The 57,671-nt window shown below is 64.4% G+C and carries 49 protein-coding genes, 1 tRNA gene and 1 pseudogene (1 of these 51 running past the window's edge); 18 read left to right on the plus strand and 33 right to left on the minus strand.

Annotated features, from left to right (window positions below; translation table 11 throughout):
* The first annotated feature begins 181 nt into the window (after positions 1-181).
* From QRN45_RS03620 to QRN45_RS03635, 4 genes are read left to right on the plus strand one after another with little or no spacing between them, the layout of a single operon-like run.
* On the plus strand, positions 182-1,318 hold the full coding sequence (locus QRN45_RS03620; protein ID WP_284762456.1) for a type III polyketide synthase: 1,137 nt from the start codon (positions 182-184) through the stop codon (positions 1,316-1,318).
* Positions 1,319-1,331: 13 nt separating this feature from the next.
* Complete coding sequence (locus tag QRN45_RS03625) at positions 1,332-2,060, plus strand: class I SAM-dependent methyltransferase (RefSeq protein WP_241707836.1); 729 nt, start codon at positions 1,332-1,334, stop codon at positions 2,058-2,060.
* Positions 2,053-3,195: an FAD-dependent oxidoreductase gene (locus tag QRN45_RS03630; RefSeq protein ID WP_284762457.1), complete on the plus strand. Its 1,143-nt coding sequence runs from the start codon at positions 2,053-2,055 to the stop codon at positions 3,193-3,195. The genes QRN45_RS03625 and QRN45_RS03630 overlap by 8 nt, the downstream gene beginning before the upstream one ends.
* Before the next feature lie 15 nt (positions 3,196-3,210).
* Positions 3,211-3,888 (plus strand): peptide deformylase, encoded by a 678-nt coding sequence (locus QRN45_RS03635; protein ID WP_284762458.1) that lies wholly within the window; start codon positions 3,211-3,213, stop codon positions 3,886-3,888.
* Here QRN45_RS03635 and QRN45_RS03640 read toward each other — a convergent pair.
* Positions 3,878-5,905 carry a S9 family peptidase gene (locus tag QRN45_RS03640; RefSeq protein ID WP_284762459.1) on the minus strand — a complete coding sequence of 676 codons (2,028 nt, stop codon included), beginning with the start codon at positions 5,903-5,905 and terminating at the stop codon, positions 3,878-3,880. The two genes, QRN45_RS03635 and QRN45_RS03640, sit on opposite strands and share 11 nt — an antisense overlap.
* A 68-nt stretch (positions 5,906-5,973) precedes the next feature.
* Here QRN45_RS03640 and QRN45_RS03645 point away from each other — a divergent pair, with 68 nt between their 5' ends.
* The 4 genes and pseudogenes from QRN45_RS03645 to QRN45_RS03660 all read left to right on the plus strand — a co-directional run bounded on the left by QRN45_RS03645 (position 5,974) and on the right by QRN45_RS03660 (position 9,127).
* On the plus strand, positions 5,974-6,828 hold the full coding sequence (locus QRN45_RS03645; RefSeq protein ID WP_284762460.1) for a methyltransferase domain-containing protein: 855 nt from the start codon (positions 5,974-5,976) through the stop codon (positions 6,826-6,828).
* A 109-nt stretch (positions 6,829-6,937) separates the two neighbouring features.
* Positions 6,938-7,398: pseudogene (locus QRN45_RS03650) on the plus strand (NfeD family protein).
* A 118-nt stretch (positions 7,399-7,516) separates the two neighbouring features.
* Positions 7,517-8,536: an SPFH domain-containing protein gene (locus QRN45_RS03655; protein WP_078108912.1), complete on the plus strand. Its 1,020-nt coding sequence runs from the start codon at positions 7,517-7,519 to the stop codon at positions 8,534-8,536.
* A 243-nt stretch (positions 8,537-8,779) separates the two neighbouring features.
* Positions 8,780-9,127 carry an RNA polymerase-binding protein RbpA gene (locus QRN45_RS03660; RefSeq protein WP_059389983.1) on the plus strand — a complete coding sequence of 116 codons (348 nt, stop codon included), beginning with the start codon at positions 8,780-8,782 and terminating at the stop codon, positions 9,125-9,127.
* Between the two features lie 81 nt (positions 9,128-9,208).
* Here the strand turns inward: QRN45_RS03660 and QRN45_RS03665 are convergent, their stop codons facing one another.
* The 18 genes from QRN45_RS03665 to QRN45_RS03750 all read right to left on the minus strand — a co-directional run bounded on the left by QRN45_RS03665 (position 9,209) and on the right by QRN45_RS03750 (position 30,106).
* On the minus strand, positions 9,209-9,952 hold the full coding sequence (locus QRN45_RS03665) for a polyprenol monophosphomannose synthase (RefSeq protein WP_284762461.1): 744 nt from the start codon (positions 9,950-9,952) through the stop codon (positions 9,209-9,211).
* A gap of 438 nt (positions 9,953-10,390) precedes the next feature.
* On the minus strand, positions 10,391-12,067 hold the full coding sequence (locus tag QRN45_RS03670) for an amidohydrolase (RefSeq protein WP_284762462.1): 1,677 nt from the start codon (positions 12,065-12,067) through the stop codon (positions 10,391-10,393).
* A gap of 31 nt (positions 12,068-12,098) precedes the next feature.
* Positions 12,099-14,996: a DEAD/DEAH box helicase gene (locus tag QRN45_RS03675; RefSeq protein WP_284762463.1), complete on the minus strand. Its 2,898-nt coding sequence runs from the start codon at positions 14,994-14,996 to the stop codon at positions 12,099-12,101.
* A gap of 24 nt (positions 14,997-15,020) precedes the next feature.
* Positions 15,021-15,815, minus strand: a complete 795-nt coding sequence (gene tatC, locus QRN45_RS03680) for a twin-arginine translocase subunit TatC (protein ID WP_078108942.1) — start codon at positions 15,813-15,815, stop codon at positions 15,021-15,023.
* A gap of 48 nt (positions 15,816-15,863) precedes the next feature.
* Positions 15,864-16,130, minus strand: coding sequence for a Sec-independent protein translocase subunit TatA (gene tatA, locus QRN45_RS03685; RefSeq protein WP_078108908.1), 267 nt, complete (start codon positions 16,128-16,130; stop codon positions 15,864-15,866).
* A 32-nt stretch (positions 16,131-16,162) separates the two neighbouring features.
* The gene (locus QRN45_RS03690; RefSeq protein WP_284762464.1) at positions 16,163-16,513 is read right to left on the minus strand and encodes a hypothetical protein; all 351 of its coding nucleotides are present in this window, start codon (positions 16,511-16,513) and stop codon (positions 16,163-16,165) included.
* A 9-nt stretch (positions 16,514-16,522) separates the two neighbouring features.
* Entirely contained in the window at positions 16,523-18,559 is a 2,037-nt protein-coding gene (locus QRN45_RS03695; protein ID WP_284762465.1) for a helix-turn-helix transcriptional regulator, read from the minus strand.
* A gap of 95 nt (positions 18,560-18,654) precedes the next feature.
* Positions 18,655-19,050 (minus strand): FKBP-type peptidyl-prolyl cis-trans isomerase, encoded by a 396-nt coding sequence (locus tag QRN45_RS03700; protein WP_078108905.1) that lies wholly within the window; start codon positions 19,048-19,050, stop codon positions 18,655-18,657.
* A gap of 49 nt (positions 19,051-19,099) precedes the next feature.
* Positions 19,100-20,044 carry an FKBP-type peptidyl-prolyl cis-trans isomerase gene (locus tag QRN45_RS03705; protein WP_241707728.1) on the minus strand — a complete coding sequence of 315 codons (945 nt, stop codon included), beginning with the start codon at positions 20,042-20,044 and terminating at the stop codon, positions 19,100-19,102.
* Positions 20,045-20,154: 110 nt separating this feature from the next.
* A complete protein-coding gene (pafA, locus tag QRN45_RS03710) occupies positions 20,155-21,519 on the minus strand; it encodes a Pup--protein ligase (RefSeq protein ID WP_078108903.1) in 1,365 nt (454 codons plus the stop codon).
* Between the two features lies 1 nt (position 21,520).
* A complete protein-coding gene (gene prcA / locus QRN45_RS03715; RefSeq protein WP_078108902.1) occupies positions 21,521-22,228 on the minus strand; it encodes a proteasome subunit alpha in 708 nt (235 codons plus the stop codon).
* 1 nt (position 22,229) lies between these two features.
* On the minus strand, positions 22,230-23,039 hold the full coding sequence (prcB, locus tag QRN45_RS03720) for a proteasome subunit beta (protein WP_078108901.1): 810 nt from the start codon (positions 23,037-23,039) through the stop codon (positions 22,230-22,232).
* Between the two features lie 78 nt (positions 23,040-23,117).
* Positions 23,118-23,321, minus strand: a complete 204-nt coding sequence (locus tag QRN45_RS03725) for a ubiquitin-like protein Pup (RefSeq protein ID WP_284762466.1) — start codon at positions 23,319-23,321, stop codon at positions 23,118-23,120.
* A gap of 123 nt (positions 23,322-23,444) precedes the next feature.
* Complete coding sequence (gene dop, locus QRN45_RS03730; RefSeq protein WP_284762493.1) at positions 23,445-25,061, minus strand: depupylase/deamidase Dop; 1,617 nt, start codon at positions 25,059-25,061, stop codon at positions 23,445-23,447.
* A 50-nt stretch (positions 25,062-25,111) separates the two neighbouring features.
* Complete coding sequence (gene arc / locus QRN45_RS03735; protein ID WP_241707730.1) at positions 25,112-26,926, minus strand: proteasome ATPase; 1,815 nt, start codon at positions 26,924-26,926, stop codon at positions 25,112-25,114.
* Between the two features lie 101 nt (positions 26,927-27,027).
* Positions 27,028-28,080: a tRNA (adenine-N1)-methyltransferase gene (locus QRN45_RS03740; protein WP_241707731.1), complete on the minus strand. Its 1,053-nt coding sequence runs from the start codon at positions 28,078-28,080 to the stop codon at positions 27,028-27,030.
* 112 nt (positions 28,081-28,192) lie between these two features.
* Entirely contained in the window at positions 28,193-29,362 is a 1,170-nt protein-coding gene (locus QRN45_RS03745) for a site-2 protease family protein (RefSeq protein ID WP_284762467.1), read from the minus strand.
* Complete coding sequence (locus tag QRN45_RS03750) at positions 29,363-30,106, minus strand: HAD family hydrolase (protein WP_284762468.1); 744 nt, start codon at positions 30,104-30,106, stop codon at positions 29,363-29,365.
* A 119-nt stretch (positions 30,107-30,225) separates the two neighbouring features.
* On the opposite strand from QRN45_RS03750, the gene QRN45_RS03755 reads away from it, so the two are divergent.
* On the plus strand, positions 30,226-31,131 hold the full coding sequence (locus QRN45_RS03755; RefSeq protein ID WP_078108896.1) for a PAC2 family protein: 906 nt from the start codon (positions 30,226-30,228) through the stop codon (positions 31,129-31,131).
* 106 nt (positions 31,132-31,237) lie between these two features.
* Here the strand turns inward: QRN45_RS03755 and mshC are convergent, their stop codons facing one another.
* The gene (gene mshC / locus QRN45_RS03760) at positions 31,238-32,521 is read right to left on the minus strand and encodes a cysteine--1-D-myo-inosityl 2-amino-2-deoxy-alpha-D-glucopyranoside ligase (protein ID WP_284762469.1); all 1,284 of its coding nucleotides are present in this window, start codon (positions 32,519-32,521) and stop codon (positions 31,238-31,240) included.
* 16 nt (positions 32,522-32,537) lie between these two features.
* Positions 32,538-33,371 (minus strand): undecaprenyl-diphosphate phosphatase, encoded by an 834-nt coding sequence (locus tag QRN45_RS03765; protein ID WP_078108894.1) that lies wholly within the window; start codon positions 33,369-33,371, stop codon positions 32,538-32,540.
* A 52-nt stretch (positions 33,372-33,423) separates the two neighbouring features.
* Between QRN45_RS03765 and QRN45_RS03770 the strand changes: the two genes are divergently transcribed.
* On the plus strand, positions 33,424-34,356 hold the full coding sequence (locus QRN45_RS03770) for an aldo/keto reductase (protein WP_241707735.1): 933 nt from the start codon (positions 33,424-33,426) through the stop codon (positions 34,354-34,356).
* A gap of 60 nt (positions 34,357-34,416) precedes the next feature.
* Here the strand turns inward: QRN45_RS03770 and QRN45_RS03775 are convergent, their stop codons facing one another.
* Positions 34,417-34,689, minus strand: coding sequence for a hypothetical protein (locus QRN45_RS03775; protein WP_078108892.1), 273 nt, complete (start codon positions 34,687-34,689; stop codon positions 34,417-34,419).
* 39 nt (positions 34,690-34,728) lie between these two features.
* Here QRN45_RS03775 and QRN45_RS03780 point away from each other — a divergent pair, with 39 nt between their 5' ends.
* Positions 34,729-34,962 carry a DUF5703 family protein gene (locus QRN45_RS03780; protein WP_078108891.1) on the plus strand — a complete coding sequence of 78 codons (234 nt, stop codon included), beginning with the start codon at positions 34,729-34,731 and terminating at the stop codon, positions 34,960-34,962.
* A gap of 47 nt (positions 34,963-35,009) precedes the next feature.
* Here the strand turns inward: QRN45_RS03780 and QRN45_RS03785 are convergent, their stop codons facing one another.
* Both QRN45_RS03785 and QRN45_RS03790 read right to left on the minus strand, forming a co-directional pair.
* Complete coding sequence (locus QRN45_RS03785; RefSeq protein ID WP_241707736.1) at positions 35,010-36,170, minus strand: acyl-CoA dehydrogenase family protein; 1,161 nt, start codon at positions 36,168-36,170, stop codon at positions 35,010-35,012.
* A 10-nt stretch (positions 36,171-36,180) separates the two neighbouring features.
* Positions 36,181-37,485, minus strand: a complete 1,305-nt coding sequence (locus QRN45_RS03790; protein ID WP_284762470.1) for a M20/M25/M40 family metallo-hydrolase — start codon at positions 37,483-37,485, stop codon at positions 36,181-36,183.
* Between the two features lie 277 nt (positions 37,486-37,762).
* Here QRN45_RS03790 and QRN45_RS03795 point away from each other — a divergent pair.
* Positions 37,763-37,845 (plus strand) — tRNA-Leu (locus tag QRN45_RS03795).
* Positions 37,846-38,077: 232 nt separating this feature from the next.
* On the opposite strand, the gene QRN45_RS03800 is transcribed toward QRN45_RS03795, so the two are convergent.
* Genes QRN45_RS03800 through QRN45_RS03810 form a run of 3 tightly spaced genes read right to left on the minus strand, consistent with a single transcriptional unit; the run spans position 38,078 to position 41,714 of the window.
* Positions 38,078-38,989, minus strand: a complete 912-nt coding sequence (locus QRN45_RS03800) for a MaoC family dehydratase (RefSeq protein ID WP_284762471.1) — start codon at positions 38,987-38,989, stop codon at positions 38,078-38,080.
* Positions 38,986-40,338, minus strand: a complete 1,353-nt coding sequence (locus QRN45_RS03805) for a 3-oxoacyl-ACP reductase (RefSeq protein ID WP_284762472.1) — start codon at positions 40,336-40,338, stop codon at positions 38,986-38,988. Before QRN45_RS03805 ends, QRN45_RS03800 begins: the two co-directional genes overlap by 4 nt.
* 5 nt (positions 40,339-40,343) lie before the next feature.
* Entirely contained in the window at positions 40,344-41,714 is a 1,371-nt protein-coding gene (locus QRN45_RS03810) for an acetyl-CoA C-acetyltransferase (protein ID WP_284762473.1), read from the minus strand.
* Between the two features lie 68 nt (positions 41,715-41,782).
* Here QRN45_RS03810 and QRN45_RS03815 point away from each other — a divergent pair, with 68 nt between their 5' ends.
* Positions 41,783-42,505, plus strand: coding sequence for a TetR/AcrR family transcriptional regulator (locus tag QRN45_RS03815; protein WP_284762494.1), 723 nt, complete (start codon positions 41,783-41,785; stop codon positions 42,503-42,505).
* A 34-nt stretch (positions 42,506-42,539) separates the two neighbouring features.
* A complete protein-coding gene (locus QRN45_RS03820; RefSeq protein WP_284762474.1) occupies positions 42,540-44,645 on the plus strand; it encodes an acyl-CoA dehydrogenase family protein in 2,106 nt (701 codons plus the stop codon).
* Between the two features lie 173 nt (positions 44,646-44,818).
* Here the strand turns inward: QRN45_RS03820 and glgA are convergent, their stop codons facing one another.
* Entirely contained in the window at positions 44,819-46,018 is a 1,200-nt protein-coding gene (glgA, locus tag QRN45_RS03825; protein ID WP_241707742.1) for a glycogen synthase, read from the minus strand.
* Between the two features lie 104 nt (positions 46,019-46,122).
* Here glgA and glgC point away from each other — a divergent pair, with 104 nt between their 5' ends.
* Together glgC and QRN45_RS03835 are read left to right on the plus strand one after the other, a co-directional pair.
* A complete protein-coding gene (gene glgC, locus QRN45_RS03830) occupies positions 46,123-47,505 on the plus strand; it encodes a glucose-1-phosphate adenylyltransferase (protein WP_078108854.1) in 1,383 nt (460 codons plus the stop codon).
* A gap of 109 nt (positions 47,506-47,614) precedes the next feature.
* Positions 47,615-49,066 carry an SDR family oxidoreductase gene (locus tag QRN45_RS03835; RefSeq protein ID WP_284762475.1) on the plus strand — a complete coding sequence of 484 codons (1,452 nt, stop codon included), beginning with the start codon at positions 47,615-47,617 and terminating at the stop codon, positions 49,064-49,066.
* A 25-nt stretch (positions 49,067-49,091) separates the two neighbouring features.
* Here the strand turns inward: QRN45_RS03835 and QRN45_RS03840 are convergent, their stop codons facing one another.
* The 3 genes from QRN45_RS03840 to QRN45_RS03850 all read right to left on the minus strand — a co-directional run bounded on the left by QRN45_RS03840 (position 49,092) and on the right by QRN45_RS03850 (position 52,495).
* Positions 49,092-49,943 carry a transglutaminase family protein gene (locus QRN45_RS03840; RefSeq protein WP_078108852.1) on the minus strand — a complete coding sequence of 284 codons (852 nt, stop codon included), beginning with the start codon at positions 49,941-49,943 and terminating at the stop codon, positions 49,092-49,094.
* The gene (locus tag QRN45_RS03845) at positions 49,940-50,866 is read right to left on the minus strand and encodes an alpha-E domain-containing protein (RefSeq protein WP_078108851.1); all 927 of its coding nucleotides are present in this window, start codon (positions 50,864-50,866) and stop codon (positions 49,940-49,942) included. Before QRN45_RS03845 ends, QRN45_RS03840 begins: the two co-directional genes overlap by 4 nt.
* A 72-nt stretch (positions 50,867-50,938) precedes the next feature.
* Positions 50,939-52,495: a circularly permuted type 2 ATP-grasp protein gene (locus QRN45_RS03850; protein WP_078108850.1), complete on the minus strand. Its 1,557-nt coding sequence runs from the start codon at positions 52,493-52,495 to the stop codon at positions 50,939-50,941.
* A 113-nt stretch (positions 52,496-52,608) separates the two neighbouring features.
* Between QRN45_RS03850 and QRN45_RS03855 the strand changes: the two genes are divergently transcribed.
* Together QRN45_RS03855 and pepN are read left to right on the plus strand one after the other, a co-directional pair.
* Entirely contained in the window at positions 52,609-53,652 is a 1,044-nt protein-coding gene (locus QRN45_RS03855) for a YeiH family protein (RefSeq protein ID WP_241707743.1), read from the plus strand.
* A 4-nt stretch (positions 53,653-53,656) separates the two neighbouring features.
* Positions 53,657-56,275 carry an aminopeptidase N gene (gene pepN / locus QRN45_RS03860; RefSeq protein ID WP_284762476.1) on the plus strand — a complete coding sequence of 873 codons (2,619 nt, stop codon included), beginning with the start codon at positions 53,657-53,659 and terminating at the stop codon, positions 56,273-56,275.
* On the opposite strand, the gene lplAB is transcribed toward pepN, so the two are convergent.
* Positions 56,272-57,369 (minus strand): lipoate-protein ligase LplAB, encoded by a 1,098-nt coding sequence (gene lplAB / locus QRN45_RS03865; protein WP_502870696.1) that lies wholly within the window; start codon positions 57,367-57,369, stop codon positions 56,272-56,274. The two genes, pepN and lplAB, sit on opposite strands and share 4 nt — an antisense overlap.
* Positions 57,370-57,450: 81 nt before the next feature.
* Positions 57,451-57,671, minus strand: the 3' portion of a protein-coding gene (locus tag QRN45_RS03870; protein ID WP_009358283.1) for a type B 50S ribosomal protein L31. The gene runs 37 nt beyond the window's last position; the window shows 221 of its 258 coding nt (coding positions 38-258); its start codon lies beyond the right edge, outside the window; the stop codon is at positions 57,451-57,453.

Raw genomic sequence — 57,671 nt, forward strand, 5'->3', positions numbered from 1 at the left:
ACATGCACCAATATTAACAGCCCACCTCTAGCTATTTTGGAGACACACCACTAGTAGGTCGTCGCCTCAATTTGTGACGCAGAACGTTTGGGAATCCCCGGAAACAGCCGATGCCCCTCAAAACGTCCACATATCCACGCTGTGCCATTGTCAACGGCATCTTCGTCGCCAACAATGAAGCATGCCGGTCTACGTGAGGTCCCTGGAAACTGCAGTTCCGCCCACAGTGCTTGTGCAACCACAAGCACGCGACGTTTTCGCTTCCCAACCCGGCCTGACGCGGCTTGGATCCCGATTGGTGCGAACCTGCTTCGATTCAGCAGCGATCGATACTCGCTTCACTGCCGTCTCCGAATTGTCCCTTGATAATCATTCCGAGAATCCGTCGTTCTTCGACCCCGCCACGGGGCGTGTCCTCCGCCCCAGCACCAAGGTGCGCAATGAAATTTTTGCCGTCGAAGCCACCAAATTGTTTATTGAGGCTGCCAAAGCCGCTGTAGGGAAATGTCCGGATATCGATTTGCTTGACATAACTCATGTCATAACTGTTTCCTGCACAGGATTTTTCAATCCCGGCCCCGACTACAAAGTGGTCCGGGCCCTCGGGCTCAGTCCGGCCGTGCAGCGCTACCATCTTGGCTTCATGGGTTGCTATGCCGCGTTCCCTGCCCTCCGGGCGGCCCGGCAGTTTTGCCAGGCCGATCCTTCCGCCGTGGTCCTGGTCATCTGCGTGGAGCTTTGCTCGCTCCATGTCCGGACCTCGAATGATCCGGACACCATCATGGGGTCGGCGATCTTCGCGGACGGTGCGGCGGCTGCCGTCGTGGCTTCCCGCGAACCTGAGGGGCCGGACCCGGCGATCAGGCTGGATCATTTCGAGACTGTCCTGACGCCCGTCGGCGAAGAAGCCATGGCCTGGAACATTGGCGACGAAGGCTTCGAAATGGTTCTCGGCACGTATGTGCCCCACATCATCGAGGAACACATCACCGGCGCGCTTGAGCCGCTGTTTGCGCAGGACCCTTCCCTGGCCGGACTCCCCTACCGGGATATCAGGCATTGGGCCATCCATCCCGGCGGCCGCAGCATCCTCGACAAAGTCGAGTCGAAACTTGAACTCACCGAAGAACAGATGATTCCCGCGCGCGAAGTCCTTCGCGACTACGGCAACATGAGCAGCGCCACCGTGCTCTTCGTCCTGAAGCACATCCTCGAACAGGCTCCGGCACAGCGGGAGGAGCGCATCTGTTCCATGGCATTCGGCCCCGGCCTCACCGTGGAGACAGGGCTGTTCACCCGGGTTTCCCCGGATCTCTGATGCTGGCTCCGTGATGGCTGCCCGCCCCCGCCCAAGAGGCTTTCTCGCCGCACGGGATGTGACCGCCGTCGAAGACATGGACCGCCCCGATTGCGAGCTCGAGCGCCTCAACCGGAGCTACGCGCGCTTTCCTATCGTCAACGCGGTGGTGTCCGGCTGGCGCGCCACCTACAGCTCACGGATCAAGCCGTTGCTCACGACGGCGGCGCCCACCACGGTCCTTGACATCGGCTGCGGCGGTGGAGACGTCGCCCGCAGCCTCGCGCGCCGTGCCGCGGCGGACGGTTACCGCCTGGAAGTCACGGGAATCGACCCCGACGAGCGTGCCTTCCATTTTGCGAATTCCGCACCGCCGGTGGAGGGCGTGAGCTACCGAAAGGCACTCAGCTCGGAGCTCGTGTCAGAAGGGCGCACGTTCGACGTCGTTATTTCGAACCACGTCCTCCACCATCTGACCGCCCCGGAACTCGACTCGTTCCTCGGCGATTCCGAACGCCTGTGCCGCAGGCTCGCCCTGCACAACGACCTCAAGCGCAGTCGCGTGGCATACGCGCTCTTCTGGGCAGGATCCTGGCCCCTCGGCGTCGGATCCTATATCCACGGTGACGGCCTCACCTCCATCAGGCGAAGCTACACAGCGGTGGAACTCCGTGCCGCCACTCCCCCGGCCTGGACTGTTGAATCGAACGGCATGTGGCACAACCTGCTGGTCTACCGGCCCGGCGAGGTCCCCGATGTTTGACGTCGTGGTGGTTGGAGCCGGGCCTGTCGGGCTGTTCATGGCAGCTCTGCTCCTGCAAAACGGGCATCGCGTTGCAGTTCTGGAAAGGCGCGAATCGCCGATCCGCCAGACCCGCGCCATAGGAATACATCCTCCTGCCCTGGCCGCTTTGGACACCGTAGGCGCCGCCCATCCGCTGGTCTCTTCAGGCGTGCGGATCAGCCACGGTGCCGCGTACAGCGGCGGCCGGAAAGTCGCCGACATGGACTTCGCCCGCGCCTCGGCTGAGTACCCGTTCATCCTTTCGGTTCCGCAATACCTCACCACCCAGGCCCTTGAGTCCAGGGTCATCGACCTGGATCCTGACGCCCTCCACCGAGGCGTCCACGTTGAGGAAGTCGTCGACGACGGCGGGCACCTGCGTTTGCGGGGACAGCAAGCCGGGGCTCCAGTGGAGTTCCTTGGGCGCTTCGTGGTGGCGGCCGACGGCGTACACTCGGCAGTGCGCGCGGGACTGGGACTGGAGCCACACCTCCGCACCTATCCCGACTACTACGTCATGGGCGACTTCAGGGATGAATCGCTGTACGGCCACAACGCGGTCCTTTTCCTTGAGCCGGCAGGAATCGTGGAGTCCTTTCCGCTCCCTGGCGGCATCCGAAGGTGGGTGGTCCGGCTTGGCGCCCCGTGCCAGGAACCCACTCCGCATGCGCTCGCCACCCTCATCACGAAGCGGACCGGCGGTGCGGTGGACTCAGCAAGCAATACGATGATCAGCGCCTTCGGCGTCACGTCGCGGCTGGTCTCCCGGATGGTCCACGGACGGATCGCCCTTCTCGGAGATGCTGCGCACGAAATCAGCCCGATCGGCGGACAAGGGATGAACCTGGGCTGGTTGGACGCAGTTGCCTTGGCGCCGATCATCAGCGAAGCGTTGCGGACATCCGCCAACAGCCCCGCCGGCAAGCAGCTGGCCGGTTTCGAGCGGGACCGCCAACGTGCGGCGAAGAAAGCCATCTGGCAGGCCAGCCTGAATATGGCCCTCGGCCGCCCCCTGCCGCCAAAAGTCCTCAGCGCACGGAACGCCCTGATCGGTCGGGCCATCACGTTGCCCCTGTTCTCGGAGCTTGTTGCCCGTCGGTTCACGATGCACTGACACTAAGCTCAATCCATGGACTTTGAGACGCGCCCCCTGCCTTCCGGCCCGGACACAACATTTACTGCCTCGGAAATCCGCAGCGCAGTCCAGGAGTTACTCGGTCTTGAAGGCCTCCCGCCCATCGTGCAGGTCGGCCATCCCGTGCTGCGCCAGCGCGCAGCGCCCTATGACGGCCAGCTCGACGACACAGAATTGGCGCAGCTGATCGAGCGGATGCGGGATGTCATGCATGCCGCTCCCGGCGTGGGCCTCGCGGCACCGCAGCTCGGCATCCCCTTGCAGTTGGCTGTGCTCGAAGACCATTTCGATGTCGACCCTCTTGCCTCGGAGATCCGGCAGAGGACGCCCCTGGGCTTCTTCGCGATACTGAATCCAAGCTACGAGCCCGAGGGGACATCCACGGCGTCTTTCTATGAAGGATGCCTGTCGATGCGCGGATTCCAGGCCGTGGTGACACGGCACCGCGACGTCCGCCTGCACTACCAGCGTCCTGACGGCAGCACGACCTCGGCCGGATTCTCCGGGTGGCAGGCCCGGATAGTCCAGCATGAGACCGACCACCTGCACGGCGGAATCTATCTGGATCGCGCCGAACTGCGTTCGCTGGCAAACGATGGAGAGTACTCCGCCCACTGGGCGTTCCCCGGAATCGACGAGGCACGCAGCGGACTCGGTTTCCTCAACGCGTAACTGAACCGGTTTCGCGCGGCGGATTTGCCCTGGAAGGCAGGTGCGTTGCCCACCATGCCAGGATCTGCTCGAAACGTTGCCGCCTGTGGTGCGGCGTGCCCGATCGCGACAGTTCGTGGTCTTCACCCGGGAAGAGGAGCAACGCCGCCTCCACGCCCTGCGCCTTGAGGGCCGCGAAGTAGCGCTGGCCTTGTTCAACCGGGCACCGGAGATCGTTTTCGCTGTGGATCACCAGCGTGGGCGTGCGCACTTCAGTCACGACGGCCATGGGGCTTTGGGCAGCCATCTGCTCTGATGAGCCTCCCGTGTATTGGCCGCCGAAGAACCATCCGATATCCGAGGAGCCGGCAAAGCTGACGGGGTCGAGGAATCCGCGCTCCACAATTGCTGCCTTGAAGCGGTGTTCATGGCCGATGACCCAGGCGGTGAGGTATCCGCCGTAGGACCCGCCCATGATGCCGATCGATTCCCTGTCCATTGCCGGAAAGGCTTCCAACGCACCCTCCAGGAAGGTGAGCACATCCGCCATGTCCACCGTGCCCATCTTTTCCTTGATGGCTCCACCGTGCGCCTGGCCGTATCCTGCGGAACCGCGCGGGTTGCACATCAGCACGGCGTATCCCGCCTCGGCGTATACCTGCGCTTCGTCGAAGAAGGCACCCGTGTACTGGGCGAAAGGACCTCCGTGGATGGTGAGCAGCACGGGATGGGGGCCGTTCCCCTCCGGCAGGACCGCCCAGCCATGGACCGGGTATCCGTCAGCGCCGGTGGCGGTGAACTCATGCGGTTCAAGGACGGTAGCTCCGTCCCGGAACGCCTTGGCGAAGTCCGTGAGCAAGCGGAATTCGCCCTTTTCCAGAACGCCGACCTCGCCACTGCTCGAGGCGTCCCCATACGTGACAGCCACGACGTCCCCCACCGCGGACGCTCCGATCACGACCAGTGGCCCCTTGACGAGGACCTCGCTCTCGCCATCGGCTGTCCACTGGATCAGCTGGACGCTCCCACGGCTCGTGTTGAGCGCGAGCACCCCGTCCGCTCCACGGGCTTCGAGGCGGCCGCCGATGTCCTGGTTTTCGACGTCGCTGAGCATCGTCGCGCTGCCTCCCCGGACCGGCATGGCGTACAGTGCCGTGTTCCTCGCGACGAAGTCCAGGCCGTCGTCACCGAGGTCCTGTGCCGTGAAGAACAGCCATTCACCGTTCACGGATTCGCAGACTTCATGGACGGACTGCGGCGCAGCGTCCGGACGCAGCGCCGTGGTCTCTCCGCCCGCGGCCGGGACACGATAGATACCCGAGGCGATATCGGCGTCGTGCCCTTCGTGGAGCGAAGCGACAAAATAGACGCTTGTACCGTCGCTGCTGAACGACGGCGAGGTGTGGTCGGCGTCGCCGAACGTCAACTGCACCGCCGGCGGCACCAAGCCAACCGCTTCGGACCCCCGAGCCTTGGCGGCCCTCCCGGCGGGAACCACGGGGGGTTCCATTCCCGGCTCGGGAACGTCGACGACGAACAGTTGGGCCGGCTTGTCCGCGGTGAACCCCAAGCCATTGAGCCTGTATTGGTTGCCGGTGATCAGGCGCGGATCTTCGCTCCCGGCTCCGACGCCGTCAACCGTTCCGTAGCGGCCTTCTTCGGGAAACCGCGAGGAGAACACCATCCTGCGCGAATCAGGCGCCCAGGAAAACTCGGAGACGCCCAGTTTCTGGTCGGTGATCGCTTGCGGCTCCCCGCCGTCGGCCTCCACCACGTGCAGTTGCGGCTTGCCGTCCGGCGTCGTCCGCAGGAATGCCAGCACATTGCCGTCCGGCGAGAAGGCCGGTGCGGTGTCCCGGAAGCCACGGGTGATCCGCCGGGGTGGCATCGCCTGGTCAAAGGGAATGCTCCAGAGCTGCCCTACGTACGCATCGGCGTCGAAATCGGGCCGCGTGACCGACACGACGGCGCGCGTCCCATCGGGATGGGTGGCGGGAGCAGAGACGGAATTCAGCAGAGGGAGTTGTTCGGCTTTCACGCTGGTGAGCCTAGCCGCAGTCACCCCGGGGCGATATGCGCCACTCCGGCCACCGTAGGATTGCCCATATGCTTTCCGACGCCGTCCGTTCCTTGCGCTGCCCGGTCTGCAACGGGCCTTTCCGCCTGAACGAAGCTCCGCCGTTTTCGCTGGGTTGCGTCTCCGGCCACAATTTCGATTCCGCCAAACAGGGCTACTTCAACCTGCTCAGCGGCAAGGGCACGGTCTTCGAGGCCGACTCGGCCGAGATGGTCGCAGCCCGCCACGATTTCCTGGGCGCTGGCCATTATGCTCCCCTTGCCGAGGCCATCGCGGAGCTTGCGGCCCCGGACCTGGCGGCGCCGGGATCCCTCGTCCTGGATTCGGGGACCGGAACCGGCCACTACCTGCGCACAGTGCTGGACCGCACTCCGGCAGCGGCCATCGGCATTGATATTTCAAAGTTCGCCCTCCGCCGGGCTGCGAGGTTGAATCCGGGCGCCATCAACCTGGTGTGGGATATCTGGCGGCCCCTGCCGCTCGCGGACCACGCCGTGGATGCCCTCATCGTTGTCTTTGCCCCTCGGAATCCCCCGGAGTTCGCCCGTGTGCTGCGTCCAGGCGGCCGGGTGATCGTGGTGACTCCGCGCGACGGACATCTTGGGGAGATTGCGGAACGGACCGGAATGCTGGGCATTGAGCCGGGCAAAGACGAGCGACTTGCCGAGTCGATGCAGGAGTACTTCACTCTCGCGGACACCGTTCGACTCGACGTGGATCTCAATCTCAGCGGGCGGGACATCGCCGATGTCGCCTTCATGGGTCCCGCAGGCCACCATCTCGAGCGCTCCGCACTCCTCGCGTCGACGGCCGCGGAAACGTCAGTCAAAGCCACTGCGAAGTTCACCCTCAGCGTTTTCACAGCGCCGGAGCAAGGCTCCTAACGGTAACCTTCGCACCGGGCTAGGATGGAAAAACAGCGACTGTGATCTTGCCGACGCTGCAGTCCGGGGCAGACCGGCTGCCGCCGCAAGTCCGGAAACAGGGGGAACGATGTTTGAATGGCTTGGCAGCAACTGGTGGGCTCTCTGGCTCACGGTGTTTCTCGCTTTCGCCGTGGTGGAGATGCTGACTCTCAGCTTCTTCTTCATCATGCTCGGGGCCGGCGCGCTGGCTGCCCTGGTCGCTGACTTCGCCGGAGCCGATCTATGGTTGCAGATCGTCGTCCTTTGCATCGTGTCCCTGCTGATGATCGCGTTTGTCCGTCCTATCGCGCTGAAGCATCTCCGCAAGGGTCCCGCCGAGCAACGCACCAACGTGGACCGCTTGATCGGCCAATCCGCCCTCGTCATGGAGCCTGTCAGCGCGACGGCGGGACTCGTCAAAATCGGTGGCGACGTGTGGAGCGCCCGCAGCGCGGCGGAACCATCGACGCCGGCCAGACCGTGCAGGTCACCAGGATTGACGGCGCGACGGCGGTGGTCGCCTTGACGGCGGAAAACAGCCCGCACTGAGAAGCATCCCGCCATGGCTCAAGCCGTACGTTCGACGATGAGCGTCCGGCGACGAGCGACCGGCATTTTGCCGCACACATACCGCATCAAATACGTAACTGGGGAATGAAGGAGATGTATGGACAGCTTGGGAGGAACGGCAGCCGCGATTGTGCTGCTAGTTCTCGTCATATTCGTGATTATCGTCTTGGTCCGCTCGATCAGGATCATCCCGCAAGCGCGCGCCGGCGTCGTGGAACGCCTCGGCAAGTACCAGCGCACGCTCAACCCCGGGCTCACCATCCTCATCCCGTTCGTCGACCGCCTGCTGCCGCTGTTGGATCTTCGCGAACAAGTGGTTTCCTTCCCGCCGCAGCCGGTGATTACCGAAGACAACCTGGTTGTCTCCATCGACACCGTGGTCTACTTCCAGGTCACGGATCCCCGGGCGGCGACCTACGAGATCGCCAACTACATCCAGGCTGTTGAACAGCTGACCACCACGACGCTCCGCAACGTCGTGGGCGGCTTGAACCTTGAAGAAGCGCTCACCTCGCGCGACCAGATCAACGGCCAGCTCCGCGGGGTCCTGGACGAAGCCACCGGACGCTGGGGAATCCGCGTTTCACGCGTGGAACTCAAGGCAATCGACCCGCCACACTCCATCCAGGACTCAATGGAGAAGCAGATGCGGGCCGAGCGCGACCGGCGTGCCGCGATTCTGACCGCCGAAGGCACCAAGCAATCGGCGATCCTCACGGCCGAGGGCCAGCGGCAGGCAGCAATCCTCGCCGCAGAGGGTGACGCCAAGGCAGCGATCCTCCGCGCCGACGGCGAAGCGCAGGCCATCCAGAAAGTCTTCGACGCCATCCACAAGGGCAACCCGGACCAAAAGCTGCTGGCCTACCAGTACCTTCAGACCCTGCCGAAGATTGCGGAGGGATCATCGAACAAACTGTGGATCATCCCCAGCGAGGTCGGCGAGGCCCTCAAAGGCATCGGCGGTGCGCTGGGTGGCGCCAACGGTGGATCAGGCGTGGCGGACCTGTTCAGCGATTCCGGGAAGCCGTCAGCCGAGGTCCCTGCCCCGGCGGGCACACCGGCCGTAAGTCCAGGACACGCGCAATCAACTGCAGCTGCGCAGGAACCGTCGCCATAACTGCGGACGGCGTGCAAGGGGACCGGCCAGATTAACTGGCCGGTCCCCTTCGCTTTGTCCTGTCAGCTTCGATCCGCGTATAATGGTGTATTTGTCCGGCCGGTTCAGTCCGAACGGAACATTAACGCTTGGTCAGGCGTTTCATCTAGTGATGCAACGTGTGCAGACAGTAGTCCGGGCGACGCCATCGCGGCGTCCGGCTAGCGCGGAGCATGGTTCCGCGAACAGACAGAGGGAGTAATCATGAGCGATCGCAGCCTGCGGGGCATGCGTCTTGGCGCCCAGAGCATGGAAACCGAATCCGGTGTGGAGCCGGCGCCGCGTCAACGGGTTGAATACCGCTGCGCGGACGGAGAGCAGGTCTTCGTTACCTTCTCCTCCGAAGCCGAGATTCCTCCTGTCTGGGTTTCCAAGACAGGCAAGGAAGCGCTCCTGGTTGATGGTGAACGCCCCGTTGACACCAACGAGAAGGCCGTCCGCACACACTGGGACATGCTGCTGGAGCGCCGCAGCCTTCCCGAGCTTGAGCAGATCCTCGAAGACCGCCTGAACATCCTGCGCGAACGTCGCGGGGAACGCCGCTCGGCATAACAGCCACGATTTTCAAGGCCCACGCCAAAGGCCGGATCCGCCCTCTTCGCAGAGCGCAGATCCGGCCTTTGTGTGTCCGGCCTACTTTGGGACCCGGGTCTTCTTCCCGGTCAACGCGGCCCAGCGGGAAGCCAGCCCCCATTTGGTGACGTTGATCATGGCCTCGACGACGATGTTGCCGCTCATCTTGGAGGCCCCGAGCTCGCGCTCCACGAAGGTGATGGGGCGTTCGACGATCTTCAGTCCAAGTTTGGCCACCCGCCACGCCAGGTCCACCTGGAAGCCGTAGCCAACCGACTCGACCTGGTCCAGCTTGAGCGCCTCGAGGGTGCTGCGGCGGAACGCACGGTAGCCGCCGGTGATGTCTTTGATCTTCAAGCCGAGCATGAGCCGGGCATAGGTGCTGCCCGTGCGCGAAATCGCCTGGCGGTAGAGCGGCCAGTTCACGGTGCCGCCACCCGGAACCCAGCGTGAGCCCATGGCGAGGTCGGCGCCGTCGTTGATCGCTTCCAGCAGCAACGGCAGTTGCTCAGGCTGATGCGAACCGTCGGCGTCCATCTCAACCAGGACGTCGTAGCCGGCGGCCATGCCCCACTTGAATCCGGCAATGTACGCGGCTCCGAGGCCTTCCTTGCCCTTGCGGTGCAGGACGCGGACCTGGCTGTCCTCGGCGGCGATGCTGTCGGCGAGCTGTCCCGTGCCGTCAGGGCTGTTGTCGTCGACAACCAGGACGTCGGAGGCGGGCACAGCCGCGCGCAGCCGTCCGAGGGTCTTGGGTAGCGATTCCAGCTCGTTGTACGTGGGGATGATCGTCAGGACACGCAAGAAGAGGCCTTTCCTTGATGGAGCGGTCAGTGGGCCGGAGCAGCAGCGTGGCTGGCATTCAGGCGCAACTCTCCATTATAGGACGACAACCCGACGTACTTTGGGACATCTGTGGCGTCCGCCACAAGGGTCACCACTGGCCGCGGGCAGGTCCACAAGCCCAGGTCCAGTGCCGGCCCGCGCGTTGTACTCGTGGCCGAACCGTTTTCTGCAGCACCGTGGACCTGCCCACTACGAGTGCCACGGTCGTGGGAAACGGGTCCGTTGACTGTTTTTGACAACCGGAACCGACCGCGGCCAGACAACCAGGTATTCCCTGTGGCAGTCTGTTGACCCTAAATGCTACGGACTTCACAAATCGTGTCAAGCGCCCCCTGAGCTGGGGCTTTGTTCATCCATGCAGGTCAGGGGCCTTCAGGCCAAGCAGGCTATCTGGAACTATGACCGCAAAGTTTCACTCGCGAAGATCTCCTGGCCTTCGCGCACTGTCTGCAGGCAAGCGGGATCGCTGCCGCCGTCCAACGCCGGGAGGAGGGGCGTTCGAGCACGTGGATCGGTGGACCAGGACTGGACTCGGTCATCGGCCACTTGCACCATCAGTTCCTCAACTTCCCACACCGCGAAACTTGCAGGAGCCCCGGGGACCAATTGCCCCATGAACGGATTGCGCTCTTTGCTCGCGCGCCAGCCGGCCCTGGTGTGTCCGAGGAACGCTGCCCGTGCAGAAATGCGTTGATCCGGATTGCTGTGTTCCAGGCACGCCCTCACGCTGGACCACGGCCGCAACGGCGTGACCGGGCTGTCGCTTCCAAAACACACCGGCACGCCGGTGGAGTAAAACGAAGCAAAGGGATTCATGGCAAGGCTTCGCTCCCCCAGTCGCTGCTCATACAGTTTTCCGGCCCCGCCCCACGCGGCATCGAAGGCTGGCTGTGCGCTCACGGTGATCGAATACTTGGCAAGCCGGGCGAGGTCGCCGGCGTCGGCCATTTCCACATGCTCCAGCCGGTGCGCAGCGGCACGGACGCGCTGCTCCCCTACTTCCGACGCGGCGAGGTCCAAGGCATCCAGCGCCGTCTTCAGTCCCGCGTCTCCAATGACGTGGAAGCCTGCCTGGATGCCGAGCGTCGAACAGGCCGCAAAGTGGCGGGCGGCTTCGTCGACGGACACATAGAGGCTTCCGCGGTGGCCCGGCGCGTCGGCGTAGTCTGCGCTGAGGGCAGCCGTTCGCGATCCGATCGAACCATCGATGTTCAAATCACCGGCCAGGCCAAGAACGCCTACGTCCAGGCCCTCCAGGAGGGCAGCGGCATGCTCGGCCGACGTGGCCAGTTCGCCCCAGTAGGGAAGAATTCCGGGGACGGCTGCCCTGTCCTCGCTCCACGGCCCGGAGTTCCACGAGGCGGACATCCGAAGGTCTTCGACACTGCAAATGTGCGGGGCCGCCATTTCGGCCAGTGCGACGTAGCCGTTGGCCGCAGCCTCCCGGAGTGCCACCTCCTGGTATCGGCGGCGTTCGGCGTCGGGGAACTGCCTGGCGACCAGCCGGGCGGCAGTGTGGGCGGCCCCCAGGACGTGGGCGGAACCGTCGTAGCCGTCGAGGCCGTCCAGTCCCGCCGCGGATGCCAGGGAGGACGAGGCAAGCGCCGAATGCGCATCCACGCGTGCCAGGTACACCTTGCGTCCGCCTGCGGCGCGATCGAGTTCCTCCGGCGTGGGCACGGTTCTTTCGCCCCACGCTGACTCGTCCCAACCGTGGCCAAGCACGGAGCCGGAGGCGCCAAGATCCTTGGCGGCCCGGGCGACGGCGTCGAGCAATTCGCGCGCCGAGCGGACCCCCGCCAGTTGGAGGGAACCGGCAGCGATTCCAGTCTCCGTGAGGTGCATGTGGGAGTCCACGAAAGCGGGCGCCAGCAAGGCTCCCCGGAGATCGATGACTTCCATCGACGAGTCGGCAATCGACGTCGCTGCCTGCTCCGAGCCAACCCAAGCAACGGTGTCGCCGTCAACCAGCATTGCGGTCGCGAAGGGATCAGCGGCAGTGTAGACAGAGCCGTTCCGGTACATGGTGACCTTGCGGGGCCGGGTGTCGGCGGGCACGCCTGGATGAGTCATGGATATGCTCCTTGCTGGGAATCTGTGGGGGTCAGGAGACGTTGGAGTACGCGACCACACCGCGGCGGACCAGGTCGATCGCTTCGCGGCATATCTTGGTGTGGCGACGTTCGAGCCCTGGAATCTTGGCCATCTGGTCCAGCAGGTCGATCACCTGCTTCGCCCAGCGCACAAAGTCGCCCGCGGCGAGGTCGGTACCACTGAGAACTTCCTGAAGGTGGCGGCCCTTGGCCCATTTGAAGATGGGCCAGACAAGTCCAAGCTCAGGCTCAGCGGTCAATGGCAGCCTGTTCTTGTCCTCGACGTCCTCCAGCGCTGACCACTCATGCACCACGATGTCCACGGCCGTTTCGAGGGACACGGACGGCATTTTGGGTCGCAGGCCCCGGTCGTCGCGCTTCGCCTGGTAGACCATCGTGCTCGCCAGCGCGGCCAGTTCTGCGGCGTCGAGGTCCTTGATGGCCCCTTGGCGGATGGATTGCGAGATCAGCAGGTCTTTTTCGCCGTAGATCCGGCGCAGGCGCTGGCCGTCAGCGCTGATGGTGACATTGCCGGCGTCGGACGTCTGGAGGTAACCGTAGGCGGCGAGGACGTCGCACACGCGGTCGAATGTCTTCGCGATCGTATTGGTGCGGCCCTGGATCTGCCGGACGAGCCCATCGGTTTCATGACGCAATTTCCACCAGCGTTCAGCCCAGCGGGCATGGTCCTCGCGTTCACTGCAGCCGTGGCAAGGATGGGCGCGCAGCGCCCTGCGGAGGTCTGCGATCTTCTTTTCCTGGTCCGGCAGGTAGCGGGCGCGGCCGAAGTCCTCGCTCCGGTTGGTACCGCGGGCCGGCGGGCGTCCCTCACGCACTGCGTTCCGCATGGCGGATGCCAGGTCACGGCGCGATTTGGGCAGTTTCGCGTTGAACGACTTCGGAATCCGGATCCAGGACACGGGAGCGACCGGCCCTTCGACTTCGTGGGCGCCGATCCTATGCAGCTGGTTGTCGTCCGTGAGGACGGCGGGGCGCGGTTCACGCGAATTGGGATCGGCATTGAGCACGACGGCGTAGCCCGGCGTACGCCCGCCGGGAACCTTGACGATGTCGCCGGGCATGAGCCGGGTCAGGGAGTCGACGGTCAGCGATTCGCGGGCCCGCGAGGTGCTCCGCGAGGCAAACTGCTCGGCTTCGCTCAGGTCCCGCCGGAGTTTGGCGTACTCGGTAAAGTCGCCCAGGTGGCACTTCATGGATTCCGCATACCCCGCGAGCGACTCTTCGCGGCTGCGAACCTGCTTGGCGAGCCCCACCACGGAACGGTCAGCCTGGAACTGGGCGAACGACGATTCGAGGATCTGCCGTGCCCGGGGCCGGCCGAACTGGGCAATCAAGTTGATGCTCATGTTGTACGTGGGCCGGAAGCTTGAGTTGAGCGGATAGGTGCGCCGCGATGCCAGGCCGGCGACGGCGGCAGGGTCAGTGCCCGGTTGCCAGAGGACCACGGCATGGCCCTCGACGTCGATTCCGCGCCGTCCAGCGCGGCCGGTCAACTGCGTGTACTCCCCCGCGGTGATGTTGACGTGGGCTTCGCCGTTGAACTTGTCGAGCTTCTCGAGGACGACGCAGCGGGCAGGCATGTTGACGCCCAGCGCAAGGGTTTCCGTTGCAAACACCGCTTTCACCAGGCCGTCCGCGAAGAGCTTCTCCACAACCTCCTTGAAGGTCGGCAGCAAGCCGGCGTGATGCGCGGCGAGGCCGCGGAGCAGGCCGTCGCGCCAGCTCCAAAAGCCCAGGACATCCAGGTCGTCGGCCGGAATCTCACGGATGGCCTCATCCACCCGGGATGCGATGATTTGTTGTTCCCGCTCCGTGGTGAGCCACAAGCCGGCGGCGGCACACTGCGCCACGGCCCCGTCGCAGCCGGCGCGGGAGAAAATGAAGGTGATGGCCGGTAGCAATCCCTGGCGGTCCAGGCTCGCGATGATCTGGGGCCGGCTGGCCTTGCGGACCGGGCTGCGCTGCTCCGCGGCGGTATTGTCGCGCTGGCGGTCCTGCCGGCGGCGACTACGCCCACCATGGCCGAAGCGGCCACGGTAATTCATCTGGCTTTCTGCCCTGGCCATGGACAGCAGCTCCGGGTTGACTTCGAACTCCCTTTGCAGGGGATTCCGGTCCGGCTCCCGCACTGCCTCCGGTGCTGGAGCTTCGCCGTCGGGTGCCTCCGGAGCGATCTCGTCGAAGCTGGTGTCCCCGGCGAAGAGGTCGACGATCTCACGCCCCACCATGACGTGCTGCCACAAAGGGACGGGACGGTGCTCGGAGACAATCACATCGGTGTGCCCGCGCACGGTGTCGAGCCACGCGCCGAACTCTTCCGCGTTGGACACCGTTGCGCTGAGGGAGACCACTTGCACTTCGCTGGGCAGGTGGATGATCACTTCTTCCCAGACTGCGCCGCGGAAGCGGTCTGCCAGGTAGTGCACCTCATCCATGACCACGTAGCCAAGGTCCCCGAGGGTGTCCGAGTCCGCGTACAGCATGTTCCGCAGGACCTCAGTGGTCATCACGACAATAGGAGCCTCGCCGTTGATGGTGGTATCGCCGGTCAGCAGTCCCACGTTCGAGACGCCGTACTTCGCCGAGAGCTCGGAGAACTTCTGGTTGCTCAGCGCCTTGATGGGCGTCGTATAGAACGCCTTGAGTCCGCGTTCGAGCGCCAGATAGATGGCGAACTCGCCGACGATTGTCTTCCCGGCACCCGTGGGCGCCGCCACGAGCACTCCCCTGCCCTCCTGGAGCGAACGGCAGGCGTCGCGCTGGAATTCGTCGAGTTCGAACTCCAGCGATTGGGCGAAAGTGCCAAGGTAGGTCTTCGACTCAGCACTCCGCTGCGCTGCGGCTTGAAAGGCTTCTGAGGGCGAAAGGGCCCCTGAATTGGAGGACATGCTTCAAGCCTAGTGGCCGTGAGACTAGAGATTCTCCAGATCGGAAGCACGTGTGGCGATGTCGGCCGTGGCATCCGTCTCAGCAGCGATCTTCGACTGCTGGCGCGCGCGCCGTTTGTCGTTCAGCATGCAGAGCCCGATCGCGGCGAAGAACAGCGCAAGGAGAGGGCCGGCGAGCATGAACATCGACAAGGCGTCCGCACCGGGCGCGGCAACGGCCGCCAGGACGAACACGAGGAAGACCGTGATGCGCCAGGCTTTGAGGATGGTCTTGCCACTCAGGACGCCGGCCATGTTGACGCCCACCAACACCACCGGCACCAGGAACGCGATGCCGAGGAAAAGAAGCATGTGCGTGGCGAACGTCAGGTACTGGGATGCATCGATGTTGTTGGCCCCGTTTTGCGGCGTGAACTGCAACAGCGCACGCACCACGTTCGGGATGACTGTCCATGCAACATAGACCCCGGCCAGGAACAACGGCACCGCGGCCGCCATGTACCCCAGCGTGTACCGGCGCTCTTTCTTGGTCAGGCCCGGCGTAATGAATGCCCAGACCTGATAGATCCAGATGGGGCTGGAGAGCACCAAGCCGATCTGGATCGCAATGCGGAACTTGAAGTCGAAAGGATCTCCCACGCTCGCGAAGTTCAGGACGGCGGTCCGCTTGGTCTCTTGGGCGATCTTGATCAACGGATCCGACAGGCTGTTGACCACAGGCTCGTAGAGGAACCACCCTGCCACGGCGCCCAGGAGAACGCCGATGGCAGACTTGATCAGCCGGTTCTTAAGCTCCCTCAGGTGGTCTAGGAGCGCCATCCGCCCTTCGGGGTTGGCTTTGCGGCCTGTCTTCGTTGCCACTACTGCTTAGCTACGGTTTGCGGGCGGAACGTCAGTGTCGTTGCCGCTCTTGTTCGCTTCGGGGTGGTTGACCACTCTGCCCTCAACGGGGTCCGTGTCGTCCTTGGCCGCAGGCTTCCCGTCGTTCTTCATTTCCTTGACTTCGGACCTGATGATGCGCATCGACTGGCCGAGGCTACGGGCCATGGCAGGCAGCTTGGGGGCCGCGAACAGCAGCAGGGCCACGATGATGATAATGACAATTGGCCAGGGGCCATCAAATAGTCGTCCCACGGGAAGTCCTTTCGTTGGAATACATCCTACGTCTAACTGAATTCGATGTCGTGCAGAGACTGGGGTTGGCCCCGTTCTGCTTTGCGCTTAACGCGCTTTTGGCGACGCACTTCCCGGCGGGAGGCCTTGGCCGTCACGTAATCATGACGCATCTGTTCCGGTGAGGCAAAAACGGCCGCACCGAACACATCCGCCGGGGCCCCGCCGTCGTCGTCGGCATGTTCGCGAAGGTGCGGGCGGTGCCCGAGCGCCTCCCCTGCCGCACTCAGTTCACGCACCGTGGCCATGAACTTCCGGAAAAGCCGAACGCCCAACAGGACATAGCAAAGCAGCGATACCGCAATCAGCGCGACCCACAGAAGGATCCAGGACCACCAAGGCATTTGAGTAGTCTAACCAGCCTTCACGGTTTGTACCGGGTCCGCCTGCTTGTACTGCCGGAGGGCCGCTGCCACCCACGCCGCCGACTTGTCCGCCAACTCGGCCGGCTGCAAAATGCGGGCCGCACCGCCATGCTGCGCGACGAACATCGGCAACCAGTCAGCATTTCCGAACCGGATCTCGGCCAGCAAGCCGCCGTCGGGAAGGACGGCGGTCCGCTCAGCGTAATAGTCGCCCGCCAGTCCGACGCCTTGCCGGGTCAAGTGGAGGACGACGACGACGTCGTCGTCGTTGGGCGTGTACAGCTTCACCGGAACGCCTTCCTCGACGGCGGAACTCCGGGAAACCGGCTGGCCGTTGGGCGTGACTTCCTCGATGCGGTCCAGGCGGAAGTTCCGCAGCCCGGCTTTGCTATGGCAATAGGCCTCGAAATACCACGTGTTGTCCAAGGAATACAGCCGGAAAGGGTCGACGTCCCGCTCGGAGATCGAGTCGCGCTGCCGGGACAAGTAGCGAAGCCGCAATTGTTGACCCGACTGGATCGCGTGGGTGATGGTGTCGAACGCCCCGGCGTCGGCGGGGGTTACGGGTGGTCCCGCGACGGCTGACGCCAAACGGCCGGCCTCGCCCGCAGCGCCGGTGAGCTTCAGTGTGACGGACTCCAGGGCGCCGCTCTGCTCATCCTCCGACATTCCGGCCTGGGCGGGAAGCCCGCCGAGGGTCGCCAGGCCCGTGAGCAGCGCGCAAGCCTCGTCAACGCTGAAGCGGATGGGCCGGTTGAGTTCGAGGTGCTCGCGGATGTAGACGTGCTCGTTCTCCCAATCGATGTCAAACAAGTCGTCCGGATAACCCTCGGGCCGGCCGGAGCAAATCAGTATGGTCAGGTCGGCCACGAGTTCCTCGCGGGTCACACCGAAGCGGTCCGCCACTTCCTGGATCGGCAGGCCCTGGTTGTGGACAAGGAAAGGGACCAGCTGCAGCATGCGGTTGAGTTGGTCTTCGGAGGTCCGCTTACGGGCCAGCGGCGCCGGGCCGGCGCCGGAGAAGCGGACCTCGACGGCGGGGCTCGAGGCGAACGCAGCGGCCGCCTCAAGCCGCCGGATCACGGCATCGCGCAGCTCCGGAGGTCCCGCGACGCGGACGTGGGGACCGTAGGAGGCCAGTTCCTCGGCGAGCAGCTCACTGTCCCGAAAAGGCACCGACAGCCGGTCCCAGCCGCCTGGGGAGCCGCTGGTGGCAGCCGTCCCCGTGACACTCACCGCGCGCTTGCGAAGACCGAGCAGACGGCCTTCGGCGACGTCGAGGTGGGCCTCCTGCAAAGGAAGTTCGGTGAGGCTGTCCAGTTCGGCGCGGATATCGAACCCCGGAGGTGTCTCGCAGTGATGCCCGGTCTCGACATGGACATCGCTCGTCATCCGGGACAGCCGGAAGAACCGCTTCGCCTGGCGTGCGCTGTCCAAGCCCACCACGTACCACTGGCCGAACCGGCTCCCGAGGCCCCAAGGCTCCACGGTGCGGCGTTCGTCCTTGCCGGTGCTGGCGGCACGGTAGCCGAAACTCACGGGGTGCCGGCCGTTCATGGCCATGATGATGTCGTCAAAAGCCTGGCCTGCGGGCTTGATGCGCGGCTGGACACCGGCAGGGAGTTGGACGTCGGCAAGGTCGCCGGAAGCCTGCAGCTTCCGCAATGCGCTTGCCGCAGCTGAGCCGAGCGCCGCGCGCTCCCATAGCTGCGCGGCCAGGAGCAGGACCGTGCCCTCCGCCGGCGTCAGCTGCACGTACGGCAGGCGATTGGACTCCTTGCCGATGCGGTATCGGGTCGAGGCGGGATCGTCCGCGCCGAATCCGTGGTCGAAGAGCGTTTCGATCTCGAAGCCAAACTGCTTCAGGTCTGACTTGTCGCGTTCAAACATGCGTCCGAACGCGACGTCGCTGCCGCCGGCGTCGTGATAGACCTTCTGCCTGAGAACGGCCCGGGACAGCCCGTATCTCGTGTTCAGAAGGGCAATCAACAGGTTCAGGAGTCGTTCGGTACGTGATGCGGACACCCTTGCAACGTTACTAAATTCCGCCGCCAAAGGCGGAAGGCGCGTCTGCAGCCGGATTTCTCCGGCTGCAGACGCGCCTTCCCATGCTGTGAAACCTAGCGGACTGCCACGAGGTCCACCACGAAGATGAGGGCTTCGTTCGGCTTGATGGCCGCGCCTGCGCCGCGGGAACCGTAAGCAAGCTCGGAGGGGATCTCGAGGCGACGGCGGCCGCCGACCTTCATCCCGAGCAGTCCCTGGTCCCAGCCCTGGATGACCTGGCCGACGCCCACTCGGAAGTCCAGCGGCGCGCCGCGGCCCCAGGATGCGTCGAATTCCTCGCCGGTGGACCAAGCAACGCCGACGTAGTGGGTGGAGACGGTGTCGCCGGCCTGGGCCTCGGCGCCGTCACCAACGATGATGTCCTTGATAACGAGTTCCGTGGGGACGTCGCCCTCCGGGAAGTCGATCTCCGGCTTGGTGCGGTCGTAATCGCGCTGACCAAATGACATGGGTACTCCTCAATGTGATAGCTACGGTGTTTCGGATAATTGCGGAAGGCTACTGGGCGCCCAGGATGTCCACGACGAAGACCAGGTCGCCCGTAGGCTGGCCCTGGGCTGCGGCCGCGTCGCCATATGCGAGGCTCTTGGGGATGACCAGGAGGACACGGGAGCCGACGGTCTTGCCCGTCAGGCCTTGAGTCCAGCCCTTGATGACGCCGTTCAGCGCGAAGCTGGCGGTCTGGCCCTTGTCGTAGCTCGAGTCGAACTTCTTGCCGTCAGCCAAGGTGACGCCGACGTAGTTGACCGTCAGGGTGTCCGTTTCCTTGACGACTGCGCCCTTGCCCTTGATGAGGTCCTGGGCGACGAGGGCCGACGGCGCCTTCGCACCGTCAACGGAAATCTGCGGAATTCCCTTGTCGTCGACCTTGACCGTGGGGAGACCGGCGGGCGGAGTCACGGTGTCGCCCTCAGGCTTGTCCAAGGGTTTGACTGCGTCCTTGACGCCGGTGACCTTGAAGACCACCAGCTGGGATGACGTTGCCGCTGCTTCAGCAGAAGCCGGAGTTCCCGGGACGGCAAAAGCGATGTCGGCGCCGACCTTCGCACCGACCAGCGCGTTGTAAAGCACAGCGCTGCCGGTCTTGAGCTGGTCGTTCAGTTCGACCGGCTGCGACCCTGTCGGGAAGGTGTCTTCGAGTGTCTTGCCGTCCTTGCCGTCGACGGCAATGTAGGTGATCTGCGCCACCTGTCCGGCCTTCACTTTGTCACCGGTGCCGTCGCTGACCATCTTGATGGTCGGCTGCGTTACGTCCAACGGCTTGGTGAAATCCAGGCCGGGGGCCTTCTTGTCTCCATTGTCGGAGACCTTGAGGGAATCCAGCTTGGCGACATCGCCGGCGGACTGGCTGGTGGGCTCCGGGGTTGCTGTTGTTGCTGGACTTCCGCCGCAGGCGGTGAGCAGCAAAAGGCCGGGGATAAGAATTGCTAGTAGACGTCGCACAAATTGAACTTTCGTCGGGGCAAAAGGAGGGCATGGCCGGGCCGGGCTCGGCCATGCGCGTAGCGGCCTGTTAAAAGGCCAACCTCCAGAGTAGCTGGTGAAGCTGGGAGTCAGCTCATCGAGTCCAGCAGGGCATCCACTCTCTCGTCGACGCTGCGGAAGGGATCCTTGCACAAAATCGTCTGGTGCGCGCGGTCGTTCAACTTCAAATGGACCCAATCCACGGTGTAGTCACGCCCGAGTTCCTGGGCGCGCCGGACGAAGTCGCCACGCAGTTTTGCCCGGGTGGTCTGCGGCGGCGCATCCACTGCATCCTTGATGTCCGTGTCGGCCACGAGGCGCCTCGCCGCACCGCGCGACTGGAGCAGGAAGAAGAGCCCGCGCTTGCGCGAGATGTCGTGATACGTCAGGTCCAGTTGCGCGATCCTCGAGGAGTCGAGGCCGATTCCATGGCGGCGCATGTAGCCGTCCATCAGCTTCTTCTTGATGGCCCAGTCAACTTCGGTATCTATTCCGCTGGTGTCGCCGCTGTCGATCGCGTCGAGCGTCCGCTCCCAAAGATCCAGGATGAGCGGCACGTGCGGATTGTGGGCTCCATTTGATGCCACGAAGGCGGTGACCTTTGCGAGGTACTCGCGCTGGATGTCCAGGGCCGTCAGTTGCCGGCCGTTGGCCAGGCGCACCAAGGCCTTACCGCTCAGATCGTGGGAGATTTCCCGGATGCTGCGGATCGGGTTCTCCATGCGCATGTCCCGCATGATCACTCCGGCCTCAATCATGCGCAGGAGCAGGTCCACCGTTCCCACTTTCAACAGGGCGGTGGTTTCGGACATGTTGGAATCACCGACGATCACATGCAGACGGCGGAAGAACTCGGCGTCGGCGTGCGGCTCGTCACGGGTGTTGATGATCGGGCGGGACCTCGTCGTCGCGGAGGACACGCCTTCCCAAATGTGGTCGGCACGTTGGGAGAACGCGAACGTGGCCCCATGGGGCGTCTTGAGGACCTTGCCCGCGCCGGCGATCAGCTGCCGCGTCACGAGGAAGGGAATGAGGATCTCGGCGAGCCGCGAGAACTCGCCGCGCCGCGGAATCAGGTAGTTTTCATGGCTGCCGTAGGAATTGCCGGCGGAATCGGTGTTGTTCTTGAACAGGTAGACTGTTCCGTTGAATCCCTCCGCCGCAAGCCGCGCCTGCGCTTCATCGACGAGGTCGTCGAGAATGAGTTCCCCGGCCCGGTCGTGGGCAATCAATTGCGCGAGGTCGTCGCATTCCGCAGTGGCGTACTCCGGGTGCGAACCGACATCCAGGTACAGGCGCGAGCCATTGGTCAGGAAGACGTTGGAGGAACGTCCCCAGCTCACCACCTTCCGAAAGAGGTACCTGGCGACTTCCTCGGGAGCCAATGGCCGCGAGTCCGGGCTCGAATACGAAATGCCGAACTCGGTTTCAATCCCGAATATTCTTTTATCCATCTCAGGCCTCCCCTGCCAGCAGCTGCGTGATTTCGTCCGCCCGGAGCCGCCGGAAGGCCCGTCGGGAACCGCGTCCGCTTTCCGGACTCCGGTCAAGGACTGCGGCCTCGACGGCGGTGCCGGGCAGTGCGTCGACTTCCTTGTCCGTGGCCAGCGCCTTGACCGCCAGGCGGAGTGCGCCGGCCAGGTTGAGGTCGGCCTTCCAACCGCCGGCCACGGTCTCGGCTACTTGCTCGGCCAAGCCGCCCATCACCACAAAACCGTTCTCGTCGGCGATCGAACCGTCGAAAGTCAGCCGATAAAGGTGGTCGCCGGCTTGCGTATGCCCGACCTCTGCGACTGCGAGCTCCACCTCGAAGGGCTTTTGTTCCGCGGTGAAGACTGCGCCCAGGCTCTGCGCGTAGACGCTGGCCAGGCCGCGGGCCGTGACGTCCTCGCGATCGTACGAATAGCCGCGGACGTCGGCGTAGCGGACGCCTGCTTGGCGAAGACTCTCAAACTCGTTGTACTTGCCCACGGCGGCGAACGCGATCTTGTCGTAGATCTCACCGATCTTATGGAGCGACGGCGAAGGGTTCTCCGCCACCAACGCGATGCCGTCAGCACAACTGATCACGACGACGGAACGGCCGCGGGCGATGCCCTTCCGCGCGAAATCCGCGCGGTCCTTCATCAGTTGCTCGGGCGAAACATAGAACTGCTGGGTCATCTCAGGCCTCCCGTCCGGCAACTGCGCGCGATTCAACAATGGATCCTGCGATCGCCGCCAATTCCCGTTCCGGCACGCGGCGGGCGCCGGCGCGGTTGACGGTATACACCACCGGCCAGAGCTGCCGGACGGGGTCCGGACCGCCGGTGGCGGAGTCGTCGTCGGCGGCGTCGTAGAGGGCTTCGACGGCGACGGCGACGGCCTCGTCTTCAGTGAGGTTCGGCCGCCACAGCTTCTTCAAGGCGCCACGTGCGAAGACGGAACCGGATCCGACCGAATGGTGCTCCAATTCCTCGTATCGTCCGCCGGTGACGTCGTACGAGAAAAGCCGTCCCACGCCGGCCGACTGGTCGAACCCAGCGAAGAGCGGGATCACCGCAAGGCCCTGCATCGCCATGGGCAGGTTTCCACGGATCATGGCTCCAAGCCGGTTGGCTTTGCCGTCCAGGCTCAGCAGTGTGCCCTCGATCTTTTCGTAGTGTTCCAGTTCAACCTGGAACAACCGGGTGATGTCGATAGCCAGGCCTGCTGTCCCGGCAATTCCCAGGACGGAATATTCGTCGGCCGGGAAGACCTTCTCGATATGCCTGCTGGCGATCACGTTGCCCATGGTGGCACGCCTGTCCCCCGCCATCAGGACGCCGCCTGGATAACTCAGGGCGACGATTGTCGTGGCATGGGGCACCGGCGGAATTTGTCCCGCAGGCAGCGCTTGGTTGAAGGGAAGGAGTTCAGGCCTGGAGCGTTGCAGATGCTCTATGAACGAAGACGTTGCTTGGGTGGCCAGGTGGCCGGCTGATGGATCCTGCATTGCTGCGCTCCTTCGACTCTGACATCCGATGCCCGGCGGCCTCGCGCCGGCCGGGCCCTTGGCTTGGCTGGCGGCTGGCTATTGACCGCCCTTTTGCACAAATGCCCGCACGAATTCCTCGGCGTTCGACTCAAGTACGCCGTCGATTTCGTCGAGGAGATCGTCAACGCCCTGCGTGGCGACCGAGGACTGTGCCTCTGGCGCTGCGGGCGGTGCCTCGGGGGCGTCGGCCTCTGTCTCGACGTCCCGCGACTGCGGTTGCTGCTGCTCCTGAGCTGCCATTTCCTTCTCCATTCTGTCCATCCCCGGCAACGGGGACTTCCTGTAATGCCATACTGCCACGGGGCGGGCCGTGACGCTGCGGTTTTGTCGGGCCCGTTTGGCGGCCGTTCCTCAGCTGCCCGTTCAGGCGGGCGGGGCCGGGTCCAGGCCGAGCAATTCACGCAGGAATGCACCGGCTGTGGCATGCTTCCGAAACAACTGACCGGTGAGTGCTTCGGTGCCGCGGAGGGGTTCCCTCGTGGGTACCCGCTGCAGTTTCCCGATGCCGGGAACGTCGAAGATGACTGAATCCCAGCTGGCGCCGACCACATCCTTGCCGAAGCTGGAAACACACTTCCCGCGGAAATACGCCCGGGTGTCCGATGGCGGTTCGACGACGGCGCGGCTGATCGTGGCGTCGTCGACGATCGTCTCCATTCGGTCGCGGGAAAGCATCCTGTAATACAGGCCTTTCTCCGGCCTCACGTCGGACCATTGCAAATCGACAAGCCCCAGGCGGGCGTCGTTCCATTCCAGGTCGTCACGGTTCCGGTAGCCATCGAGCAGGGACATCTTGGCCAGCCATTCGACGGAAGACGCGGCACTCGCGGGGTTGCTCCCCAAGAGCCCCAGCGTCGACTCCCACCGCTCCAGGACGTCACGGGTATGGCCGTCTCCACTGAAGGAATCGGAAACCCCGGTCTCCTGGCCAAGTTTGGCCGCTGCCTCGTAGTACATCCACTGGATATCCAGCGCGGTGACCCGCCGTCCGTCAAGAAGCCTGACGGTGGCGGTCAGGGAGGTGTCATGGCTGATGGCCTGCAGGCCGGCCACAGGCTCATGTACTTCGATCTTCGGAGCCTGGCCGGCTTCGATAAGGCTCAGGACCAAAGCCGTGGTGCCGAACTTCAAGTAGTTCGACACCTGGCTCAGGTTGGCGTCGCCGATGATGACATGCAGGCGCCGGTACTTGTCCGCGGTGGCGTGCGGTTCATCCCGGGTGTTGATGATCGGACGCCTGATGGTGGTTTCCAGTCCCACCTCGGCTTCGAAGAAGTCCGCCCGCTGGCTGATCTGGAATCCGGCAGTTGAACCGTCCTGGCCCTTGCCGAGTCGACCGGCTCCGCAGATGACCTGGCGGGTGACGAAGAACGGCGTCAGGCCCCGGACGATGTCCCCGAAAGGCACCGAGCGCGGCATGAGGTAGTTCTCGTGGGACCCATAGGACACCGATTTGTTGTCGGTGTTGTTCTTGTACAGGTTGATGGGCGGCAGGTCGGGATCGGCGGCCACCTTCCGAACGGTGGCCAAGGCGACGAGGTCGCCGGCCGCGTCCCAGGCCACGGCGTCACGGGGATTCGTGACCTCGGGACTGGAATATTCAGGATGGGCATGGTCCACGTACAGCCGGGCCCCGTTGCCGAGCACCATGTTCATGAGCAGCGATCCGGACTCGTCGCCGCCGTCGGCTTCCAGTTCCTGGCGTCCGTACGCCAGCGCGACGGCCTCGGCGTCGAGCACCGGGGGCCTGTCAGTCAGCTGGCTGGGATCGGCGGCACTCCGCTCGAGTGTCCAACCGCGCGCGTCATGCAGGGGTTCTTCGTCCGTATAGTCCCAACGGGTCTCGGCGCCGCCGGCCGCCCGTTGCCGCGTCAGGTTGGCGTAGGCCTGGATGATCCGCGCGGACATCATCGTGGCGTTCGCCCCCGGCGCGGAGGGCGAATGGATGCCGTATTCGGTTTCCGATCCCATGACCCGCATGGCCCCGCCGACGGGAAGCCTGTCCGAAGGCAGGCCTTCCGGCCGGGCCGTCACAGGTACTGGCCGGTGTTGGGAGTCGTTTCGATCGACTTCCCGGGCTCCTGGCCGGCCTTGCCCTGGACGATGGTGCGGATGTAGGTGATGCGTTCGCCCTTCTTGCCTGAGATGCGTGCCCAGTCATCCGGGTTGGTGGTGTTGGGCATGTCCTCGTGCTCGCGGAATTCGTCGACGACGGCGCGCAGGAAGTGGTCGATCCGCAGGCCTTTCTGCTGGGTCAGCAGGAGGTCCTTGATGGCGTACTTCTTGGCCCGGTCCACAACGTTCTGGACCACGGCACCGGAGTTGAAGTCCTTGAAGTAGAGCATCTCGGTATCGCCGTTGGCGTACGTGACTTCGAGGTACTCGTTGGATTTCTCCGTCGAATACATCGCTTCAACGGTGCGCTGGATGATGGCGTCGACCGTGGCCTGGACGTCGCCGCCATGCTCTGCCAGATCCGTCGCGTGGAAAGGAAGGTCGGTGGTGATGTACTTGGCGAAAATATCGGCGGCCGCTTCGGCGTCCGGCCGTTGGATCTTGACCTTCACATCCAGGCGGCCGGGCCGCAGAATAGCCGGGTCGATCATGTCTTCGCGGTTCGAAGCGCCGATCACGATCACGTTGTCCAGCCGTTCGACGCCGTCGATCTCGCTCAGGAGCTGCGGAACGATGGTTGTTTCGACGTCGGAAGAGACACCGGTGCCGCGGGTGCGGAACAGCGAGTCCATCTCGTCGAAGAACACCACCACGGGGCTGCCATCCGAAGCCTTCTCCCGGGCGCGGGCGAAGATCAGGCGGATGTGCCGCTCTGTTTCGCCGACGTACTTGTCAAGGAGTTCAGGTCCCTTGATGTTCAGGAAGTAGCTCTTCAGGTCCACGTTGCCGGCGCGTTCGGAGGCGCGGGCGGCCAGCGAGTTGGCAACGGCTTTGGCGATCAGCGTCTTGCCGCAGCCCGGAGGCCCGTACAGGAGGATGCCCTTGGGTGCTTTGAGCCCGTGTTCGCGGTACAGGTCCGGGTGCAGGAACGGGAGTTCCACCGCGTCGCGGATCTGTTCGATTTGCGGGCCCAGGCCGCCGATGTCCTCGTAGGTGATATCCGGGACTTCCTCGAGGACGAGGTTTTCGACTTCTGCCCGGGGAACCTTCTCCAAGGCATAGCCGGTGCGGGAATCGAGGGACAGGGCGTCACCGACCCGCAGGTGCACTTTCTGCAAGGCACCCGAGAGCCTCACCACGCGCTCTTCATCGGCCCTGCCCACTACCAAGGCGCGGTCCGTGCCGAGCATCTCCTTGAGCGTGACCAGTTCGCCTGCCCGTTCGTACCCCAGTCCGGTCACCACGAGCAGGGCCTCATTGAGGAGGACTTCCTGTCCGACGGCCAGCTGGTTGAGGTTCACGAGCGGGCTGACGCCCACGCGCATCTTGCGGCCGGCGTTGAAGATGTCTACCGACTCCTCAGTGGCCGCCTGGCCCGTGCTGCCTGCCGTTGGCTGGCGCCTCGGATTGATCTGCAGGATCGTCCCGAAGCTGTACGGCGGTTGGCCGTCCTGCTCGAGGGCTCCTTTGAGCCGCAGGATTTCGGCCTTCGCCGTTTCCAGCATGGTCACGAGCTTGGTGTTGTTCTGGGTGGCGGCGGCAAGCTGACGGTCGATGTGGCGCAGCTTGTCTCGAAGGATGTTGATCTGGCGTTCCGCGACGGTGAGTTCCGCGGAGTCGTCCACCGGCTGGATTGCTCCACCCCCGTGTCCCGCTTTTCCCTCAGTCACAGCCTTGTTCGCTGGCTCCTCCGGCGTCGTTCGCCCGAAGTCATTGTTCGACGTATCCACGAAGCATCAGCTCCTTCCCGCTTTCTATAAATAGACCTTAGCCCTCAAAAGCGTCGGGAAACCTGTGACATCCGGAATGCGGACCAGTTTGTGATGTTTCCTCAGGAAGCAGGCGTGGGGTCGTCCTTGACGTGGGTGCCGGCAATCGCATCGCGTGCCGCCCGACGCAGTTTTTTGTCGGAAACCGCGCGCTCCCCTACGGCGCCCGGTGTCCACGCGTTCAAGTCCTCTTCGCTGAACTCGGTCTTGGACGGACGCCGTTTGACGGAGATTCCGGTCACGCCGTCGGCGAGGCGGCGGGTGACCAAAAGGAAGCCGGTGTGGGCCACCATGCGGTGGTCGGGGCGGACAGCGAGGCCCTCAAGATGCCAGCCACGGACCATGGACTCCCAGGCGTCCGGTTCCGTGAACCGGCCGTCGGCGCGGATGGCTTCGGCAGTGCGGGAAAGCTGGGTCACCGTGGCCACATAGTTGATCCACACGCCGCCGGGGGCCAGGACGGTGGCTACGGCGTCGAGGCATTCCCAAGGAGCGAGCATGTCCAGCACCACACGGTCCACGGATCCGGGCTCTTCACTGCGGACCACTTCCTCCTGGAAGTCGCCCAGCGAGATCTTCCAGGCGGGGTGCGGGCCGCCGAAAATTGTTTCCACGTTGCCGCGGGCGATGTCCGCGAACTCTTCGCGACGTTCGAAAGAGTGCAGGTAACCGTTGTCCCCCACTGCGCGGAGCAGGGAGATCGAAAGGGCGCCCGAACCAACGCCGGCTTCCACAACCCGTGCACCCGGGAAGATATCGGCCATCGTGACGATCTGCCCGGCATCCTTGGGGTAGACCACTGCTGCGCCGCGGGGCATGGACAACACGAAGTCCGAGAGCAGCGGCCGGAGCGTCTGGTACTGCTGGCCGATGTTGTTGGCGACTACGGAGCCATCAACCTGGCCGATGATTTCGTCATGGTTGAGGAAGCCGCGGTGCGTGTGGAAGGCTCCGCCTTCCTCCAAGGTGATGGTGTTCATCCGGCCGCGCTCGTCCGTGAGTTGAACCCGCTCGCCCACGCGGAACGGCCCTCGGCGCCGTGCCGCACCCGTCGGCTGAAGGGCGGTGTCGGCGGCGCCGGTGGCCGTGAAGTTGGCGGCGGTTTCGCTGCTCATGGGGATTTCCTCGCTCCTGTACGGCTGGGCCGTCTTTTGTTGCCACAGTTACTGCTTGGTGATGCGCGGCCGGGTTAATTCACGGCCGGCAGGTAACTCTACCGGGAAGGTCCTACGGGCGTCCGCTCCGTCGGGCTACTTTACCTGTAATGGCTGTCACTACGGCCTGCTGCCGCAGCAGGCCCATGACTGTGCCGGCTTCATCCACGACCGCGTATTCGGCGCCGCTGAGCTGCGCCAAATACTGGATCAGTTCCTGGCCGCTGGACGTCCAGGGCACGTATGCCCCGTCCGCGAGCGGGGTGGAAACCGCGGTCACGAAGGTTATGGATACCTCGGAAGCCGGCACGGCGGCGGCGGCAGCCGGATCAACGAGGCCCTGCGGCCGGCCATCCGGTCCGCAGATCACGACGGCGGGAGTGCCGTAAGGTGCCACGCCCAGGACATCCGCCACAGTCGCCGAGTTCGGAATCCCGACGGCGGGTTCGGCCAAGGCGGCGGCACTCACCGAGGGGAGGCGTCCGCGGAGCGTCGCCTGCTGAATAGCGCCTGAGGCACCCATCCACAGGAAACTGCAGACAAGGATGGTGATGAGCATCAAGGTGAAATTTGGGGTGCTGCCGCTCAGCAAAGGCGGGGCGACGAGCCATACAACCAGGACGATTGCGACGAGCCTTCCGGCCCAGCCAGCCGCCACTGTCCCCTTTTCCTGGCTGCCCGTCACTTTCCATACCGCGGACTCCACCAAGCGCCCGCCGTCCAGGGGCAGGCCCGGGAGCACATTGAAAATGCCGATCAGCAAATTGGCCCACATGAAGCTGTTCGTCAATTCCTCCGCCACCCCGCTAAACGCATGGGCCACCACCAGTGGCCAGGCGGCCGCCGCGAGGACAAAGTTCGCGGCGGGTCCTGCCAAAGCAACAACCACCGAGCGGCCAGGAGAAGAAATGAAGCTCTCGAACTGGGTGTGGCCGCCCCAGAGATTCAAAACGATCTTCTCCGTGGGCCAGCTGAAGGCCTTGGCGGTCAAGGCATGGGCGAGCTCGTGAACCAGCACGGACAGGGCCAGGAGCACCGCATAGGCAAAGGCGACGAAGTACGCTCCGTTCCCCAGAGAGGGGTGCTGCACGAATACGACCGGGCCAACCGCGATCACCGTGAACGCCGCGATGATGAACCAGGAGTAAGCGAGGTACACGGGGATTCCCGCTATCCGGCCGAGGGGAATCCCGTCTTTACTGCCGCGACGAGTGCTATGGCCACCATTCCGGGGAGTGCTCACTTAGTTCGCCCGTCCAAGGAGAGTCCCGGCCGGCGCATTCGCGGAGGCCCTGGCGGCAACAAGCGCTTCCAGATCGGCGACCGTCCTGCCCTGAAGGGTGTCCCAGGTTGCCCGGCGGGGATCCTCCGGCAGCGGCATCTGGTGCGGGATCCCCACAGTCACCACGCCTGAGGCAATCGCGGACGCAACTCCCGGGACCGAGTCCTCGAGTGCGACGCAATGGTCTGCGGTCAGCCCGGGGTCTGTGTCCTGGAGTCGCTCGACGGCGGCAAGGTAAGCCTCCGGGTGGGGTTTTCCTTGGCTCACGGTGTCTCCCGTGATGAGGAACTCAAAGTAGGGCTTGGAGAGGTTGGCCACGACCTCCCGCGCCATGGGGCCTTCCGACATGGTCACGAGGGCGCAGCGGACGCCTGATTGAAACAGTTCGTCAAGCAATTCCTTGGCACCGGGCCGCCACGGCACCTCGACGCGGAGACGGTCGATGACCCGGGCGCTCAAGGAGTCGACGATCTCGCGCTTTTCCAGGTTCACCCCAGCCGTTTGGAGGATGCCGGCCGAATGCATCAGCGACTGCCCTACGAGCTGCATGGCTTGTTCATGGCTCCAGGCGCCACCATGGGACTCCACGAGGGCGCGTTCCGCGGCAATCCAGTATGGCTCGGTGTCCACCAAGGTGCCATCCATGTCCCATAGTGCGGCTTTGAGCTCGGCTTTTACAAAGGGCTGGGTGGCTGAAGCAAGCATGCCTAAAGTCTACGTGGAACGACGGAAGGCAATTGCCGTTCTACGCCGGGGGCGAAGTGTGGCCACGCCGGTCACTTCACGCCATGCATGGGTGGCGGTGTTGGACGTAGGGTGAGTGAATGAACAGTTTGGACGGAGCCCCTGACGGACAGGCCACAACACCCGAGCCTGAGCGCCTTCTCCAGCCTGTAGCCGAAGGCCAGCGCATCACCGTGATGCTCGCGGCTTTCGAAGGTTGGAACGACGCCGGCGAGGCGGCCAGCGATTCCCTCCACTACTTGAACAAGTTGTGGCAAGGAAAGAAAGTGGCATCCGTTGATGCCGACGACTACTACGACTTCCAGTTCACCAGGCCGACCGTTCGACGCACGGCCGCCGGAACCCGCAAAGTGAAATGGCCTTCCACGCGCCTTTACAAGGCGAGCGTCCCGGACAGCAACGTCGACGTGGTGTTCGTGCTCGGCACCGAGCCTTCCTATCGCTGGCGCGCCTACACAGCCGAGCTTCTGGTCCACGCCGAGACGCTCAAGGTTGACTACGTGGTGCTGATCGGCGCGCTTTTGGCCGACGTACCGCACAGCCGGCCGATCCCCGTCAGCACTACCTCGGACGACAGCGGACTGCGGCAGCGCTTGAACCTTGAGGCGTCGCAGTACGAGGGGCCGGTAGGCATTGTGGGTGTGCTGGCGGAGTTCGCGCTGCTCGCGGGGTTGCCCACGGTGTCATTGTGGGCAGCCGTGCCGCACTATGTGGCCCAGCCACCGTCCCCCAAAGCGCAACTGGCCATCTTGAACCGGATCGAGGATCTGCTCCAGGTGCCCTTGGACACCCATGCCCTCAACGAGGAATCCGAGGCGTGGGAGCGCGGAGTGGACGAACTTGCCACGGAAGACCCGGAAATCGCCGCCTATGTGCGGCAGCTCGAAGAGGCCAAGGACACGGCCGACCTCCCGGAGGCCAGTGGCGAATCCATAGCGCGCGAATTCGAGCGCTACCTGAAGCGCAGGGGCAAGGACAAGCCCTGACGGGCCGTCTCCGGGGGTGCGGTGCGCATCTAAGCCAACGCGGGGTCACTTACGGCCCGTCCAAAGGGACATTATGGGCCGTAAGCGACCCCGCGTTGTTTGGATATTAGAGCTCGACGCCAAGCAATCCGTTGATCGCGTCGCTTACCAGCGCGGAATCGAAGGCGCCCGGATTCGCGTTGGACGGGTTGCCAAGGGCCGCAGCGGCCCAGGCATCGACGGCGGCAACCGCGCCGGGAGCGTTGAGGTCGTTGGCGAGCTCTGCACGCATCCGAGTGAGCAGCTGCGCCGCCGTCCCCTCGGGAGCGATATCCCGGGCCGCCCGCCACGTCTTGAGCCGTTCCTTGGCTTCTGCGAAGCCTTCATCGGTCCAGGACCAATCCGAGCGGTAGTGGTGGGCCAGGATCGCCAAGCGGATTGCGGCAGGTTCTTCGCCTGCGGCGCGAAGCTTGGACACGAGGACCAGGTTGCCCTTGGACTTGCTCATCTTTTCGCCGTCGAGGCCCACCATTCCGGCGTGGGCATAGTGGTGCGCCAAGGGAACGCCGCTGAGCGAATACGCGTGTCCGGCACCCATCTCGTGGTGCGGGAAGACGAGGTCCGATCCGCCGCCCTGCACGGTGAAGGGAGCCGGCAGGTACTTCTGGGCGATGACGGTGCATTCAATGTGCCAGCCCGGACGTCCGTCACCGAGGCTCGCGCCGGGCCAGTGCGGCTCGCCGTCGCGGGCAACGCGCCACAGCAAAGGATCAAGGGGATTCCGCTTCCCGGAACGGCCCGGATCGCCGCCGCGTTCGGCGAAAAGCTCCAGCATTTCCACTTCACCGAGCCCGGAGATGTCCCCGAGCGTCCACGCGTCCGGGCTATCCGACGCTTTGCCGGCTGCCTCGACGTCGTAATACACGTCGCCGTCGGGCTCGCCGCCGGTACCGTGCACGCGGTAGGCGAGTTTGTCCGCGATCAGTTTCTCAATGGCCGGGACAATCATCGGGATCGCCTCCACTGCGCCGATGTAATGGTTCGGGGCCAGCACGTTGAGGGCGTCCATGTCGGTATGGAAAAGCTCGATCTGGCTCGCCGCCAGCTCGCGCCAATCGACGCCGGTGGCGGTGCCGCGCTCAAGCAGGGGGTCGTCGACGTCGGTGACGTTCTGGACGTACGCGACCCGCTGGCCGCTGTCCCGCCATGCCCGGTTGAGCAGGTCGAAGGCGACATAGCTCGCCGCGTGTCCCATGTGGGTGGCGTCGTAGGGGGTGATGCCGCACACGTACATGGATTGCTCCGCGCGTGGCTCGACCTCCACCACGGCCCTGAGGGCGGTATCGAACAGCCTCAAAGAGGGCATGCTGCCGGGTAGTTCAGGCACAGGGCGGGAGATCCACGATTTCACAGCCTCAACCATAGTGCTAGGCGCTGATGACATTGAAACCGAGCAGTACATAGAGGGCGAGTCCCAGGAGAATGCGGTACCACACGAAGACGCGGTAGCTGTGGGTGGAGATGAATTTGAGGAACCAGCCGATGATGATGAAGCCCACAACAAAGGCGATAACCGTGGCCAAGGCTGTTTCCGGCAAGCCGAAAGGCCCGGTGATTCCTTCCTTCGACACCACCTTGTATAACTGGTAGAGGCCGCTGCCGAAGACCGCGGGTATGGCCAGCAGGAACGAATAGCGTGCAGCCGCCTCCCGGGTGTACCCCATCAACAGGCCGGCGGTGATGGTTCCCCCGGAGCGGGAGACGCCCGGGATGAGCGCCATCGCCTGAGCCAAGCCGTAAAGGATGCCATGCTTGAAGGTCAATTGGCTCAGCTCGCGTTCCTGCCGGCCCACGGCGTCGGCTACCGCAAGGATCATGCCGAAGACGATCAGCATGGTGGCCACGATCCACAAGCTACGCAGGACGGATTCGATCTGGTCCTGGAAGAGCAGGCCGAGAACGATGATCGGAAGGCTGCCGAGGATCACCAGCCACCCCATCCGCGCGTCGGGATCATCCCTGGAGACCTTGCCGCGCAACGATCCGAACCAGGCACGGACAATCCTGACGATGTCGCGCCAAAAGAAGACGATGACGGCCGTCTCGGTACCCAGTTGCGTGATGGCGGTGAAAGCAGCCCCGGGATCCGCCGCATTGGGCAGGAACGAGCCGACAATTCGCAGGTGCGCGCTTGAAGAAATCGGTAGGAATTCTGTCAGGCCCTGCACGAGGCCAAGGAAGGCTGCTTCTATCCAGTTCACGTGAATAGACCCTACGTCATGATCTAGGCGAACTCCCCGTAAGCTATCAGCTATGCAGCAGCGTTACGTCGGCAACAGCGGGTTTCGGGTGTCCACCCTTTCCCTGGGCACCATGTCCTGGGCGGAAGAAACGGACGAGCAGGATGCACGGGAGTTGCTCCATACGTTCATCGCCGCGGGCGGCACCATGATCGATACCGCGGCCTCCTACGCAGGCGGACAAGCCGAAGCACTCCTGGGCTCCATGCTGGGGGACGTCGTGTCGCGATCGGAGGTTGCCCTCTCCACGAAAGCGGGGATCTCGACGTCGGACAGCCGGCGCAGCGTGGACGCCTCCCGCGGAGCCATGCTGTCCGCCCTCGACGCGAGCCTTGCCCGTTTGCGGACTGACTACGTCGACATTTGGTTCGCGCAGGCCTGGGACGGCAACGTCCCGCTGGACGAAACGCTCTCCGCCCTTGACCTCGCGCTGCGCTCGGGACGCGCACGGTACGTCGGCATCTCCAACTACAACGGCTGGCAGACCGCCAAGGCCGCGGCTGTCGCAGGGTTCACCGTGGTGGCCAACCAATCCGAGTACTCGCTCCTGCACAGGAAGCCCGAAGACGAGCTGGTGCCCGCCGTCGAAGACGCAGGACTCGGACTCATGGCGTGGGGCCCCCTCGGCCGCGGGGTGCTCAGCGGCAAGTACCGTGGGCAGATTCCGTCTGAATCACGTGCGGCCGAAGGCCGCCTCAGCGGTTACGTCGAAAAGTACCTCGACGCGCGGGGGGCGCGGATCGTCGAAGCGGTGGCCATGGCCGCTCGTGGCCTGGGACGGTCCGCCGTGGACGTCTCGCTGAGCTGGTTGCTCTCCCGCCCAGGCGTCTCCACGGCCGTGGTCGGAGCACGCAATGCGGTCCAGCTCAAGGAACTGCTCGACGCACAGCTGGCGCCCCTTCCCGCTGAGATTTCCCGGGCATTGGAGGACGTTTCAGCGGTCTGACCTAGCTGTTACTCCGGCGCTGCCGGCCCCCCATTGCTGGCCTGCATTACTGAGCCTGCATCACTGATCAAGGATCTCCAGCTCGTCTTCATCGAGGAGTTCATTATTCTCCTCGTCGTCATCCTCTTCATCGTCGTCGAACACCTGAAGGGGTGTGACTTCCGAGTAGGCCTCGTATAGTGAGTCCTCATATACCTCAAAGGCATCTGCGACGGCAAAAAACGCTGCCTCCACGGTGGGATCTCCTTCGCCACGGCGGGCGGAAGCGGCAATCAGGTGCTCTTCCAAGGCGGCTGTCAATGACTGAAGCGCGACACGCGGATCGATGCTCATGACTTCACGTTAGCCCGAAAAAGACGAAAATGGAGAGGGATGAGAGAACAATTTCTGAGCAGTTCAGTGGAGCGTCAGCGGGACTACGCAAGGCAGTACGAGTATCTCGTGCTGACCGTCAGCCCTGACGATTCCTTGCCCGAGGCGCGACGTCGGCTCGTGGAGCACTCCGAATACGGCAAGTGGGAACTGGAGCGGAGCATCCTCTATATCGGCGGCGGTCGCCGGTTCTGGCTGCGCCGCAAGGTACTCAACGTGCAGCGCACCGTATAGCAGCACAGCCGTTATTTCAGGGTCCCGCGCTCCAGCTTCCGAGCGTTTCAGCTTTCGAGCGGGCCCAGCCACGCGTTGGCTACCGTGGTGTGCGCTGATTCATCGTTGGACGGATGGAAGATCCCGGCCAGCACATCGCGGTACAGCCGTTCGAGTTCCGAGCCGCGGAAGTAGCTTGAGCCTCCGGAAACCCGGATGGCCACATCCACCATGCTCCGGGCGTTCTCCGTGGCCCGCACCTTGAGGCCCACGAACTTTGGAAACCACTGCGCCCCGTGATCAACCACGGCATCCACGTCACGGGCCACCGAGGCCAACTGGGGCTGGATGGAATCCATGGCCATGGCGGCGTCAGCGATCTTCCAGCGGATGTCCGGGTCCTGCGAGAAGCTTCGGCCGCCGTACTTGGCCGAGGTCCGGCGCGTGACGGCATCGACGGCCAGCTTGAATGCCCGCTCCGCAATGCCCGTATAGACCGCGGCAAGTAGTGTTTCGAAGCACGCGAAGATCGCGAAGATCAACGGATCCTGATTGGGTCCTACAGGCAGTTTCCGGAAGATCCGCTCCGGCCGCACCACGGCACCGTGGAGAAGCGTGGTGTTCGACTGGCTCGCCCGCATGCCCAGGGTGTCCCAGTCATCCAGTGTCTCGTGGCCTGGCGAGTCCCGGTGGAGGAAGCCGAATACCAGCTCACCGCTCCCCTCCCGTGCGCCGCTGTCCTTGCCGAAGATGCCGAGGCGGGTCCACACCGGCGACAGGCTCGTGAAGATCTTCCGCCCGGTGAAGCTGTACCCGCCATCCGGCTGCGGTTCCGCCGTCGTGCCTGAATCAAAGAGCATGGAGTCGTTACCCGGTTCGGAAATCCCGAACGCAAAGACCTCGCCCTGTCCGGCCTCCTTCAGCACAAAGTCAAGGGAGCTGTCGCCACGGGCCGCCAGGACGTGCGCGACGCCGGTCCAGACCAGGTGCATGTTGACGGCCAATGCCGTGGCCGGAGCAGCCGTGGCAAGCCGGCGCTGAAGCGCCGCCGCGGCTTCGAGCCCGAGCCCCAGTCCGCCGTCGGACTCCGGAACGAAGATCTTCAGGCATCCCGCCGCGGCGAGCTCCTCAAGGTCCTCGTGGAAGAACACGTTGTTCCGGTCATAGCCTGCGGCCCGCGCCCGGATGCGCTCGAGCAGCTCGTCCGGCAGGATCTCCTCGGGAATCAAGGGGTTCTCCCTAGTAGTTACTGAGCAGGGTGTTGAGCACCCTGGATCCGAACTTGAGCGAATCGGCCGGAACCCGTTCGTCGACCCCGTGGAACATGCCCGTGAAGTCGAGCTCTTCCGGAAGCATCAGCGGGGCGAATCCGTAGCCTGTGATGCCGATCTTGCTGAGCGACTTGTTGTCGGTGCCGCCGGACAAGGTGTAAGGCAGGACCTTGGCGCCGGGGTCTTCCGTATGCAGGGCGTCGATCATGGCGTCCACCAGGTTGCCGGCAAACGGCACTTCCAGGGACACGTCCTTGTTGACGTAGCTGACCTCCACCCCGTCCCCAGCGAGTTTTTTGACGGTTTCGAAGACCAACTCCTGCTGGCCGGGCAGCGTGCGGCAGTCCACCAGCGCTTCCGCCGATTCGGGGATGACATTGTGCTTGTACCCGGAGCTCAACAAGGTGGGGTTCGAGGTGTTTTGCAGGGTAGCTCCGACGAAGCGCGCTACGGTGCCGAGTTCCTTGAGCAGTGTCTCGGGATTGTCCGGATCGAACTCGACGCCGGTCAGTTCCGTCACGCCGTCGAGGAACTGCCGGGTGGTGGGGGTCAGCTCAATCGGCCAGCGGTATTCGCCGATCCTGGAGACAGCCCCGGCCAGGCGGGTGATCGCATTGTCCGTGTTGATTTGCGAACCGTGCCCGGCCCTGCCGTGTGCCACGAGGCGCAGCCAGGAAAGGCCCTTTTCCGCCGTCTGGAGCAAGTAAGTGCGCTGGCCTCCGATGGTGGCCGAGAAGCCACCCACTTCGGAGATCGCTTCAGTGGCGCCGTCGAAGAGTTCCCTCCGGTGCTCGACGGCGTAGCGCGCGCCGTGGTTGCCTCCGGCTTCCTCGTCGGCGAAGAACGCGAAGATGATGTCGCGCTTGGGCTTGCGTCCCGTGCGGGCGAAGTCACGCATGACCGAGAGGATCATGGCGTCCATGTCCTTCATGTCCACGGCGCCGCGTCCCCAGATGAGTCCGTCCTTGAGTTCGCCGCTGAAGGGGTCAACAGTCCACTGGTCTTTGAGGGCCGGAACGACGTCGAGGTGGCCGTGCACCACGAGGGCGCCGGCCGAGGGGTCCTCGCCCGCCATGCGCGTGACCACATTGGCCCGGCCTGGAGCCGACTCAAAGATTTCCGCGTCCAATCCCACTTCATTAATTAACGCCGCCGTGTATTCAGCTGCGGCGCGCTCCCCGGGACCGGAATCGTCGCCGAAGTTCGAGGTGTCTATGCGGATGAGTTCCTGGCAGATCCGGACTACTTCGTCCTCGGGTCGGATATCAGTCATGGAACTCTCCTTGCTTGCTGGGATGGACGTACTCCGGCGGGAAGGCAGGTGGTGCTGACGCTCCCCGCGCGCTTCCCTCAGCCTACCCACCGCATGCCCGTTTGGCCGCGTGCTTTCCCGCGTTTTGGCGCCGATTGGCAGGCCCCAATTGCCGTTGACGGCGCCGTCTCGCGCTCCGGTTTTTTTATTTCCCAGAAACCGTGTTAGAGTTTTTCTCGCTGCTTCGGAGGAAAGAGAAGCGCCGAGAGGCGCAGAACGAACGCTCCGAACACCACCTGCGCGGGTGGCGGAATGGCAGACGCGCTAGCTTGAGGTGCTAGTCCTCGAAAGGGGGTGGGGGTTCAAGTCCCCCTCCGCGCACAATTGCAAGGCCTGGAATTATGATAATTCCAGGCCTTGTTTGTTTAACTTTGAATTTGCTTTTTCGGACGCTAATGCGGCGTTCATCACATTTATTGAATTGCATTGCCGCTCATTCATTCGAGGCAGTGACCAGGACTGCCGACCTCGCTCCGCGGGGGACGGCGACGGCGGCCGCCCACGTGGGTGACCGCCGTCGTCGTAGCCGTTCCTGAAACCCGAGACCGGAGCCTTACAGGGCCGTCACGGAGCCGCTGAAGTGCCTCCTGCCGCTTCGCGGACTCCAGGCGACGTAGTCCGAACGCTCCCACGAACCTGACGAGGAGTGGACCGTGCCGATTTCCAAGGCCACCCGCGCAGGGAGGTACACGGGTGCCTCGAAGTTCACGTCCCAGCGGAACGCTTCCGCCTTCACCGAGCCAACGTCGGCCAAGGCCCTGGAGGCGAGGTACATGCCGTGCGCGATTGACCGCGGCAGGCCCAGCGCCTTGGCCGAGAGGAGGCTCAGGTGAATCGGATTGAAATCTCCGGATACCGCAGCGTAAAGGCGGCCCGTATCCACGCCGAGCTGCCAGACTGCGGTTGGTGCGGGCGCCCTGAACTCCGCTGGCGCGGCGGCCTCGGCGGCCTTGTCGAATCCCGGAAGGAAGACCCCCTTGGCGAGGTACGTCGAGATGCCGCGCCAGAGCAGCGCCCCGTCATTGCTTGAGCGGACTTCGGCGACGACGTCCAGCTGGGTTCCAGCCCTGTGGCCGCGCATGTTATCGGCCCAGGACCGGACGTCGAGCGGTTCACTGAATTGAACGGGCCGCAACTGCTCCACCTGGTTCTTCAAATGGATCATCCCCAGCAACGGAAGCGGGAAGTCGTCCCGGTTCAGCACGCTCATGGAGACCGGAAACGCGAGGGCGTGGATGAAGCCGGCCCGCAGCGCGTCACTCGCGGTCTCCCCGATCAGGTGCTGGTACTCGGTGAGGTTCGCGACGTCGGCCCGCACCCCGCGGACCTCGTGGCTCCCCTGGGGCAGGGCGGTGGCAGCCGGGAACCCCAGCAACCTCCGCCGCGCCGCCGTCGCCGCCGCATTCACGTACAGCTTCGAGAGCGACGGCAGATCTCCCAGGATGAGGGGTTGTTCCGTGCTCATGCACCCACCAGGTTCTGTCCGCAGACCCTGAGGACTTCACCCGTGATACCTGCGGCCGCATCCGATGCCAGGAACGCAATTGCCTCCGCCACGTCTCCGGGCAGGCCGCCCTGCTGCAGCGAATTGAGCCTGCGGGCCACCTCCCGGGTGGCGAAGGGGATCCGGGCGGTCATGTCGGTCTCGATGAAGCCGGGCGCGACGGCGTTGATGGAGCCGCCGCGTTCTGCGAGCAAGGGCGCCGTGGCCCTGACCATGCCGATCACTCCCCCCTTGGAAGCCGCATAGTTGGTCTGCCCGCGGTTGCCGGCGATTCCGCTCGTGGACGCCACGGACACGATCCGGGGGGTCTTGTGCAGCAGGTCCGAGCCCAGGAGTGCCTCGTTGATCCGCAACTGCGAAGCGATGTTCACGCCGATGACGGAATTCCAGCGGCCCTCATCCATGTTGGCCAGGAGCTTGTCCCGGGTAATGCCGGCATTGTGGATGACGATATCGAGTCCGCCATGGCGTTCCACGGCGTGGTCGATGATGCGCTTCCCGGCGTCCTCAGCCGTGATGTCCAATTGCAGTGCAGTGCCATGGACCTCGTTGGCGACCTCGGCGAGGTGGTCCCCCGCAGCCGGAATATCCACCACCACGAGCCGCGCACCGTCCCTGTGCAGGGTCCGCGCGATCGCCGCTCCGATGCCGCGGGCGGCGCCCGTGACGACGGCGATCTTACCCGCCAAAGGCTTGTCGGCGTCGGCGGGAAGCCGGCCCGTGCCCGACGTGACCGTCAGGAATTGGCCATCCACGAATGCGGACCGACCGGACAGGAAAAAGCGCAGCGCCCCGAGCGTGCTGGGGCTCGTGGTGCCGGCGCCGTCCCCGAGGAGAATGCCGTTGGCCGTGGCACCTGCCCGGAGTTCCTTGGCCAGCGACCGCAGCAGTCCGTCGACTCCTTGCCGGCCGGCAGCAACGGCCGGATTGGCCGCGGAGGCGGAGGTGCGGGAGATCGTGACGACCCTTGCGCTGCGGGCCAAATCCCGGATCGACGGGGCCGCGGTGAGAACGGGTCCGGCAAGCTCATCGGGATGTTCGACGCCGTCGAGCACCAGGATGATCGCCCCCAGCCTTTCCTTGGGCAAGGCCGAACGCCGGACGTCGAGGCCCCAGCCCACCAGGGCGGCAGCCAATTCGTCGGAGCCCGCGGTCTTGCCGTTGCTGCTCCCGAGCACCAGGACGGGTCCCGGAACCAGCGGCTCTCCCGGCTGGTACCTCCGGAGTACGGCAGGTTGGGGCAGGCCGAGCTTTTTCGCCAGGTCCTTGCCGATCCCGTGGCTCACAAACTGTGTGTACTTGTCGGTCACGCCGGTTACCGACCTTCCGGAGCGGAGTACGCCTCAAGGATCGCCACGACTCCCTGCCCTCCGGCAGCGCAGATGGAGATCAGTCCGCGGGCCGGACGACCGTTCACCGGACCGTTCTCGTGGAGCATCTTCGCCAACGAAGCGACGATGCGTCCGCCAGTGGCGGCAAAGGGATGGCCGGCGGCGAGGGACGAGCCGTTGACGTTGAGCTTGGCACGGTCGATCTTGCCGAGTGAACCGTCCAATCCCAGCCGGGTGCGGCCGAATTCCTCGTCTTCCCACGCGGCGAGCGTACTCAGGACGGTTCCCGCAAAGGCTTCGTGGATTTCGAAGAAGTCGATGTCTTCGAAGGACAGCCCGTTGCGGGCCAGGAGCCGCGGCACTGCAAAGGCAGGAGCCATGAGGAGTCCGTCTTTGCCGTGGACGAAATCGACGGCGGCAGCCTCGCCGTCGACGACTACGGCCAGCTTGGGCAGGCCCCGGGCGTCCGCCCATTCCTCGCTGCCGAGGAGCACCGTGGAGGCACCGTCCGTGAGAGGGGTGGAGTTGCCGGCCGTCATGGTCGCCTCCGCGCCTAGGCTCTTGCCGAAGACGGGCTTGAGGGTAGCCAGCTTCTCCATGGACGTGTCGGGCCGGAGGTTCGAATCACGGCTCAGCCCCCGGTACGGAGTCACGAGGTCATCGAAGAAGCCACGTTCGTAGGCCGCGGCGAGATTGTGGTGGCTATTGAACGCGATCTCGTCCTGCGCCTCGCGGCTGATCTTCCACTGGGCCGTGGTCAGCGCCTGGTGCTCCCCCATGGACAGGCCGGTCCTGGGTTCTCCGGTGTTCGGAGCATCCGGGGCGAGGTCCTTGGGACGCAGCCGCGAGAGGACCTTGAGCCGATCGGGCAGGGATTTGGCGCGATGGAGGTCGAGCAGGACTTCGCGGAGGCCTTCGCTCACGGCAATGGGGGCATCCGAGGCAGAGTCGACGCCGCCCGCGATGGCCGAGTCGATCTGGCCCAGCTTGATCTTGTTGGCGAGGCCCAGGACGGTCTCAAGACCGGTGGCGCACGCCTGCTGGAGATCGTAGGCGGGCGTCTCCGGGGAAAGGGCCGAACCGAGGACCGCTTCGCGTGTCAGGTTGAAGTCGCGGGAGTGCTTCAGGACGGCTCCGGCGGCTACCTCACCGATCCGCTCCTCTTGAAGCCCGAAACGTGCGATCAGTCCGTCGAGGGCCGCCGTCAGCATGTCCTGGTTCGATGATTTGGTGTAGGCGCCCCCGGTCCGGGCAAAGGGAATCCTGTTCCCGCCAACCACCACGGCCCTGCGGAGCGTGCCCTGGGTTGCGGGGGATTCGTGTGGTGCGCTCGCGGAATGTGCTGCTGCAGGCATGCGTTTCTCCTTATGATCACATCGGGTTACTGATACCCAGCGTACCTGATACGCTGAGTATCGTGAACATCCCCAGCCTAGGACTTCCTGCCGAAAACGACGCCGGCCCTCCGCTCCCCGCGGACGGCGAGGCTCCCGCCGTCGACGGCCGCGCCGCCCGCTGGCAGGCCCACCGCGAAGAACGCCGACGCGACCTCATCAAGGCCGCCCGCAAGGCCGTCCATGCGCTGGGCAGCGACGCCTCCATGGAAGACATCGCGACCGCGGCAAGTACCTCCAAGTCGGTGTACTACCGGTACTTCGGGGACAAAGCCGGCCTCCAGCAGGCAATGGGCGAAGTAGTACTGGGACAAATGCAACGGCGGATGAAGGAAGCGGCCGAAAGCGCCCAGACTCCACGCGAAGGCTTGTTCGCCATGGTCTCCGCATACCTGCAGATGGCGGAGTCCAGCCCCGCCGTCTACGCGTTCATCACGCGGCTTTCCCAAGGGGAACCGTCGGCGCAAGACGCCATTGCCGCCTCGGGAGCTCTCGGCCACTTCTTCGAGTCGATCAGTGCCATGATCGCCCGGCCGATGCGCGAACACCTGGGGGCGGAAAAGGAAGCGTTGATCGACTACTGGCCCACCGCGGCCATCGGGTTGGTCCGCAACGCCGGCGAAAGGTGGCTCGGCAGCCCTGCCTCCGCCGCAAAACCCGACCAGGAAACGATGGCGGCCCGGATCACTGACTGGCTGTGCGTGGGAATCGCCCCGGAACTCAAGATCAACTCCCCTGAATATCAGCAATGACTCCACGTTGTTCGGAACCAAAGAAGGAATCACGATGACTGAAGTAGTGGACCGTACCTCCTCCAGCCGGGCGTCCGCCGGAACGCCGTCAACCCCGCAGCCCGTTGCGGCCGACCCTACCGTGGACGTCGCGGCCCTTGGCGAACTGTTGCTCGGCAAGTGGGCCCACATTCGCCACACGGCGCGTGACCTCGCGGGCCGCCCCGAGGTGCACAAGATCGAAGGCTTGACGCATACCGAACACCGCAAGCGCGTCTTCGGGCAGCTGAAGTACCTCGTGGACAACAATGCCGTGCACCGGGCTTTCCCCGCCAGCCTCGGCGGGTCGGATGACCACGGCGGCAACATCGCCGGCTTCGAGGAGCTCGTCACTGCGGATCCCTCACTGCAGATCAAGGCCGGCGTGCAATGGGGTCTCTTCGGTTCAGCGGTGATGCACCTCGGCACGGAGGAGCACCAGAACGCCTGGCTGCCCGGGATCATGAGCCTGGAGATCCCCGGCTGCTTCGCCATGACCGAAACCGGACACGGCTCCGACGTGGCGAGCATCGCCACCACGGCCACGTATGACGAGGCCACCCAGGAGTTCGTCATCAACACCCCGTTCCGCGCCGCATGGAAGGACTACATCGGCAACGCAGCCGAGGACGGCCTGGCCGCCGTCGTGTTCGCCCAACTGGTGACCCGCAACGTGAACCATGGCGTCCACGCGTTCTATGTCGAGCTGAGGGACCCGGACACCAAGGAGTTCCTGCCCGGAATCGGCGGCGACGACGACGGCGTCAAGGGCGGCTTGAACGGGATCGACAACGGCCGCCTGCACTTCAGCGATGTGCGTGTCCCGCGCACCAACCTGCTCAACCGCTACGGCAACGTCTCCCCCGAAGGCGAGTACACCTCGCCCATCGCGAGCCCCGGACGGCGATTCTTCACGATGCTCGGCACCCTGGTGCAAGGCCGGGTCTCCCTCGACGGAGCCGCCGTCGCCGCCAGCAAGGTGGCCTTGACCACCGCGATCCGGTACGCCGCCGAACGGCGCCAGTTCAACGCTTCTTCCCCTACCGACGAGGAGGTCCTGCTGGACTACCAGCGGCACCAGCGCCGCTTGTTCACCCGGCTTGCCACCACCTTTGCGGCGAGCTTCGCGCACGAGCAGCTGCTCGAAAAATTCGACGACGTCTTCTCCGGCCGTCACGACACCGACGCCGACCGCCAGGACCTCGAGACCCTCGCGGCGGCCCTCAAGCCCATGAGCACCTGGCACGCCCTCGACACGCTGCAAGAGTGCCGCGAGGCCTGCGGCGGCGCCGGATTCCTTATCGAGAACCGTTTCGCCTCGCTCCGTGCGGACCTGGACGTCTACGCCACTTTTGAGGGTGACAACACCGTGCTTCTCCAGCTCGTCGCCAAGCGCCTCCTGGCCGACTACGCCAAGGAGTTCCGCAACGTCGACTTTGGCGTGCTGGCCCGCTTCGTGGCTGCCCAGGCTGCCGACGTCGCCATCAACCGGACCGGCCTGCGGCAAGTGGCACAGTTCGTGGCAGACACCGGATCAGTCCAGAAAGCCGCTCTGGCCCTGCGCGACGAAGAAGGCCAACGCACGCTCCTGACAGACCGGGTGCAGTCCATGGTGGCTGAGGTGGGCTCTGCTCTCAAGGGTGCGAACAAGCTCCCGCAGCATCAGGGCGCCGCATTGTTCAACCAGCACCAGGACGATTTGATTGAAGCCGCCCAGGCCCACGCCGAACTGCTGCAATGGGAAGCGTTCACGGAAGCCCTCGGCAAGGTCGGCGATCCGGATACCTTGAAAGTGCTGACCTGGCTCCGCGACCTGTTCGGCCTCTCGCTCATCGAAAAGCACCTCTCCTGGTACCTCATGAACGGCCGCCTTTCCATGCAGCGCGGACGCACCGTGGGGGCCTACATCAACCGGCTGCTCGTCAAGATCCGTCCCCACGCCCTCGACCTGGTCGATTCCTTCGGCTACGGTCAGGAGCACTTGCGGGCGCCCATCGCCTCGGGGGCCGAGAAGGTCCGACAGGACGAGGCCCGCGGCTACTTCCAGGCGCAACGGGCAGGCGGCAACGCCCCCGCCGAGGAGAAGAGCCTCCTCGCCTTGAAGGGGAGGAAAGCCGGCTAGCATCCTGCCGTGACCGGCCGGTGAACAGTTGCCGAATCCTTTAACGACGACGGCGGCGCCGCACCCCCGCTGAGGGGCCCGGCGCCGCCGTCGTTCTTTCCCAACTAGCTCGCATTTGTTGTCGTTATGAGCCCTCAAAACGACGTTAACTGCGAGTTAGTTGGGCTGGTGGGTCAGGGGGCGAGGACTGAGCGGTACACCTCGAGGGTTGTTTCGGTGATCGACTCCCAGGAGAAGTGCTCCTCCGCCCGGACGCGGCCCGCGGCGCCCATGACCTTGGCCCGTGCGGGATCGGACACCACCTCGTTGAGGGCAGCGGCGAAATCGGCGACGAACTTCTCGGGATCCAGCGGGGTGCCGGTACCGTCCGTGACCTGCTCCAGCTCCACCAGCAGTCCCGTTTCGCCGTGCTGAACCACCTCGGGGATGCCGCCCGTTGCGCTCGCCACCACGGCTGCGCCACAGGCCATGGCCTCGAGGTTGACGATGCCGAGGGGCTCGTAGATCGACGGGCAGGCGAAGGCCGTCGCATGGCTTAGCACCTGGATGAGCTCATGCCGCGGAAGCATGCGTTCGATCACCAGGACCCCGTCGCGCTTGCTCTGCAGGTCGCCGATGAGCCGGGCCGTTTCCGCTGCGAGTTCCGGGGTGTCCGCCGCACCCAGGCAAAGCACAAGCTGCACATCGTCGGGGAGGCTCGCGGCCGCCTTCAAGAGGTACGGAACACCCTTCTGGCGCGTGTTGCGTCCCACGAAGACCACACTGGGCTTCGCGGGGTCGATGCCGAGGGCGCGAATAGCGTCTTCGCCGTGGTCCGGCTGCCACATCTCGACGTCGATGCCGTTGTGTACCACTCGCACCTTGGCCGGGTCCACGTTCGGATAGCTGCGCAGGATGTCTTTCCGCATGCCTTCCGAGACGGCGATGATGGCCGCCGCGGCCTCATAGGCGGTCTTTTCAACCCATGAGGACAGCGCGTAGCCACCACCGAGCTGCTCCGCTTTCCACGGCCGCAACGGCTCCAGGCTATGGGCGCTGAGCACATGAGGTATCCCATGCAACAGCGACGCCAGGTGGCCGGCCATGTTGGCGTACCAGGTATGGGAGTGGACCAGGTCCGCTCCGGCGATGTCCGGCACGATGCGCAAATCCACCCCGAGGGTCTGGACGGCGGCATTCGCAGCCCCCAGATCATCCGGAGTGGAATACGACGTCACCGTCGCACCGTGGAAGTCCGCATCACGGGGCGCGCCGAAGGCACGCACCTGCAGATCCACATGCTTCGCCAAGACGCGGCTGAGCTCGGCAACATGCACACCGGCCCCGCCATAGATTTCGGGTGGAAACTCTTTAGTCACAATGTCTACGCGCACGCTACCTAACGTAGTCCTTCCGGAGTATGTGTTCTAGTGTGAAAGGGTCCGGCAACCCGGGCTTTTTTCGGGGGCTACAAAGACGTACAGGGAGAGCAAACACCATGGCGTTGAAGAAAGTATTGTCAATTGTGTTGGCTGGCGGCGAAGGAAACCGCCTTATGCCATTGACGGCAGACAGGGCAAAACCTGCGGTGCCGTTTGCGGGGGGCTATCGATTGATCGATTTCGCTCTCTCGAATCTGGTCAATTCCGGGTACCTCCAGATCGTGGTGTTGACCCAGTACAAATCGCACAGTCTTGACCGCCACATTTCCGAGACCTGGCGGATGTCCACCCAGCTGGGAAGATACGTGGCCTCGGTTCCCGCCCAGCAGCGCGTGGGCAAGAGCTGGTTCCTCGGCAGCGCGAATGCCATCTACCAGTCCCTGAACCTCATTCACGACGCCAACCCCGACATTGTTGTCGTTGTCGGTGCGGACCACGTTTACCGCATGGACTTCCAGCAGATGGTCCAACAGCATGTGGCCAGCGGCGCCAAGGCCACAGTTGCGGCCGTCCGACAGCCGCTGAACATGGCCAACCAGTTCGGCGTGATCGAGGTCGACAAGAACGATCCGCAGAAAATTTCGGCGTTCGTGGAGAAGCCTGCCGAAACGGAAGGCCTCGCCGCTGATCCCTCGCAGTTCCTTGCCTCCATGGGCAACTATGTCTTCGACGCCGACGCCCTGGTGGAAGCACTTCGCATCGATGCGGAGCGCCTGGACACCAAACACGACATGGGAGGCGACATCATCCCCTACTTCGTGTCACAGGGTGAGGCGGGCGTCTACGACTTCACGCTCAACGATATTCCCGGTTCAACAGAGCGCGACCGCACGTACTGGCGCGATGTTGGAACCATCGATTCGTTCTATGACGCCCACATGGACCTGATTTCACCCGTTCCGATATTCAACCTGTACAACTCGGAATGGCCCATCTACACGCGGCAGAGTATTTCACCGCCGGCTAAGTTCGTCCGGGGCGAGAACAGCACCGTGGGCACCGCGCTGGACTCCATCGTGGCCAGTGGCTCGGTAATCTCCGGCGGAATCGTGGAAGGGTCCGTGCTGTCCAACGATGTTTACGTAGGACCGGCCACCAGGGTCCAGGACTCGGTGCTGATGGACAAGGTGCGCATCGGTGCAGGTGCCGTGGTCAAGCGAGCCATCATCGACAAAAACGTGAAAGTGCCCGCCGGGGCTGCCATTGGCTTGGATCCCGACCTCGACCGGGCCCGCGGCTTCAAGGTCACCGAATCCGGAATCACCGTGCTCGCAAAGGACCAGGTGGTACCAGAGCCGGAGGCCTCCGAGCTCGCCCTGGCGGCTGAATACCGCCGCTCGGTGCCGGAGGCGATCAAGGCTGCCACCGAGAAGTTCCCCGACATCAGGGACTCCGCGGAGCAGGTCACGAAAATCCAGGCTTCCTCGGTAGAGGTCTGACCCGGAACCCCGGAACCAGGACAGCCCCCCGGCCTCCCGGGCGGCAGCAGGCCTCCCGCCACTGCCGCACGGGAGGCTTTGCTGTGCCCGACCCTGTAAAATTGACCCAATGAGCCCCGCCGATTTGACGCCTGAAGAGATCCAGGCCTGCCTCAAGGTCTTGAACACCATCCACGCCTACGACGAGGAGCACCCGGACTACGTCGCCATCCGTCGTGCCACGGGAAAGATGTTCAAGGCCGTCAAGCGGCACCGCCGGGTCACCAAGCGGGACGAGATCGCGGAAGCCGATCGTGCTGTCATTGCGTTGACTGCCACCGCAGCCCCGGACAGGATCGACGACGAGACCCGCGGGAACAAGCTGGCTACCTCGGCCACGGGCGAAATCGCGGGCCACCTCATCCGGTCCAGGCCCTGCTACATCTGCAAGCAGCACTACACGCAAGTAGACGCGTTCTACCACCAGTTGTGCCCGGAATGCGCGGCCTTCAGCCACAGTAAGCGCGATGCCCGCACGGACCTCAGCGGACGCCGTGCCCTCCTGACGGGCGGGCGGGCCAAGATCGGCATGTACATCGCCCTCCGCTTGCTCCGCGACGGCGCGCACACCACCATCACCACCCGCTTCCCCAAGGACGCGGCACGACGTTTCGCCGCCATGGAAGACAGCGTGGACTGGCTGCACCGGCTCAGGATTGTGGGCATTGACCTCCGGGATCCCTCACAGGTCATGGCGCTCACGGACTCCCTCAACGAAGCCGGCCCGCTCGACATCATCATCAACAACGCCGCCCAGACTGTCCGGCGTTCGGGGAATGCGTACAAGCCCCTGGTGGATGCCGAGGATGAGCCCCTGCCCGAGGCCCTGCAGGCAGCCAACGGCGGTCCGGAGCTGGTCACCTTCGGCCATGCCCACGACAAGCACCCCTTGGCCATCACCCAAAGCGTCACCGATCATCCCGTGCTGGCAGGTGATGCGATTACCTCGCTCGCATTGTCCACGGGCTCCGCGTCGTTGGCGCGGATCGCGACAGGTACCGCGATCGACGCCGGCGGCCTGGTTCCCGACCTTGCGGCCATCAACAGCTGGACCCAAGTGGTGGACGAAGTCGATCCGCTCGAGATGCTCGAGGTTCAGCTCTGCAACGTCACGGCGCCGTTCCTGCTGGTCAGCCGGCTCCGGGGCGCCATGAAGCGCTCCACGGCACACCGAAAGTACATCGTGAACGTCTCTGCCATGGAAGGGCAGTTCTCCCGCGCCTACAAAGGCCCGGGGCACCCGCATACCAACATGGCAAAAGCCGCGTTGAACATGATGACCCGGACCAGCGCACAAGAGATGCTGGACAGCGACCGGATCCTGATGACCGCCGTCGACACCGGATGGATCACTGATGAACGCCCGCATTACACCAAGGTGCGGCTCATGGAGGAAGGCTTCCATGCTCCGCTCGACCTGGTCGATGGTGCGGCGCGTGTCTACGATCCGATCGTGATGGGCGAAAACGGCGAAGACCAGTACGGCGTCTTCCTGAAGGACTACAAGCCCTCCCCCTGGTAAGACCAGGCGGAGGGCCGCGTGCCTCCTAGGTGAGCCGGGTGATCTCGACGGTCACGGTGAGACCCGAGCCGCCGCCCCCGGACAGGATGCCCTTCAGGGGAGGCACGTCCCGGTAGTCCCGGCCGCGCGCCACGGTGACGTGGAGGTCTCCGGCAGGCTTGTGGTTGGTGGGATCCCAGCTGCGCCATTCGCCGTCCCACCATTCCAGCCACGCGTGGGATTGGCCCGCGACTGTTTCACCGATCTCGGCCGTGGGCCGCGGATGGATGTAACCGGACACGTACCGGGCAGGGATGCCGCAACTGCGGAGGGAGCCGATGGCCAAGTGCGCCAGGTCCTGGCAGACTCCCTGACGCTGGTTCCAGGCTTCCTCGGCGTTGGTGGTAACGCCAGTGGTGCCCTTCACATAGCTCATTTCGCCGCGCATCCATTCGAAGATGGCCATGGCCGTCTCGTGCGGATTCTTGCCGGCCACGACGGCTGGAATGATCCCGAGGACTTCCTCCCCCGGACCGGTGAGCTGCGACTGGGGCAACCAGTCGCTGAACTGGTCCCGGATCTCGTCGGAAGCCATCACATCCCAGCCGACGATCTCTTCGTCCAGGGCCATCCGTTCCACCCGGTGGACCTCAACGGTGGTGGTGGCCACCACTTCGAGGCGCTCGTGCGGCATCTGCATATCGAAGGCGGTGACGCGGGTGCCCCAATAGTCACGGTAGGTGCTCACCGCAGCCTGCGACGGGGTGATCTTCAGCGAGGACTCAAGCACCACTTGTTGCGGATCGGTCAGCGGGGTCATGCGCGCCTCGTTGTACGACAGGGTCACGCGGCGGTTGTATTTGTAGGCCGTCTTGTGGACGATGCTCAGCCGGGTCATGAAACTTCTCCCACCCAGGCCAGTTCATCCGCCTGATTGAAGTACTTACGGGAAATCGCGTCGGACGCCTGTGTGACGGCCTTCTGCACCCGGTCCATATGCTCGGGCAGCTCGGACATGAGATCGTCCGTGCGGTGGAACTCAAGGAAGGTACGGGCCTGGCCGACGATCCGGCGGGCGTCATTGATGAAGCCCACCCGCTGTGCCGAGGGATCCAACTTCGCGAGGCACTCGTCGGCGTCGCGCAGGGCGAAGACGATGGAGCGCGGGAACAAACGGTCCAGCAGAAGGAACTCGGCAGCGTGCTGGTCTCCGAAGGCCGCACGGCGGGTCCGCAGGAATGACTCGTAGGCCCCGGCGCAACGCAGCATGTTCACCCAGGACATTCCCGCGGAGAGGACATCCCTGGTGGACAGCATCCGCGCGGTCATATCGGCCCGTTCGAGCGAGCGGCCGAGGACCAGGAAGAGCCAGCTTTCGTCGTGGCTCACTGTGGTGTCCGCGAGGCCCCTGACCATGGCGGTGCGTTCCAGTACCCAGTTGCAGAAACGGTACGTCCCCACGACATCCTTGCGATGCTGGTTCAGCCCGTAGTACGTGGTGTTGAGGCTCTCCCACAATGAGGAGGACACGGTCTCGCGCGCACGCCGCGCATTCTCCCGCGCAGCCCCCAGGGACCCGGCAATGGAGGTGGCACTCGTCTTGTCATAAGCGAGGGCGTGAAGCAGCTCCGGCAAGCCGAACTCCTCGCTCTGCGGCCGGGCTCCCATGACAGCCAGGAGTTCCCTCGCCACGCTGCGTTGTTCCTCGAGCGGAAGGTGGTTCAGGCGTTCGAGATGGACGTCCAGGATTCTGGCCGTTCCGTCGGCCCGCTCCACATAACGGCCGATCCAGAAAAGGGATTCAGCAATACGGCTCAGCATGTGGCTGTGCCTCCTTCGGGTCCTGCGTTGTAACGATGGATGTGTCCTGCTCCGGCACCACGGCGTGACCGATCACTGCTGCTGGTCCGATTGGCGGTCCCGCCAGTTGCTTTCGACCGGCCAGACCGAGACCTGTTCACGGACCGTGATGGCCGAACGGGGCAGCTCTGCCGCGGGCAATTGCGGGGAGTCCGAGAGTACCCACGTGTCCTTGGAACCACCACCCTGTGAAGAGTTCACGATCAGCGAGCCCTCCTTCAGTGCCACCCGGGTCAGTCCGCCCGGCAGCACCCAGACGTCGTCGCCGTCGTTCACTGCGAATGGACGCAGGTCCACGTGGCGGGGCCCGAAGCGGTCTCCCGAGAGGGTGGGCACGGTGGAAAGCTGCAGCACGGGCTGCGCGATCCAACCTCGCGGATCCGCCAGCACCCGCTTCCGCAAAGCATCCAGCTCGTCCCGTGAAGCATCCGGACCGATCACCAGGCCCTTGCCTCCGGACCCGTCGACCGGCTTGACCACGAGTTCCTCGAGCCGGTCGAGGACCTGCTCGCGGGCTTCCTTCTCTTCGAGCCGGAAAGTCTCCACGTTGGCGATCACCGGCTCTTCGTGCAGGTAGTACCGGATCAGGTCAGGCACGTAGGAATAGACCAGCTTGTCATCGGCCACCCCGTTTCCAACGGCGTTCGCGATGGTCACTCCGCCTGCCCGGGCCGCGTTCACCAGTCCCGGACAACCGAGCATGGAATCGGAGCGGAACTGCAGCGGATCCAGGAACTCGTCGTCGATCCGCTTGTAAATCACATCCACGCGCTGCTCACCGGCGGTGGTGCGCATGTAGACCCGGTTTCCGCGGCAGATGAGGTCCCTGCCCTCGACCAGTTCGACGCCCATCAACCCGGCCAGCAGGGTGTGTTCGAAGTAGGCACTGTTGAAGACCCCGGGGGTCAAGACCACCACGGTCGGGTCGTCCACCCCGGAGGGGGCCGTCTTGCGCAATGCCGAGAGCAAGCGGCGCGGGTATTCCTCGACCGGACGGATGTGCTGCTGCCCGAACGCTTCCGGCAAACCCTTTGCCATCGCCCGGCGGTTCTCCAACACGTAGGACACGCCCGAAGGCACGCGGACGTTGTCCTCCAGCACCCGGAACGTGCCGGCCGCATCGCGGACCACGTCGATACCGGAGACATGCACGCGCACGCCTCCCGCCGGCTCGAAACCATGCACCGCCCGATGGAAATGGGCACTCGTGGTGACCAATGCCCGCGGCACGACGCCGTCAGCGACCACCGTCATGCGGCCGTAGACATCATCCAGGAACGCCTCCAACGCGCGGACGCGCTGCTTTACCCCCCGTTCAAGCACATCCCACTCATCAGCCGGAATCACCCTCGGCACGATATCTAGCGGGAAGGGTCTCTCCTCCCCCGCATAATCGAAGGTCACGCCCCGGTCCAGGAAGGTCCGCGCCATCGACTCAGCGCGGGCGCTCACATCGGCAAGCGAAAGCTCGCGGAGTGCGCCGTCCACCTGGCCGTATGATTTTCGGGCAACGGTGCCTGGGGCGAACATTTCGTCGTAGGCGCCGGAACGGACGGCGGCCTCGGAGTAATCCCGGAATAGCTCTGACATGGGATTCAGACAATCACCTTTTCGATTACGAACGCATTTCGCGTTCTGCATGTTGCGACACCAAGTGTGAACCCGGTTCGCATTTCAGCGCCTGCATGCATCAAGGTTGACGAATGCACCCCAAGCGTTTGCCGATCCCCGTCTCCCGATGGGGAGCCGGGATCGTCATGGCAGTGGCAGCCACCGGACTTGCCTTCAGTGTCCATGCCCTGCTTCCCCCCATCCCTGCCATGACAGCCGCTGTAGCGCTGGGTTTGTTAGCTGCAAATATACCGGGCACAGCAACCTGGGCTGCCGGACGCGCCCGCCCGGGCCTCGACTTCGCCGGCAAGCACCACATGCGGGCAGGCATCGTGTTGCTGGGACTGAAGGTCAGCGTTGTGGATGTCCTCAACCTCGGCTGGTTTGCGCTCGTCCTGATTGCCGCCGTCGTGCTCCTCAGTTTCGCAGGCACCTACGGGCTGGCCCGGCTGGTAAAGCTTCCGCGCGATGGCGCCCTCCTGATAGCCACCGGCTTCTCCATTTGCGGGGCCTCGGCGATCGGAGCGATGGCCGCGGTGCGCCGCATCAAACACCAGGACACGGTCCTGCCCGTTGCCCTGGTGACCCTGTGCGGAACGCTCGCCATCGGCGTCCTGCCCCTGCTCATGCACCCCTTGGGCCTGAGCCCCGAACAATTCGGGGCGTGGACCGGCGCCTCGGTCCACGACGTCGGACAAGTGGTAGCTACCGCCCAGACCGCCGGCCCGGCGGCGCTGGCGCTCGCCGTCGTCGTGAAACTGACCAGGGTGGTCCTGCTGGCCCCCGTCGTCGCCGGAGCGGGCCTTGCGCAACGCTCGTCCATGAGGCTGAAGTCGCGCAACGGCGCCGAGGCCGACGACGACGGCGGTAAGTTCCCGCCGATCGTCCCTCTCTTCGTGCTCGGGTTCATCGCGATGGTGGCCGTGCGTTCCGTGGGCGGTCTGGGCCCTGGCGTGCTGGACGCCGCGGGAGGGCTGCAGGACATCCTGCTCGCCTCGGCCTTGTTCGGGCTGGGTTCCGCGGTCCGCGTCCGTACCCTCTTGCATACTGGCGGCCGTGCCGTGCTCGTAGCGCTTTGCTCCTGGTTCCTTATCGCCCTCCTGGGCTTGGGTGCGGTCTTGCTCATGATTAGATAGCGGGGTGTCGAATCACAACTTGGCGCGCGCCGAAGCCGCCACCCGTTCAGCCCTGATCAGCACCCACAGCTACGATGTCTCCCTTGACGTCCGCGAAGCCTCCGATGCCGGAGTGCCGGGGTACACGAGCCGCAGCGTCATCAACTTCTCCGCGGAGCCCGGCTCCTCCACGTTCCTGGATTTCATCCACGGCGGCGTGCACAGCGTCTTCCTCAACGGAAAAGGACTCGACATCGCCGAGGTGGTGGACGGCGACAGGATCCACCTCAACAATCTCCAGGCCGAAAACCAGGTCACGGTCACCGGAACCGCCCTTTACAGCAGATCCGGCGAGGGCATGCACCGCTTCGTCGACCCCGCAGACGGGCAGTGCTACCTCTACACGCAATACGAACCGGCGGATGCCCGCCGCGTCTTCGCGAACTTCGAGCAGCCGGACCTGAAAGCCGAATTCACCTTCCACGTCATGGCACCGTCCGCCTGGCAGGTGGCTTCGAACGGCGCCGAGGTCTCCCGGACGCAATTGACGAGCGATCCGGCCACGAGCCGCTGGGACTTCGCCACCACCAAGCGGATGTCCACCTACATCACCACCGTTCTCGCCGGTCCCTATTTCCGCGCCGAGGACCATTGGAGCACGACGCTCGACGACGGGACGAACCTTGAGGTTCCGCTGGCGCTCTATTGCCGCGCATCCATGCAGGAGTCCTTCGACGCCGCGGAACTTTTCCGGCTGACGAAGAACGGCTTGGACTTCTTCAACGATCTCTTCGACTACCCGTACCCGTGGGGCAAGTACGATCAGGCGTTCGTGCCGGAGTACAACCTCGGCGCGATGGAAAATCCCGGGCTCGTCACCTTCACGGAGAAGTACGTCTTCACCTCGCGGGCCACCGATGCCCAGTACCAGGCCCGCGCCAACACCCTCATGCACGAGATGGCCCACATGTGGTTCGGCGACCTCGTGACCATGACTTGGTGGGACGACCTCTGGCTCAAGGAATCCTTCGCCGACTACATGGGCACACTCGGCGTGGACAAGGCCACGGACTGGGACAGCGCGTGGGTGAATTTCGCGAACAAGCGCAAGTCCTGGGCGTACCTGCAGGACCAGTTGCCCACCACCCACCCGATCGTCGCCGACATTCCGGACCTGGAAGCCGCCAAGCAGAACTTCGACGGCATTACTTATGCCAAGGGCGCGTCCGTGCTCAAGCAATTGGTAGCCTACGTCGGTTTCGAGGCGTTCATTGCCGGCTCGCGGCGCTACTTCAAGGATCATGAGTACGGCAACACCTCGCTCGCCGACCTCCTCGAAGCCCTGGGCGCGGCATCCGGCCGGGACCTTGGAACCTGGGCCCGGCAATGGCTGCAGACCTCGGGCATCTCCACCCTTGCGGCGGAGATCTCGGGGAATGGCGATGCCATGGCAGCGGTCACCCTGCGGCAGGACTCCGTGGATCCCGTCACGGGCAAGCAGGAACACCGGCCGCATAGGCTCAGGATCGGTCTTTACACCTTTGACGACGACGGCCGGTTGCTCCGCACGGAGGGCATCGAGCTCGACGCCGACGGTGCCGACACCCCCGTCGCGGAACTCGCGGGCAAACCGCGCCCGGCCCTCCTTCTCGTCAACGACGAGGACCTCAGCTATGCCAAGGTCCGCCTGGATGCGGGGTCCGAGGCAACGGTACGTTCCTCCCTGGACCGCCTCAGCGACCCTATGGCCCGGGCCTTGTGCTGGACTGCTTTGTGGGATTCGGCGCGCGACGCCGTCACTCCGGCGGCGCTGTACGTCACCGCCGTCGAACGCTTCGCCCCGGCCGAACCGGGAATCGGCGTGCTCCTCAACGTCCTGGGCAACGCCGTGACCGCCGTCGAGCGTTACGTCCCTGCTCCGCAGCGCGATGAGGTCCGGAAGGGCCTGATGGCGGCTAGCGCGATGCAGCTGAGGACCTCCCAGCCGGGTTCCGACCAGCAACTCGCGTGGGCCAGGACCCTGGCGGAGTTGTCGCGCCATGACGGCGCGTATGTTGAGTACTTCCGCGGCATTCTCTCCGGAAGCGTGACAGTGCACGGCCTCACGGTGGATGCGGATCTCCGGTGGAGCCTGTGGCAAGCATTGGCAGCCAACGGAGCGGCCACGCTCTCGGAACTGGATGCCGAGCTCGCCGTGGACCGCACCGCGTCGGGACGCGAAGGCCATGCCCTGGCCGCGGCTGCCCGTCCGAATGCCGACGTCAAGACGGCCGCATGGAATGCCGCCGTCAACGACACCGGGCTCTCCAATGAGATTCTGAGCGCGACCATCGCAGGATTCGCCCTTGCACCGTCCGGACTCCTGGATGGCTTCACGGAACCGTACTTCACCTGCTTGGAGGATGTCTGGCAGTCCCGGAGCATCGAGATCGCAAGCCGGATTGTGCGGGGCTTGTTCCCCACAACCCAGGATCTGCGGGACGGCATGGCTCCGGCGGATCATCCGGTGCTCCGGCGCACGGACGAGTGGCTGAGCGCCCACACGGCGGCTCCGCGCGGGCTCCGGCGCATCGTCATCGAGCAGCGAAGCCACTTGTTCCGGGCCCTGACGGCCCAAGCGGCCGGCTTCCAGGTGGCCGGCTAAGGAACACGGTGCAGCCATTCTTCGGTACCGAACTTTGACTGCACCCGTTCCCGGGCTATTGCCAGTTCGGCGTCGGTGATGCGGGACTCCGCGGCGCCGTAGCGCTCGGTGAAAACCTCCTGCATGGCTTTGATGATGTCCGTCCGCGCCAGTCCGGTTTGCCGCCGGAGCGGATCGACGCGCTTCTTTGCGCTGCGGGTTCCTTTGTCGGAGAGCTTTTCCTTGCCGATGCGCAGGACCTCGACCATCTTGTCGGCGTCGATGTCATAGCTCATGGTGACGTGGTGCAGCATTCCGCCGTTGGCGAGGCGCTTTTGCGCGGCGCCGCCGATCTTGCCTTGCTCGGTGGCGATGTCATTGAGCGGGACGTAGAACGCCGAAATGCCCAGTTTTTCCAAAGCGGCCATGACCCATGCATCCAGGAAGGCATAGGAATCGGCAAAACTGATGCCATCCGCCAGGCTCTGCGGCACATGAAGCGAATAGGTGATGCAGTTCCCGGCTTCCATGAACATGGCTCCCCCGCCGCTGATGCGACGGACCACCGTGATGCCGTGGCGCGCCACGCCGTCGGGATCCACCTCGTTGCGGTAGGACTGGAAGCTGCCGATCACCACTGACGGCTCTTCCCAGTCCCAGAAGCGCAAGGTGGGGCTGCGCAGCCCGGCCCCGACCTGCTCGGTGAGGACCTCGTCCAACGCGACGTTGAGGTGCGTGGGAAGGACCGACGGCGGGATGACCTCCCATTGGTGGTCCGCCCACCCGCTGGCCTTGGACAGCGCCCTGCGGACAGTGACGGCGACCGCGTCGGCTGAGAAGCCGAACAGGACGGTGTCCGCGGGCAATGCGGCGGAGACGGCTGCGGAGATCTCCACCGGCGTCGAACTTTCCGGAAGGCCCGTGAGCGCCCGGTTGATGTCCAGGAGAGCCTCGTCCGGTTCCAGGAAGAAGTCCCCGCTGAGCGAGACGTGCGCGAACCGCCCGTCCACGACGTCGAGGTCGATCACCACGAGCTTGCCGCCGGGGACCTTGTACTCGCCATGGAGCCGGGGTTCGGCATCTTGGAATGCCATGCTGGAAGTCATGGCTTCCATCCTGCCGGAAAACGCAAAAGCCCGCAGCCACCGGAGGTCCGGCGGGTGCGGGCTTTCACAGAAGCTTGGAGGTGAAGTTGTTTACTTCTTGCCGCCGAAGCCCTTGAAGCGAGCGTTGAAGCGCTCGACGCGGCCTGCAGAGTCCATGATGCGCTGCTTGCCCGTGTAGAACGGGTGGGACTCCGAGGAGATTTCGACGTCGATGACCGGGTAGGTGTTGCCGTCTTCCCACTCGATGGTCTTGGAAGAAGACACGGTGGACTTGGTCAGGAACTTGACGCCGGAAGCCAGGTCGTTGAATA

This window comes from Arthrobacter sp. efr-133-R2A-63 (assembly GCF_030209795.1).
GTDB lineage: Bacteria > Actinomycetota > Actinomycetes > Actinomycetales > Micrococcaceae > Arthrobacter > Arthrobacter bambusae_A.

Bases quoted from the DNA above. Each gene is read 5' to 3' on its own strand.
- QRN45_RS03620 (WP_284762456.1), top strand. From the start codon at position 182: ATGCCGGTCTACGTGAGGTCCCTGGAAACTGCAGTTCCGCCCACAGTG.
- QRN45_RS03625 (WP_241707836.1), top strand. From the start codon at position 1,332: ATGGCTGCCCGCCCCCGCCCAAGAGGCTTTCTCGCCGCACGGGATGTG.
- QRN45_RS03630 (WP_284762457.1), top strand. From the start codon at position 2,053: ATGTTTGACGTCGTGGTGGTTGGAGCCGGGCCTGTCGGGCTGTTCATG.
- QRN45_RS03635 (WP_284762458.1), top strand. From the start codon at position 3,211: ATGGACTTTGAGACGCGCCCCCTGCCTTCCGGCCCGGACACAACATTT.
- QRN45_RS03645 (WP_284762460.1), top strand. From the start codon at position 5,974: ATGCTTTCCGACGCCGTCCGTTCCTTGCGCTGCCCGGTCTGCAACGGG.
- QRN45_RS03655 (WP_078108912.1), top strand. From the start codon at position 7,517: ATGGACAGCTTGGGAGGAACGGCAGCCGCGATTGTGCTGCTAGTTCTC.
- QRN45_RS03660 (WP_059389983.1), top strand. From the start codon at position 8,780: ATGAGCGATCGCAGCCTGCGGGGCATGCGTCTTGGCGCCCAGAGCATG.
- QRN45_RS03670 (WP_284762462.1), bottom strand. From the start codon at position 12,067: ATGACTCATCCAGGCGTGCCCGCCGACACCCGGCCCCGCAAGGTCACC.
- QRN45_RS03675 (WP_284762463.1), bottom strand. From the start codon at position 14,996: ATGTCCTCCAATTCAGGGGCCCTTTCGCCCTCAGAAGCCTTTCAAGCC.
- tatC (WP_078108942.1), bottom strand. From the start codon at position 15,815: ATGGCGCTCCTAGACCACCTGAGGGAGCTTAAGAACCGGCTGATCAAG.
- QRN45_RS03690 (WP_284762464.1), bottom strand. From the start codon at position 16,513: ATGCCTTGGTGGTCCTGGATCCTTCTGTGGGTCGCGCTGATTGCGGTA.
- QRN45_RS03700 (WP_078108905.1), bottom strand. From the start codon at position 19,050: ATGTCATTTGGTCAGCGCGATTACGACCGCACCAAGCCGGAGATCGAC.
- pafA (WP_078108903.1), bottom strand. From the start codon at position 21,519: ATGGATAAAAGAATATTCGGGATTGAAACCGAGTTCGGCATTTCGTAT.
- prcA (WP_078108902.1), bottom strand. From the start codon at position 22,228: ATGACCCAGCAGTTCTATGTTTCGCCCGAGCAACTGATGAAGGACCGC.
- prcB (WP_078108901.1), bottom strand. From the start codon at position 23,039: ATGCAGGATCCATCAGCCGGCCACCTGGCCACCCAAGCAACGTCTTCG.
- QRN45_RS03725 (WP_284762466.1), bottom strand. From the start codon at position 23,321: ATGGCAGCTCAGGAGCAGCAGCAACCGCAGTCGCGGGACGTCGAGACA.
- dop (WP_284762493.1), bottom strand. From the start codon at position 25,061: ATGCGGGTCATGGGATCGGAAACCGAATACGGCATCCATTCGCCCTCC.
- QRN45_RS03740 (WP_241707731.1), bottom strand. From the start codon at position 28,080: ATGAGCAGCGAAACCGCCGCCAACTTCACGGCCACCGGCGCCGCCGAC.
- QRN45_RS03750 (WP_284762468.1), bottom strand. From the start codon at position 30,106: ATGCTTGCTTCAGCCACCCAGCCCTTTGTAAAAGCCGAGCTCAAAGCC.
- QRN45_RS03755 (WP_078108896.1), top strand. From the start codon at position 30,226: ATGAACAGTTTGGACGGAGCCCCTGACGGACAGGCCACAACACCCGAG.
- QRN45_RS03770 (WP_241707735.1), top strand. From the start codon at position 33,424: ATGCAGCAGCGTTACGTCGGCAACAGCGGGTTTCGGGTGTCCACCCTT.
- QRN45_RS03775 (WP_078108892.1), bottom strand. From the start codon at position 34,689: ATGAGCATCGATCCGCGTGTCGCGCTTCAGTCATTGACAGCCGCCTTG.
- QRN45_RS03780 (WP_078108891.1), top strand. From the start codon at position 34,729: ATGAGAGAACAATTTCTGAGCAGTTCAGTGGAGCGTCAGCGGGACTAC.
- QRN45_RS03790 (WP_284762470.1), bottom strand. From the start codon at position 37,485: ATGACTGATATCCGACCCGAGGACGAAGTAGTCCGGATCTGCCAGGAA.
- QRN45_RS03800 (WP_284762471.1), bottom strand. From the start codon at position 38,989: ATGAGCACGGAACAACCCCTCATCCTGGGAGATCTGCCGTCGCTCTCG.
- QRN45_RS03810 (WP_284762473.1), bottom strand. From the start codon at position 41,714: ATGCCTGCAGCAGCACATTCCGCGAGCGCACCACACGAATCCCCCGCA.
- QRN45_RS03820 (WP_284762474.1), top strand. From the start codon at position 42,540: ATGACTGAAGTAGTGGACCGTACCTCCTCCAGCCGGGCGTCCGCCGGA.
- glgC (WP_078108854.1), top strand. From the start codon at position 46,123: ATGGCGTTGAAGAAAGTATTGTCAATTGTGTTGGCTGGCGGCGAAGGA.
- QRN45_RS03835 (WP_284762475.1), top strand. From the start codon at position 47,615: ATGAGCCCCGCCGATTTGACGCCTGAAGAGATCCAGGCCTGCCTCAAG.
- QRN45_RS03840 (WP_078108852.1), bottom strand. From the start codon at position 49,943: ATGACCCGGCTGAGCATCGTCCACAAGACGGCCTACAAATACAACCGC.
- QRN45_RS03845 (WP_078108851.1), bottom strand. From the start codon at position 50,866: ATGCTGAGCCGTATTGCTGAATCCCTTTTCTGGATCGGCCGTTATGTG.
- QRN45_RS03850 (WP_078108850.1), bottom strand. From the start codon at position 52,495: ATGTCAGAGCTATTCCGGGATTACTCCGAGGCCGCCGTCCGTTCCGGC.
- QRN45_RS03855 (WP_241707743.1), top strand. From the start codon at position 52,609: ATGCACCCCAAGCGTTTGCCGATCCCCGTCTCCCGATGGGGAGCCGGG.
- lplAB (WP_502870696.1), bottom strand. From the start codon at position 57,369: ATGGAAGCCATGACTTCCAGCATGGCATTCCAAGATGCCGAACCCCGG.